The organism is Agromyces salentinus, from assembly GCF_009749395.1.
Taxonomy (GTDB): Bacteria; Actinomycetota; Actinomycetes; order Actinomycetales; family Microbacteriaceae; genus Agromyces; species Agromyces salentinus.
The window spans coordinates 114029-167692 of record NZ_WBIR01000009.1; the positions used below are offsets into that span (position 1 = coordinate 114029).

General features: G+C 70.7%; 52 protein-coding genes and 1 tRNA gene (1 of these 53 running past the window's edge). 29 read left to right on the top strand and 24 right to left on the bottom strand.

What is annotated here, in order from left to right:
- The 4 genes from GQQ95_RS10905 to GQQ95_RS10920 all read left to right on the top strand — a co-directional run.
- Positions 1-7, top strand: the end of a protein-coding gene (locus GQQ95_RS10905) for a phosphoglycerate kinase (RefSeq protein WP_157427694.1). 1208 nt of this gene lie to the left of the window's left edge; only the last 7 of its 1215 coding nucleotides appear in the window; the start codon falls outside the window, past its left edge; it ends in the stop codon at positions 5-7.
- Positions 4-786, top strand: a complete 783-nt coding sequence (gene tpiA, locus GQQ95_RS10910) for a triose-phosphate isomerase (RefSeq protein ID WP_157427749.1) — start codon at positions 4-6, stop codon at positions 784-786. The genes GQQ95_RS10905 and tpiA overlap by 4 nt, the downstream gene beginning before the upstream one ends.
- Positions 787-892: 106 nt before the next feature.
- Entirely contained in the window at positions 893-1144 is a 252-nt protein-coding gene (gene secG, locus GQQ95_RS10915; RefSeq protein WP_156997822.1) for a preprotein translocase subunit SecG, read from the top strand.
- Between the two features lie 10 nt (positions 1145-1154).
- Positions 1155-1520, top strand: a complete 366-nt coding sequence (locus GQQ95_RS10920) for an RNA polymerase-binding protein RbpA (protein WP_157427695.1) — start codon at positions 1155-1157, stop codon at positions 1518-1520.
- Positions 1521-1608: 88 nt separating this feature from the next.
- Here the strand turns inward: GQQ95_RS10920 and pgl are convergent, their stop codons facing one another.
- The 6 genes from pgl to tkt are packed head-to-tail and all read right to left on the bottom strand — an operon-like array spanning position 1609 to position 9721.
- The gene (gene pgl, locus GQQ95_RS10925; RefSeq protein ID WP_157427696.1) at positions 1609-2376 is read right to left on the bottom strand and encodes a 6-phosphogluconolactonase; all 768 of its coding nucleotides are present in this window, start codon (positions 2374-2376) and stop codon (positions 1609-1611) included.
- Positions 2373-3332 carry a glucose-6-phosphate dehydrogenase assembly protein OpcA gene (locus tag GQQ95_RS10930; RefSeq protein ID WP_157427697.1) on the bottom strand — a complete coding sequence of 320 codons (960 nt, stop codon included), beginning with the start codon at positions 3330-3332 and terminating at the stop codon, positions 2373-2375. The genes pgl and GQQ95_RS10930 overlap by 4 nt, the downstream gene beginning before the upstream one ends.
- Positions 3329-4870, bottom strand: a complete 1542-nt coding sequence (zwf, locus tag GQQ95_RS10935; RefSeq protein ID WP_157427698.1) for a glucose-6-phosphate dehydrogenase — start codon at positions 4868-4870, stop codon at positions 3329-3331. The genes GQQ95_RS10930 and zwf overlap by 4 nt, the downstream gene beginning before the upstream one ends.
- A gap of 16 nt (positions 4871-4886) precedes the next feature.
- On the bottom strand, positions 4887-6491 hold the full coding sequence (locus GQQ95_RS10940) for a glucose-6-phosphate isomerase (protein WP_157427699.1): 1605 nt from the start codon (positions 6489-6491) through the stop codon (positions 4887-4889).
- Positions 6488-7600: a transaldolase gene (gene tal / locus GQQ95_RS10945; RefSeq protein WP_157427700.1), complete on the bottom strand. Its 1113-nt coding sequence runs from the start codon at positions 7598-7600 to the stop codon at positions 6488-6490. Before tal ends, GQQ95_RS10940 begins: the two co-directional genes overlap by 4 nt.
- 27 nt (positions 7601-7627) lie before the next feature.
- On the bottom strand, positions 7628-9721 hold the full coding sequence (gene tkt, locus GQQ95_RS10950; RefSeq protein ID WP_157427701.1) for a transketolase: 2094 nt from the start codon (positions 9719-9721) through the stop codon (positions 7628-7630).
- Positions 9722-10048: 327 nt separating this feature from the next.
- Between tkt and GQQ95_RS10955 the strand changes: the two genes are divergently transcribed.
- Positions 10049-10969 carry a heme o synthase gene (locus tag GQQ95_RS10955; protein WP_157427702.1) on the top strand — a complete coding sequence of 307 codons (921 nt, stop codon included), beginning with the start codon at positions 10049-10051 and terminating at the stop codon, positions 10967-10969.
- 81 nt (positions 10970-11050) lie between these two features.
- Here GQQ95_RS10955 and GQQ95_RS10960 read toward each other — a convergent pair whose 3' ends face one another.
- The gene (locus tag GQQ95_RS10960) at positions 11051-11650 is read right to left on the bottom strand and encodes a gamma carbonic anhydrase family protein (protein WP_157427703.1); all 600 of its coding nucleotides are present in this window, start codon (positions 11648-11650) and stop codon (positions 11051-11053) included.
- Entirely contained in the window at positions 11650-12639 is a 990-nt protein-coding gene (locus GQQ95_RS10965) for a COX15/CtaA family protein (RefSeq protein ID WP_157427704.1), read from the bottom strand. Before GQQ95_RS10965 ends, GQQ95_RS10960 begins: the two co-directional genes overlap by 1 nt.
- 252 nt (positions 12640-12891) lie before the next feature.
- Between GQQ95_RS10965 and sufB the strand changes: the two genes are divergently transcribed.
- The 5 genes from sufB to GQQ95_RS10990 are packed head-to-tail and all read left to right on the top strand — an operon-like array spanning position 12892 to position 16989.
- Positions 12892-14310, top strand: coding sequence for a Fe-S cluster assembly protein SufB (gene sufB / locus GQQ95_RS10970; RefSeq protein WP_157427705.1), 1419 nt, complete (start codon positions 12892-12894; stop codon positions 14308-14310).
- Between the two features lie 14 nt (positions 14311-14324).
- Positions 14325-15494, top strand: coding sequence for a Fe-S cluster assembly protein SufD (sufD, locus tag GQQ95_RS10975; RefSeq protein WP_246205406.1), 1170 nt, complete (start codon positions 14325-14327; stop codon positions 15492-15494).
- A gap of 1 nt (position 15495) precedes the next feature.
- Complete coding sequence (locus GQQ95_RS10980) at positions 15496-15822, top strand: non-heme iron oxygenase ferredoxin subunit (protein WP_157427706.1); 327 nt, start codon at positions 15496-15498, stop codon at positions 15820-15822.
- Positions 15823-15872: 50 nt separating this feature from the next.
- Positions 15873-16640 (top strand): Fe-S cluster assembly ATPase SufC, encoded by a 768-nt coding sequence (sufC, locus tag GQQ95_RS10985; RefSeq protein ID WP_157427707.1) that lies wholly within the window; start codon positions 15873-15875, stop codon positions 16638-16640.
- Between the two features lie 19 nt (positions 16641-16659).
- On the top strand, positions 16660-16989 hold the full coding sequence (locus GQQ95_RS10990) for a metal-sulfur cluster assembly factor (RefSeq protein WP_055857683.1): 330 nt from the start codon (positions 16660-16662) through the stop codon (positions 16987-16989).
- A 58-nt stretch (positions 16990-17047) separates the two neighbouring features.
- Here GQQ95_RS10990 and GQQ95_RS10995 read toward each other — a convergent pair whose 3' ends face one another.
- Positions 17048-19105, bottom strand: coding sequence for a M3 family metallopeptidase (locus GQQ95_RS10995; RefSeq protein ID WP_157427708.1), 2058 nt, complete (start codon positions 19103-19105; stop codon positions 17048-17050).
- 30 nt (positions 19106-19135) lie between these two features.
- Here GQQ95_RS10995 and GQQ95_RS11000 point away from each other — a divergent pair, with 30 nt between their 5' ends.
- On the top strand, positions 19136-19966 hold the full coding sequence (locus tag GQQ95_RS11000; RefSeq protein WP_157427709.1) for a methyltransferase domain-containing protein: 831 nt from the start codon (positions 19136-19138) through the stop codon (positions 19964-19966).
- A gap of 62 nt (positions 19967-20028) precedes the next feature.
- Here the strand turns inward: GQQ95_RS11000 and GQQ95_RS11005 are convergent, their stop codons facing one another.
- From GQQ95_RS11005 to GQQ95_RS11035, 7 genes are all read right to left on the bottom strand, one after another.
- On the bottom strand, positions 20029-20256 hold the full coding sequence (locus GQQ95_RS11005) for a hypothetical protein (protein ID WP_157427710.1): 228 nt from the start codon (positions 20254-20256) through the stop codon (positions 20029-20031).
- Positions 20256-20702 carry a GNAT family N-acetyltransferase gene (locus GQQ95_RS11010; RefSeq protein WP_157427711.1) on the bottom strand — a complete coding sequence of 149 codons (447 nt, stop codon included), beginning with the start codon at positions 20700-20702 and terminating at the stop codon, positions 20256-20258. Before GQQ95_RS11010 ends, GQQ95_RS11005 begins: the two co-directional genes overlap by 1 nt.
- Before the next feature lie 8 nt (positions 20703-20710).
- Complete coding sequence (valS, locus tag GQQ95_RS11015; protein WP_157427712.1) at positions 20711-23293, bottom strand: valine--tRNA ligase; 2583 nt, start codon at positions 23291-23293, stop codon at positions 20711-20713.
- A 66-nt stretch (positions 23294-23359) separates the two neighbouring features.
- Positions 23360-25117: an ATP-binding cassette domain-containing protein gene (locus tag GQQ95_RS11020; protein WP_157427713.1), complete on the bottom strand. Its 1758-nt coding sequence runs from the start codon at positions 25115-25117 to the stop codon at positions 23360-23362.
- The gene (locus tag GQQ95_RS11025; RefSeq protein ID WP_157427714.1) at positions 25114-25968 is read right to left on the bottom strand and encodes an ABC transporter permease; all 855 of its coding nucleotides are present in this window, start codon (positions 25966-25968) and stop codon (positions 25114-25116) included. Before GQQ95_RS11025 ends, GQQ95_RS11020 begins: the two co-directional genes overlap by 4 nt.
- Positions 25965-26918 (bottom strand): ABC transporter permease, encoded by a 954-nt coding sequence (locus tag GQQ95_RS11030; RefSeq protein ID WP_157427715.1) that lies wholly within the window; start codon positions 26916-26918, stop codon positions 25965-25967. Before GQQ95_RS11030 ends, GQQ95_RS11025 begins: the two co-directional genes overlap by 4 nt.
- Before the next feature lie 4 nt (positions 26919-26922).
- Positions 26923-28575 (bottom strand): ABC transporter substrate-binding protein, encoded by a 1653-nt coding sequence (locus GQQ95_RS11035; protein ID WP_157427716.1) that lies wholly within the window; start codon positions 28573-28575, stop codon positions 26923-26925.
- 70 nt (positions 28576-28645) lie between these two features.
- Between GQQ95_RS11035 and GQQ95_RS11040 the strand changes: the two genes are divergently transcribed.
- From GQQ95_RS11040 to ndk, 5 genes are all read left to right on the top strand, one after another.
- On the top strand, positions 28646-29308 hold the full coding sequence (locus GQQ95_RS11040) for a TetR/AcrR family transcriptional regulator (protein ID WP_157427717.1): 663 nt from the start codon (positions 28646-28648) through the stop codon (positions 29306-29308).
- Between the two features lie 320 nt (positions 29309-29628).
- A complete protein-coding gene (gene ileS / locus GQQ95_RS11045; RefSeq protein WP_281352029.1) occupies positions 29629-32934 on the top strand; it encodes an isoleucine--tRNA ligase in 3306 nt (1101 codons plus the stop codon).
- Positions 32931-34328: a bifunctional folylpolyglutamate synthase/dihydrofolate synthase gene (locus GQQ95_RS11050; protein ID WP_157427719.1), complete on the top strand. Its 1398-nt coding sequence runs from the start codon at positions 32931-32933 to the stop codon at positions 34326-34328. Before ileS ends, GQQ95_RS11050 begins: the two co-directional genes overlap by 4 nt.
- Positions 34325-34762, top strand: coding sequence for a DUF4233 domain-containing protein (locus GQQ95_RS11055; RefSeq protein ID WP_246205407.1), 438 nt, complete (start codon positions 34325-34327; stop codon positions 34760-34762). The genes GQQ95_RS11050 and GQQ95_RS11055 overlap by 4 nt, the downstream gene beginning before the upstream one ends.
- Complete coding sequence (gene ndk / locus GQQ95_RS11060) at positions 34759-35181, top strand: nucleoside-diphosphate kinase (RefSeq protein ID WP_157427720.1); 423 nt, start codon at positions 34759-34761, stop codon at positions 35179-35181. The genes GQQ95_RS11055 and ndk overlap by 4 nt, the downstream gene beginning before the upstream one ends.
- A gap of 105 nt (positions 35182-35286) precedes the next feature.
- Here the strand turns inward: ndk and GQQ95_RS11065 are convergent, their stop codons facing one another.
- Positions 35287-35913: a vitamin K epoxide reductase family protein gene (locus GQQ95_RS11065; RefSeq protein ID WP_157427721.1), complete on the bottom strand. Its 627-nt coding sequence runs from the start codon at positions 35911-35913 to the stop codon at positions 35287-35289.
- 273 nt (positions 35914-36186) lie between these two features.
- On the opposite strand from GQQ95_RS11065, the gene GQQ95_RS11070 reads away from it, so the two are divergent.
- Positions 36187-38991, top strand: a complete 2805-nt coding sequence (locus GQQ95_RS11070) for an Rne/Rng family ribonuclease (RefSeq protein WP_157427722.1) — start codon at positions 36187-36189, stop codon at positions 38989-38991.
- 34 nt (positions 38992-39025) lie between these two features.
- On the opposite strand, the gene GQQ95_RS11075 is transcribed toward GQQ95_RS11070, so the two are convergent.
- A complete protein-coding gene (locus tag GQQ95_RS11075; RefSeq protein WP_157427723.1) occupies positions 39026-39325 on the bottom strand; it encodes a DUF4031 domain-containing protein in 300 nt (99 codons plus the stop codon).
- Positions 39326-39577: 252 nt separating this feature from the next.
- Here GQQ95_RS11075 and rplU point away from each other — a divergent pair, with 252 nt between their 5' ends.
- The 12 genes from rplU to GQQ95_RS11135 all read left to right on the top strand — a co-directional run bounded on the left by rplU (position 39578) and on the right by GQQ95_RS11135 (position 48030).
- On the top strand, positions 39578-39886 hold the full coding sequence (rplU, locus tag GQQ95_RS11080; RefSeq protein WP_157427724.1) for a 50S ribosomal protein L21: 309 nt from the start codon (positions 39578-39580) through the stop codon (positions 39884-39886).
- Positions 39887-39914: 28 nt separating this feature from the next.
- Positions 39915-40172 carry a 50S ribosomal protein L27 gene (gene rpmA, locus GQQ95_RS11085; RefSeq protein WP_055857715.1) on the top strand — a complete coding sequence of 86 codons (258 nt, stop codon included), beginning with the start codon at positions 39915-39917 and terminating at the stop codon, positions 40170-40172.
- A 73-nt stretch (positions 40173-40245) separates the two neighbouring features.
- Positions 40246-41805, top strand: coding sequence for a GTPase ObgE (gene obgE / locus GQQ95_RS11090; protein WP_157427725.1), 1560 nt, complete (start codon positions 40246-40248; stop codon positions 41803-41805).
- On the top strand, positions 41802-42620 hold the full coding sequence (proB, locus tag GQQ95_RS11095; RefSeq protein WP_157427726.1) for a glutamate 5-kinase: 819 nt from the start codon (positions 41802-41804) through the stop codon (positions 42618-42620). The genes obgE and proB overlap by 4 nt, the downstream gene beginning before the upstream one ends.
- 9 nt (positions 42621-42629) lie before the next feature.
- Positions 42630-43898: a glutamate-5-semialdehyde dehydrogenase gene (locus GQQ95_RS11100; protein ID WP_157427727.1), complete on the top strand. Its 1269-nt coding sequence runs from the start codon at positions 42630-42632 to the stop codon at positions 43896-43898.
- Between the two features lie 51 nt (positions 43899-43949).
- Positions 43950-44177, top strand: coding sequence for a hypothetical protein (locus tag GQQ95_RS11105; RefSeq protein ID WP_212275397.1), 228 nt, complete (start codon positions 43950-43952; stop codon positions 44175-44177).
- Positions 44178-44191: 14 nt separating this feature from the next.
- Positions 44192-44794, top strand: coding sequence for a nicotinate-nucleotide adenylyltransferase (nadD, locus tag GQQ95_RS11110; RefSeq protein WP_157427728.1), 603 nt, complete (start codon positions 44192-44194; stop codon positions 44792-44794).
- Positions 44791-45960 carry a hypothetical protein gene (locus tag GQQ95_RS11115; protein ID WP_157427729.1) on the top strand — a complete coding sequence of 390 codons (1170 nt, stop codon included), beginning with the start codon at positions 44791-44793 and terminating at the stop codon, positions 45958-45960. The genes nadD and GQQ95_RS11115 overlap by 4 nt, the downstream gene beginning before the upstream one ends.
- 44 nt (positions 45961-46004) lie before the next feature.
- Positions 46005-46373 (top strand): ribosome silencing factor, encoded by a 369-nt coding sequence (gene rsfS / locus GQQ95_RS11120; protein WP_157427730.1) that lies wholly within the window; start codon positions 46005-46007, stop codon positions 46371-46373.
- Positions 46374-46463: 90 nt separating this feature from the next.
- Positions 46464-46539 (top strand) — tRNA-Ala (locus tag GQQ95_RS11125).
- 239 nt (positions 46540-46778) lie between these two features.
- A complete protein-coding gene (locus tag GQQ95_RS11130; protein ID WP_157427731.1) occupies positions 46779-47396 on the top strand; it encodes a TMEM175 family protein in 618 nt (205 codons plus the stop codon).
- A 94-nt stretch (positions 47397-47490) separates the two neighbouring features.
- On the top strand, positions 47491-48030 hold the full coding sequence (locus tag GQQ95_RS11135; RefSeq protein ID WP_157427732.1) for a hypothetical protein: 540 nt from the start codon (positions 47491-47493) through the stop codon (positions 48028-48030).
- A 64-nt stretch (positions 48031-48094) separates the two neighbouring features.
- On the opposite strand, the gene GQQ95_RS11140 is transcribed toward GQQ95_RS11135, so the two are convergent.
- From GQQ95_RS11140 to GQQ95_RS11165, 6 genes are all read right to left on the bottom strand, one after another.
- Positions 48095-49603, bottom strand: a complete 1509-nt coding sequence (locus GQQ95_RS11140) for a dihydrolipoamide acetyltransferase family protein (RefSeq protein ID WP_157427733.1) — start codon at positions 49601-49603, stop codon at positions 48095-48097.
- On the bottom strand, positions 49600-50628 hold the full coding sequence (locus tag GQQ95_RS11145; protein ID WP_157427734.1) for an alpha-ketoacid dehydrogenase subunit beta: 1029 nt from the start codon (positions 50626-50628) through the stop codon (positions 49600-49602). The genes GQQ95_RS11140 and GQQ95_RS11145 overlap by 4 nt, the downstream gene beginning before the upstream one ends.
- Entirely contained in the window at positions 50625-51773 is a 1149-nt protein-coding gene (pdhA, locus tag GQQ95_RS11150) for a pyruvate dehydrogenase (acetyl-transferring) E1 component subunit alpha (protein ID WP_157427735.1), read from the bottom strand. Before pdhA ends, GQQ95_RS11145 begins: the two co-directional genes overlap by 4 nt.
- A gap of 108 nt (positions 51774-51881) precedes the next feature.
- Positions 51882-52376, bottom strand: a complete 495-nt coding sequence (locus GQQ95_RS11155) for an Lrp/AsnC family transcriptional regulator (protein ID WP_212275399.1) — start codon at positions 52374-52376, stop codon at positions 51882-51884.
- Positions 52376-53242 (bottom strand): oxygenase MpaB family protein, encoded by an 867-nt coding sequence (locus tag GQQ95_RS11160; RefSeq protein ID WP_157427737.1) that lies wholly within the window; start codon positions 53240-53242, stop codon positions 52376-52378. The genes GQQ95_RS11155 and GQQ95_RS11160 overlap by 1 nt, the downstream gene beginning before the upstream one ends.
- Before the next feature lie 6 nt (positions 53243-53248).
- The coding region (locus tag GQQ95_RS11165; protein ID WP_157427738.1) for an aggregation-promoting factor C-terminal-like domain-containing protein at positions 53249-53664 on the bottom strand (416 nt) is incomplete at its 5' end.

A 53664-nucleotide genomic window follows, 5' to 3' on the forward strand; every position in this document is an offset into this window, starting at 1 on the left:
GCAGTGAAGCGTACCCCGTTCATCGCGGGTAACTGGAAGATGAACCTCGACCACCTGCAGGCGATCGCATTCGTGCAGAAGCTCGCATGGTCGCTGGCCGATGCCAAGCACGATCCGGCAGACGCCGAGGTCGCCGTGTTCCCGCCCTTCACCGACATCCGCTCGGTGCAGACGCTCGTATCGGCCGATTCGCTCCCCGTCGCCTATGGTGCGCAGGACGTCTCGGCTCACGATTCCGGCGCGTACACCGGTGAGATCTCCGGTGCCTTCCTGGCCAAGCTCGACTGCGCGTACGTCATCGTCGGCCACTCCGAGCGGCGGACGCTGCATGGCGAGACCGACGCGGACATCAACGCGAAGGTCCTCGCCGCGCACCGTCACGGCATCGTGCCGGTGCTCTGCGTCGGCGAGACGGCGGAGGACCTCGAGGCCCACGGGCCGAGTGCGGTCCCCGTCGCGCAGCTGAAGGCGGCGCTCGAGGGCGTCGACGGGTCGAAGGGCCTCGTCGTCGCCTACGAGCCCGTCTGGGCTATCGGGTCCGGCCAGGCGGCCACGCCGCAGCAGGCCGAGCAGGTCTGCGAGGCGCTTCGCGTCGTGCTCCGCGAGCAGTTCGGCGACGAGGTCGCCGAGGCGACGCGCGTGCTCTACGGCGGTTCGGTGAAGGCCGCGAACATCGCGTCCTTCCTGCGCGAGCCGAACGTCGACGGAGCCCTGGTCGGTGGCGCGAGCCTGGACATCGACGAGTTCTCCAGCATCGTCCGGTTCAAGAAGCACGTCGGGGCCTGAACGACTCGGCGGAGCCGGAAGCGTGTGCTTCCGGCTTCGCCGCGTTCGTCCCGCTATACTCGATTGTCGGCACCGACCCCCTCTGTCGTGCCCGGAAAGGTTCACCGTGGAGATTCTCCAGGTCGTCCTGCAGGTGCTGCTCGGTATCACGAGCCTCCTGCTGACGCTGCTCATCCTGCTGCACAAGGGTCGCGGCGGCGGTCTCTCCGACATGTTCGGCGGCGGCGTCACGTCCAGCCTCGGCGCGTCAGGGGTGGCCGAGCGCAACCTCAACCGCATCACCGTGATCCTCGGACTCGTGTGGGTGACCTGCATCGTGGTGCTCGGTCTCATCACCAAGTTCGACAGCGGACTCTGACGGAGGCGTCATGGCATCAGGAAACAGCGCCATCCGTGGTTCGCGCGTCGGCGCGGGCCCCATGGGCGAACAGGACCGAGGCTTCCACGCCGACCGCGTCGCGGTGAGCTACTGGGACGCCCAGGGCAACGAGACCGTGCGGTACTTCGCCGCGAATCTCCCCGAGGAGGAGATTCCCGACACGATCGACAGCCCCTCCACCGGCCTGCCCGCAGGCCGCGACAAGGAGAATCCGCCGTCGGTCAACAAGCTCGAACCGTACAAGACGCATCTCGCATACGTGAAGGAGCGCCGCTCCGACGAGGAAGCCGCGGCACTCCTCGATGAGGCCCTCACCCAGTTGCGCGCACGTCGCGGGCAGGCGCCGAAGAACTGACCTCTCGCGTCCTCCGGCTCCGGAGGACGCAGGACGACGAAGGGGGCGAGCCGTTCGGCTCGCCCCCTTCGTCGTACTCGCCGGCGATTCAGTAGTCGCGGGCGATGAGCTCCTCGGGAACCTCTGCCGCGGCATCCGAGTCGACGAAGAACACCGTGCGACGACGACCCTTGATGCCGGCCACCGGAACCTCGTCGCGACTGGCCCCGGCCAGCGCCAGCCCCAGGGCGGACGCCTTGTCGGCGCCGGCCAGGACGAGCCAGATGCGCTGGGACGCATTGATGACCGGGCGGGTCAGGCTCAGGCGCTCGGGCGGCGGCTTGGGAGAGTTGCGGACGGCGATCACCGATCGATCGGTGACCTGGATACCGGAGCGATGCGGGAACAGCGAGGCGATGTGCCCGTCGGGTCCGACCCCCAGGAACGTGATGTCGAACGCGGGAGCCTCCGCACCATCGCCGTGGGCCGCGAGTTCCTCCGCATAGGCGACCGCCGCCTCGTCCAGGGACAGGCCGGCGTCGGAGGTCGCGAACCGGTGCACGTTGGCGGCCGGCAGGTCGAGGTCGTCGAGCAGCGCGTCATCGGCCACGCGGTCGTTGCGCTCGGCGTCGCCGGCCGGCAGCCATCGCTCGTCGCCCCACCAGAAGTGCACCCGCGCCCAGTCGATGCTGGTGCGCGCAGGCGAGGCCGCGACCGAGGCCAGGACGGCGCCGGCCATCGAACCGCCGGTGAGCACGACGTGCGCCACCGGCTGGTCGTCGAGGATGTCGAGCATCTTGGTGATGAACCTCGCGGCCACCGAACTCGCGAGTGCCCCCTTGTCGGGATGCACGAGCACGCGTCGTTCGTTGGTCATGTGTGGACTCCTTCAGCCTCGCTCGCGCCGAGCAGCGCCAGGCCGCTCCCGATCACCTCACCGTACAGCTCATCGGGGTCGAGTCGTCGCAACTCGTCTGCGAGGCAGTCGCGGAGGTTCCGGCGGGGAAGGGCCACGTCGTGCTGCGGCTGACCGGGCTGGCGGAGCGTCGCGATGCCCGGGACGTCGCGAATCAGTTCGACGTCGCCGCTCGCACGCTCGAGCCGGACGCCGTGGATGCCGTGCGAGCCCTCCTCGACGCTCGTGAGCTCGTACTCGGTCGGCGTGTCGAGCTGCAGGCGCAGCCACGCGGCGAGCAGGGTCGTCGAGGGGGAGTCCACCGCGCCGGTGACGCTGACCCTCGTGATCGGCTCGTACGGCGGCTGGTCGAGCACTGCGGCGAGCTGCGCGCGCCACAGGGTCAGCCGGGTCCACGCGAAGTCCGCATCGCCGGGCGTGTAGCTCGTGGCGAGCGCCTTGAGCGCGCCCTGGGGATCGGGCTGCGCCGAGGCATCCGTGATGCGGCGCTGCGCGATGCGGCCGAGGGCCGACGTGCCGGGAACATCGGGGGCCGAACCCGGCCACCAGGTGACCACCGGGGCATCGGGCAGGAGGAGCGCCATGACCAGGCTCTCCTCGTCGCGTGCGACCGGGCCGTGCGCGCGCAACACGATGACCTCGCTGGCCCCGGCATCTCCGCCGACGCGGATCTCCGCGTCGAGTCGCGGCGCCGTGTCATCCGGCTCGTCGGGATCGGTCGCCACGACGATGACGCGCATCGGGTGCTCCCGCGACGCGTCGTTCGCGGCCTCGATCGCCTCCTCCTCGATGCCGGGGGTCGTCGCGATGACGAGCGTCAGGACGCGACCGAGCGCGACGACGCCGTTCTCCTCGCGGATCTTCACGAGTGACTTCGACACCTTGCTGGTGGTCGTGTCGGGCAGGTCGACGATCACGGGCGCCTCCAGGTTCGTCCGTCGCGGGCGAGCAGGGCGTCGGCGGATGCCGGGCCCCACGTTCCGGGTCGGTACTGCTCGGGCTGGCCCTGCGTGGACCAGAACTCCTCGATCGGGTCGAGGATCTTCCAGGAGAGTTCGACCTCCTCCTGGCGGGGGAACAGCGGCGGCTCGCCGAGCAGCACGTCGAGGATCAGGCGCTCGTAGGCCTCGGGGCTGGCCTCGGTGAACGCGTGGCCGTAGCCGAAGTCCATCGTGACGTCGCGCACCTGCATGCCGGCACCTGGAACCTTGGATCCGAACCGGATCGTGACGCCCTCGTCGGGCTGGACCCGGATGACGAGCGCGTTCTCGCCCAGCTGGGAGGTCTGGCTGTCGGCGAAGAGCTGCTGCGGCGCACGCTTGAACACCACGGCGATCTCGGTGACGCGCCGGCCGAGGCGTTTGCCAGCTCGCAGGTAGAACGGGACTCCCGCCCACCGGCGGGTGCCGATCGTCAGCTTCATGGCCGCGTACGTCTCGGTGAGCGACTCGGGGTTCATGCCGTCCTCGTCGAGGAACCCGACGACCTCCTCACCGCCCTGCCAGCCCCCGGCGTACTGCCCGCGGGCGGTGCCCTCGGCGAGGTTCCCGGGCAGGCGCACGGCCGCGAGGATCTTCTCCTTCTCGGCACGCAGGTCGGCGGCGTCGAACGAGATCGGCTCCTCCATCGCGGTGAGCGCGAGCAACTGGAGGAGGTGGTTCTGGATCACGTCCCGCGCCGCGCCGATGCCGTCGTAGTACCCGGCCCGACCGCCGACGCCGATGTCCTCGGCCATGGTGATCTGCACGTGGTCGACGAAGTTCGCGTTCCAGATGGGTTCGTAGAGCTGGTTCGCGAACCGCAGCGCCAGGATGTTCTGAACCGTCTCCTTGCCGAGGTAGTGGTCGATGCGGAAGACCGCGTCGGGCGGGAACACCGAGGCCACGACGTCGTTCAGCTCGCGGGCGGTCTTCAGGTCGGAGCCGAACGGCTTCTCGATGACGACCCGTCGCCACTGGGTATCGTGCTGCTCGGTCAGGCCGGAGCGCTTCAGCTGCTCGGTGACGAGCGGGAACGACTTCGGCGGGATCGAGAGGTAGAACGCGTGGTTGCCCATCGTCCCGCGCTCGGTGTCGAGGGACTCGACGACCTTGCGCAGGCGGTCGAACGCGTCGTCGTCGTCGAAGTCGCCCTGCACGAAGCGGATGCCGCGCGCGAGCTGCTTCCAGACGTCCTCCCGGAACTCGGTGCGGGCGTACTGCCGCACCGAGTCGTGGACGACGCGCTCGAAGTCCTCGTCCTCCCAGTCGCGTCGCGCGAAGCCGACCAGCGCGAATCCGGGCGGAAGCAGTCCGCGGTTGGCGAGGTCGTACACCGCAGGCATCAGCTTCTTGCGGGACAGGTCGCCAGTCACCCCGAAGATGATGAGGCTGGAGGGACCTGCGATGCGATTGAGCCGGTAGTCCTTGGGGGACCGCAGCGGGTTCTCCGTTGCGGAGATGTGTGCCGGAGGCATGTGGACCCTTCCTGGATCAGCCGATGGCGTCGAACAGCGCCGCGAGGTCGGTCGCGGGGTCCGTCAGCGTGAGCGTGAGCACGGGCCGGCCGTGCTCGGCCAGCACGCTCGAGTCGCCGGAGGCCTGGGCCGCGATGAGCTCGCCGAACGTGAACGGGCGATCGGGGATCGAGAGGTCCTCCGCGACGGCCTGCGTGATCTGCAGGAAGACGCCGACCGCGGGACCGCCCTTGTGGAACTGTCCGGTCGAGTGCAGGAACCGGGGTCCCCAGCCGAACGTGACGGGCCGGCCGGACTTCGCCGCGAGGCGGGCCCGGAGCTGTTCGAGCTCGGGGTGGGCCACGCGGTCGACATACGCCTGCACCGAGAGGTAGCCGTCGGCCGGAAGCTCCTCGAGGAGCACCTCGATGGCGGAGGCCAGGTCGCTCGACGCGCCGATGACCTCCGGCGTTCCGCGGACCTCGATGCCGGCTTCGACGAAGGCGGCCGGCGTGGGCTCGGGGCGTGCGTCGAGGAGGCCTCGAGCCGCGATCTTCGCCGATTCCACGTCGGGCTGGTCGAACGGGTTGATGCCGAGGATCCGACCGGCGACGGCCGTCGCGTACTCCCAGACGAGGAGCTGCGCGCCGAGCGTGCCCGAGACCCGGATCTCGTCGGTCCCATCGGCGGCGAAGAGCTCCGTTCCGGCGTCGTCGACGACGCGCACCACCTGCACGTCGGCGAGGCCGGCGTTCAGCTCGGGTGCGCTCGTCTCGAGGACGACGGGGAGGATGCCGGTGCCCTCCTTGCCCGTGGACTCGGCGATGAGCTGCTCGGCCCAGTCGGCGAAGCCGACGATGTGCGTGCCGTCGGCGACGATGGCGAGCTTGTCGCGTCGAGGCGACGTCGCGGCGATGGCGGCTCCGAGCACGAGGCCCGGGTTCTCCTCGGTGTCCACGGCGAGCGGGAGCTCGATGCTCTCGGCCTCGTCGAGGATCTCGGCGATGTCCACGCCCGCGAGACCGGACGGCACGAGGCCGAACGCGGTGAGCGCGGAGTACCGGCCCCCCACATCGGGATCCGCGTTGAAGACGCGGTATCCGGCCGCGCGCGCCGACTCGTCGAGTGGGGAGCCGGGGTCCGTCACGATGACGATGCGCGAGACGGGGTCGATGCCGGCGTCGCGGAAGGCCTGCTCGTATACCCGGCGCTGGCTGTCGGTCTCGACTGTCGATCCGGACTTCGAGGAGACGACGAGCGCGGTCTCCGCCAGGCGGTCGGCGAGGGCGGCACGCACCTGGCCCGGCTCCGTCGAGTCGAGCACGGTGAGCTCGACGCCCGCCGTGCGCGTGATGACCTCGGGGGCCAGCGAGGAGCCGCCCATGCCGGCGAGGGCGATGTGCGTCACGCCGGCGGCCTCGAGTTCCGCACGGAGCTGCTCGATCTCGGGCACGAGCGTGCGGGAGACGGCGACGGCCTCGGTCCAGCCGAGTCGCTTCGTCGCCTCCTCTTCGGCGGCAGGGCCCCACAGGGCCCCGTCCTGCGCGGTGATGCCGCTCGCGACGAGGTCGGCCACGAGCGCGGGAACCGTGGAGCGGACGGCGTCGGCCGCGGCACCGCTGACGGCGATGCGGAAGCTCATCGCGCGGACTCCAGTGCGGCGCGGACGGTGTCGAGCAGTTCGTTCCAGGACACGATGAACTTCTCGACGCCCTCGCGTTCGAGGAGCGCCGTGACGTCGTCGTAGTCGACGCCGACGGCCGCGAGCGCCTCGAGGACGGCCGCCGCGTCGGCGTAGGCGCCGGTGACGGTGTCGCCGTCGATTACGCCGTGGTCGAAGGTCGCCTCGAGCGTCTTCTCGGGCATCGTGTTGACGACGCCCTTCGCGACGAGCTCGGTCACGTAGAGCGTGTCGGGCAGGGCCGGGTCCTTCACGCCGGTCGAGGCCCACAGCGGCCGCTGGCGGTTGGCGCCGGCCTCGAGGAGCGCGGTGGCGCGGGCGCCGCCGAACTCCTGCTCGAAGAGCTCGTAGGCGAGCTGGGCGTTGGCGATGCCGGCCTTGCTCTTCAGGCCGAGCGCCTCGTCGGTGCCGATCGCCGTCAGGCGCTTGTCGATCTCGGTGTCGACGCGGGAGACGAAGAACGACGCGACCGAGTGGATGGTGCCGAGGTCGATGCCGGCGGCCTTCGCCTGCTCGAGTCCGGTGAGGTACGCGTCGATGACCGCCCGGTAGCGCTCGAGGCTGAAGATCAGGGTGACGTTGACGCTGATGCCGGCCCCGATGGCGGCCGTGATCGCGGCGAGGCCCTCGACGGTCGCGGGGATCTTGATCATCGCGTTCGGGCGGTCGACCTTGGCCCACAGCGCCTTGGCCTGCTCGATCGTGCCGTCGGTGTCGTGCGCGAGGTCGGGTGCGACCTCGATCGACACGCGTCCGTCGTACCCGTTGCTCGCGTCGTAGACCGGACGGAACACGTCGGACGCGTCGCGCACGTCGTCGGTCGTGATCTCGAAGACGGCCGTGTCGACGTCGGCGCCGGCCGCGGCGAGGGTCGAGACCTGCTCGGCGTAGGCCGCGCCGTTGGCGAGGGCGCCGGCGAAGATGGTCGGGTTGGTGGTGACGCCGACGACGTCGCGGTCGGCGATCAGCTTCTCGAGGCCGCCCGAGGCGATGCGCTCGCGCGACAGGTCGTCGAGCCAGATGCTGACACCGACGGCGGAGAGGTCGGCGGTGGGGGTGGTCGTGCTCATGGTTCTCAGATCTCCTTCGTGTTCGCGTCAGGCCGACGCGAGCGATTCCTTGGCTGCGGCGACGACGGCTTCGGTCGTGATGCCGAACTCGCGGAAGAGCGTCTTGTAGTCGGCGGACGCGCCGAAGTGCTCGATGGACACGCTGCGGCCGCGGTCGCCGACGTAGCGACCCCAGCTGAGCGACACGCCGGCCTCGACCGACACGCGGGCGGTGACGGCGGCGGGGAGGACGGACTCGCGGTAGGCGGCATCCTGCTCCTCGAACCACTCGAGGCTCGGGGCGGACACGACGCGCGCCTGGACGCCGTCGGCGGCGAGCTGCTCGCGCGCGGCGACGGCGAGCTGCACCTCGGAACCCGTGGCGATGAGGATCACGTCTGGCGTGCCGGACGGGGCATCCGCGAGCACGTACGCGCCCTTGGCGACGCCCGCCGTCGACGCGAACTCGTCGCCGGATGCCGCGCCCTCGCCTCGAGCGAAGACCGGGATGTTCTGCCGGGTGAGCGCGATGCCGACGGGCGCGTCGCGGCGCTTCAGGATCTCCAGCCACGCCGCGGCGGTCTCGTTGGCGTCGGCGGGGCGCACGACCGAGAAGCCCGGGATCGCCCGCAGGGTCGCGAGCTGCTCGATGGGCTGGTGCGTCGGGCCGTCCTCGCCGAGCGCGACCGAGTCATGGGTCCACACGAAGATCGAGGGGACCTGCATGAGCGCGGCCAGGCGCACGGCGGGGCGCATGTAGTCGCTGAAGATGAGGAACGTGCCGCCGAAGGGGCGCGTCTTGCCGTGCAGGACGATGCCGTTGACGATGGCGCCCATGGCGTGCTCGCGGATGCCGAAGTGCAGGACGCGCCCGTAGGGATTCCCGGAGAACTCGTGCGTCGACCACTCCGACGGGATGAACGAGGCGGCGCCGTTGATGGTGGTCAGGTTCGACTCGGCGAGGTCGGCCGATCCGCCCCAGAACTCGGGCAGCTGGGCCGCGAGCGCGTTGATGACCTTGCCGCTCGCGGCTCGGGTCGACACCTCGGTGCCGTCCTCGAACGCCGGCAGGACCGATTCCAGCCCGTCGGGCAGCTCGCCCGCCTCGAGCCGGTCGAGCAGCTGCTTGCGCTCGGGGTTCGCCTCGGCCCAGGCGTCGAAGGAGGTCTGCCATTCCGCCTTCGCCGCCGCACCGCGCTCGAGCGCGCCGCGGGTGTGCGAGATGACGTCCTCGGCGACGACGAAGGTCTGCTCGGGGTCGAAGCCGAGCACCTCCTTCGTCGCGGCGAGCTCGGACGCGCCGAGCGCCGACCCGTGGATCTTGCCCGAGTTCTGCTTGCCGGGGGAGGGCCAGCCGATGATGGTCTTCAGGATGATGATCGAGGGCTTGGAGCTCTCGCCCTTCGCGGCCTCGATGGCCGCGTGGAGTTCGGCGACGTCCTCGACGTATTCGCCGGTCTTCTTCCAGTCGACCGTCTGCACGTGCCAGCCGTAGGCGTCGTAGCGCTTGGCGACGTCCTCGGTGAAGGCGATGTTCGTGTCGTCCTCGATGGAGATCTGGTTCGAGTCGTAGATCACGACGAGGTTGCCGAGCTGCTGGTGGCCGGCGAGCGAGGAGGCCTCGCTCGTGATGCCCTCCTGCAGGTCGCCGTCGCCGGCGACCACGTACACGAAGTGGTCGAACGGGCTCGTGCCTGCCGCGGCATCCGGGTCGAACAGGCCGCGCTCGAAGCGGGACGCGTACGCGAAGCCGACGGCCGAGGCGAGTCCCTGGCCGAGCGGGCCGGTGGTGATCTCGACGCCGTCGGTGTGGCCGTACTCGGGATGGCCGGGGGTCTTCGAGCCCCACGTGCGGAGCGACTTCAGATCGTCGAGCTCGAGGCCGTCGCCGGCGAGGAAGAGCTGCACGTACTGCGTCAGCGAGCTGTGGCCCGCAGAAAGGATGAAGCGGTCGCGGCCGAGCCACCGGTGGTCGGCCGGGTCACGGCGCATGACCTTCTGGAAGAGCAGGTACGCCGCGGGGGCCAGGCTCATCGCGGTGCCGGGGTGGCCGTTGCCGACCTTCTCGACGGCGTCGGCCGCGAGGATCCGAGCGGTGTCGACGGCGCGGTCGTCGATGGGCTCCCAGTTCAGGTGAGTCACGAGTGGGGTGTTCCTTCCGGGTGAGGGCGGCCGTGACATTGTCTTCGGCCCTGGAAATCACTGCGGCGACGTTGCCTTCGGCGTGCGCGAACGGATCACCTTCAAGTGTGGATCGCGAACAACGCGGGGAGGCCCGCATGCTCAAAGTATATGGAAAGGCTCAGTTTCACGGGCGTGACGGCGAGTTCACGCGGCATCCGATCCGATGTGAGGTGCCGGATCGGCGGGCTCGTGCGGCGGGCGCCGTGCCCATGGCGATGACGTTGCATGACGTAGAATCTGTTGCGGGCCGCGTTCTCTTCGTCGCGCCCACGCGGAAGAGGAGCGATGCAGGCAGCAGTTGAGACGCGGCAAGCCGGCCAGGAGTCGACCCTGAAGCGCAAGCTCGCGGCGTACCTGGCCCTCACGAAGCCGCGGGTGATCGAACTCCTGCTGGTCGTGACGGCGCCCACGATGATCCTGGCGCAGAACGGCCTGCCCAGCCTGTGGCTGCTCATCGCCACCCTGATCGGCGGCGCCATGAGCGCGGGCTCGGCCGGGGCGTTCAACTGCTACATCGATCGCGACATCGATCGCCTCATGAAGCGCACGCAGGGGCGGCCGCTCGTGACGGGAGAGCTGTCCGACCGCGAGGCGCTCGTCTTCGCCTACGGACTCGGTGCGGCGTCGATCGTCTGGCTCGGCGTCTTCACGAACTGGCTGGCCGCGGCGCTCTCGCTCGGCGCGATCCTGCTGTACGTCGTGTTCTACAGCCTCATCCTGAAGCGCCGCACCGCCCAGAACATCGTCTGGGGCGGCGTCGCCGGATGCATGCCCGTGCTCATCGGCTGGGCTGCCGTCACGGGCGACCTGAGCTGGCCGCCGATCATCCTCTTCCTGATCATCTTCCTCTGGACGCCGCCGCACTACTGGCCGCTCTCGATGAAGTACAAGGACGACTACGCCGCCGCGGGCGTGCCGATGCTGGCCGTCGTGCGCGGGCGCGCACAGGTCGGGCTGCAGGTGATCCTCTACGCGTGGGCGACCGTGGCGTGCTCGCTCCTGCTCATCCCGATCGCCGGCATGGGCCTGCTCTACTCGAGCGTCGCGCTCGTGACGGGCGTCTGGTTCATCTACGAGACGCACCGCCTCTACAACCTCGCCATCCGCCACGTGAACGTGTCGCCCATGCGCGTGTTCCACGGCTCGATCGCGTACCTGTCGCTGCTGTTCATCGCGATCGGCGTGGACCCGCTGTTGCCGTTCTGAGGCCCGTCGCGCCGACAGGGCGCAGGATCTCGATGGCCGGATGCCACGCCGGACCGCCGCGCCGGCCGATCAGCCGGGCCGTCAATCGCGACGGAGGATCTCGTCCTGGTCGTGCGCCGCGTAGAACGCCGACTGCCGTCGCATGATCTCGGCCATCCCGGCGTCGCGGTCGACGCCGTAGACGGTGCCCGGGAAGTCCAGCGTCCGCTGGACGGCCCAGATCTCCTCGTGCCGGTCGGGGCTGAACAGTTGTGCGGGCGCACCGACGGCGACCCACCCGATCGGGACGACGCCCCCCGGCTCGATCACGGTGTTCACCTGCACGACGGCGTTCACGCGCACCTCCGCGCCGGCGCCGATGACGGCACCCGGGAAGACGGCGGCCCCCGTCGCGATGAAGGACCCGTCGTGGACGATGGCGCCGTTCACGTGCGCATGCGGCCCGATCATGACCCGCGCCCCGATGACCGCCGGATGCCCCGCGCGACCGCGCACCAGGGCGTGCTCGAGGATCACCGTCTCCGCGCCGACGCGGATCTGGCCGTCCTCCGCGCTGAGCACGACGCCGTGCAGGATGCGGGCGCCGCCCTCGACCGCGACGTCGCCCGAGATCACCGCACCCGGTGCGACCGTCGCATCGGGGGAGATGCGGGGCTCGTGGCCCCGGTGACGCACGAGCATCAGCGGGCGGATGCCTCGACGGGCGACGGCTCGGGGGCGACGTCCTGCGCGACGACGCGGCGCTCGAGGTGCAGGAGGACGGCGGTCATGGCGGCGACGAGCGCGACCGCGAGCACCATGTGGATGTTGACCAGGACGATCGGCAGGCCGGTCCGTGCCTGCCAGAGCCCGACGGCGATCTGCACGAACTCCACGGCGAGGAGGATGCCGACCCAACGGCGCAGGTCCAGCGACGGCGACGTGCGGAAGGCGCCCGCCATCAGCAGCACGGACAGCGCGAAGGTGAGGTATCCGGGCCAGGCGTGGATGTGCTGCCACAGGATCGGATCGAGCCCGTTGCGAGCCGCCGCCTCGTCTCCGGCATGCGGCCCCGAACCGGTGAGGAGGACCCCGATGGCGACCGTCACGGCCACGGAGGCGGCGGTCGCCCAGGCGAGGCCGGCGTAGCCGCGGGAGACCCCCGACTCCCGCGGTCCCTGACCGGCGTAGACGCGATGGGCGAACACGGTGGCGAGGACCACGAGCGCGGCGGAGAGCAGGAAGTGGAACCCGACGATGCTCGGGTGGAGGTGGAGCCAGACTGTCACGCCGCCGACCACGGCCTGCACGATGATGCCGACGCCGATCGCGAAGGAGAGCCGGACGAGATCGGGCCGGCGCGGCTGGAGGCGGAGGACCGAGAGGAACGCGAGTGCCGCGACGACGACGAGGACGCCCGTCAGCGTGCGGTTGCCGAACTCGATGAGTCCGTGGATCCCGAGTTCCGGGGTCGGGATGAGCGAGTCGGCGGTGCAGTACGGCCAGGTCTCGCATCCCATCCCCGAACCGGTCAGGCGCACGAGGCCGCCCGTTCCCACGATGCCGATGTTGACGACGACCGAGAGCCAGGCCACGGTGCGAACCCATCGGGTGATGGACGTGGGCAGCAGGGTCGCATACGCGCGGCTCCGACGGATGCGTTCGATGAACCTGGCGGCAGAGCGGTGCACGAGGGACGTTTCCTCACTCGGGCCGGGCTGTGACGGCGCCGTGAGTCCGGCGCCGCTGGTCGCGCGACCCTGTAGTCTTGATGGGTTGGGAATACCGCGAGGCGCGCGAGAACGCGCGATGCGGGTACCCACACATCTTAGGTTCGCATTGACGCCACCCGCACATCATCACCATCTCGAAGAGCGCCTCGACTCGCGAAGGGCGATGGGCCGGACTGATAGCCGGTTGCACGGGAGGAGAAGAGGGAGAGCATGACGGACGTACTGATCGATCGCCCGGAACTGGAAGGACTCGGCACCTACGAGTTCGGCTGGGCCGACTCCGACAGCGCCGGGGCATCCGCCCGACGCGGTATCTCGCCGGAGGTCGTCGCCGACATCTCCGCGCTGAAGGCAGAGCCCGAATGGATGCTCCAGCGACGCCAGCGCGCGCTGCAGCTCTTCGAGCGCAAGCCCATGCCCACCTGGGGCGCCGACCTGTCGGAGATCGACTTCGACAACATCAAGTACTTCGTCCGGTCGACCGAGAAGCAGGCCCAGACCTGGGAGGACCTGCCCGAGGACATCAAGAACACCTACGAGAAGCTCGGCATCCCCGAGGCCGAGCGCCAGCGGCTGGTGGCCGGCGTCGCCGCTCAGTACGAGTCCGAGGTGGTCTACCACCAGATCAACGAAGAGCTCGAACGCCAGGGCGTCATCTTCATGGACACCGACACCGCGCTCAAGGAGCACCCCGAGTTCTTCGAGGAGTACTTCGGCACGGTGATCCCCGCAGGCGACAACAAGTTCGCCGCGTTGAACACGGCGGTCTGGTCCGGCGGCTCGTTCGTCTACGTGCCGCCCGGCGTGCACGTCGAAATCCCGTTGCAGGCCTACTTCCGCATCAACACCGAGAACATGGGCCAGTTCGAGCGCACGCTGATCATCGCCGACGAGGGCAGCTACGTGCACTACATCGAGGGCTGCACGGCGCCGATCTACAAGAGCGACTCGCTGCACTCGGCCGTCGTCGAGATCATCGTGAAGAAGAACGCCCGCGTTCGGTACACGACGATCCAGAACTGGTCGAACAACGTCTACAACCTCGTCACGAAGCGGGCCACGGCCGCCGAGGGCGCCACCATGGAGTGGGTCGACGGCAACATCGGCTCGAAGGTGACGATGAAGTACCCGTCGATCTTCCTCATGGGCGAGCACGCCAAGGGCGAGACGCTCTCGGTCGCCTTCGCGGGCCCCGGACAGCACCAGGACGCCGGCGCGAAGATGATCCACATGGCGCCGTACACGCAGTCCTCGATCGTCTCGAAGTCGATCGCCCGCGGCGGCGGTCGCGCCGGTTACCGCGGCGAGGTGCGCATCGACGCGAACGCGCATCACTCGGCGAACAGCGTCGTGTGCGACGCCCTGCTCGTCGACACGATCTCGCGGTCCGACACCTACCCGGCCATCGACATCCGCGTCGACGACGTGAAGCTCGGCCACGAGGCGACGGTCTCGAAGGTCAGCGAGGAGCAGCTCTTCTACCTGATGAGCCGCGGCATCGACGAGACCGAGGCCATGTCGATGATCGTGCGCGGCTTCATCGAGCCGATCGCCCGCGAGCTCCCGATGGAGTACGCCATGGAACTCAACAAGCTCATCGAGATGGGCATGGAAGGATCGGTGGGCTAGCAGTGACCGCCCAGATGACCAGCACAGCCATGCCCACGGCCGGGCAGCACGGCCTCGTCGCCCACTCCGACGGTGCCTTCGTGCCCGTGCAGACCCGCTCGGAGCGGTTCCGCTCGGTGAACGTCGAGGACTTCGCTCCCGTCAACGGTCGCGAGCACGAGTGGAAGCTCTCCCCGGTCGCCGCCTTCGCGGACCTCACCGCCGGTGAGCTCGACGGTTCCACCCTCCCCATCGAGACGACGGAGGTCGCGGGCATCGCGGTCTCCCGCATCTCGCGCGACGACGCCCGCATCGGCGCCGCCGGCACGCCCGAGGACCGTGCGAGTGCGAACGCCTGGTCGACCTTCGGCGAGGCCCTCCTCATCTCCGTCACCGGCGAAGACGAGAAGATCGCCGTGGTCACCCGCACCGGCCTCGGCGACGCGCCGCGCGCCGCGCACACCGTCATCGAGGCGGCGCCGAACAGTCGCGGCCTCGTGGTGCTCGCCGGTTCCGGCAGCGCACGGCTCAGCGAGAACGTCGAGATCCTCGTCGGCGAGGGTGCACAGCTCACCGTCGTCTCGCTGCAGGAGTGGGACGACGAGGCCGTGCACCTCTCGAGCCAGTTCGCCCGATTGGGCCGCGACTCGTTCCTCAAGCACATCGTCGTCTCGCTCGGCGGCAAGGTCGTCCGGGTCAATCCCTCGACGCATCTCGCCGAGCAGGGCGCGGACATCGAGTCCCTCGGCCTGTACTTCGCCGATGCGGGGCAGCACCTGGAGCAGCAGGTGTTCGTGCACCACGACGCCCCGCACACCCGGAGCCGCGTGACCTACAAGGGTGCGCTGCAGGGAGCGGGCGCGCGCAGCGTCTGGATCGGCGACGTGCTGATCGCGCAGACCGCGCCGGGCACCGACAGCTACGAGCAGAACCGCAACCTCGTGCTCACCGACGGCACCCGTGCCGACTCGGTCCCGAACCTCGAGATCGAGACGGGTGACATCGAAGGGGCCGGCCACGCCAGCGCGACCGGTCGCTTCGACGACGAGCAGCTGTTCTACCTCATGGCCCGCGGCATCACCGAGGGCGAGGCCCGCCGACTCGTCGTGCGAGGCTTCCTGACCGAGATCGTCCAGAAGATCGGTTCGCCCGACCTCGAGGCGCGGCTCACGGCCGCCGTCGAAGCAGAGCTGGAAGGTCGCTGACGTGGCATCCGTACGAGTCTGCTCGGTCGATGAGCTCGCAGAGAACGAGGCCTCGCGCTTCGTGCTCGAGGGCGTGCCCATCGCGGTCGTCAAGGACTCCGCCGGGGCGGTCTTCGCCATCGGCGACACCTGCACCCACGGGGACATCTCGCTCGCCGAGGGATTCGTCGAGGACGACACGCTCGAGTGCTGGGCGCATGGGTCGAAGTTCTCGCTGAAGACCGGCAAGCCGCTGACGCTCCCCGCCTACGAACCCGTGCCCGTCTACCAGGTGGAGATCACCGACGGCGACGTGCACATCGACCCCGCGGTCACCCTGGCCGTCTGAATCAGTTTCCGGCCCGCGCGGCCGACAATCGAAAGAGAACCCCCATCACCATGTCCGTGCTCGAGATCAAGAACCTGCACGTCAACGTCGAGACCGACCAGGGAACCCGCGAGATCCTCCGCGGCGTCGACCTGGTCATCAACGAGGGCGAGATCCACGCCATCATGGGCCCCAACGGCTCCGGCAAGTCGACCCTCGCCTACACCATCGCCGGCCATCCGAAGTACACCGTGGTCGGCGGCGAGATCCTGCTCGACGGCGAGAACGTGCTCGAGATGAGCGTCGACGAGCGCGCGCGCGTCGGCCTGTTCCTCGCCATGCAGTACCCGGTGGAGATCCCCGGCGTCACCGTCACGAACTTCCTCCGCACCGCCAAGACCGCGATCGACGGCGAGGCGCCGTCGGTCCGCACCTGGGTCAAGGACGTGCGCGAGTCGATGAAGAACCTCAAGATGGACTCGGCCTTCGCCGAGCGCAACGTCAACGAGGGCTTCTCGGGCGGCGAGAAGAAGCGCAACGAGATCCTCCAGCTCGAGCTGCTCAAGCCGAAGTTCGCGGTGCTCGACGAGACCGACTCCGGCCTCGACGTCGACGCGCTGAAGATCGTGTCCGAGGGCGTGAACCGCGCGAAGGCCAACACCGGGCTCGGCATCCTCCTCATCACGCACTACACGCGCATCCTCCGGTACATCAAGCCCGACTTCGTGCACGTGTTCGTGGCGGGCCGCATCGCCGAGCAGGGTGGGCCCGAGCTCGCCGACCGGCTCGAAGAGGAGGGCTACGACCGCTACCAGGTCGCCGAGTCGGCAGCCGAGTAGCGCGAGTAGAATCCCGATCATGGCCACCTCACTCGCACCCGAGCGCTACGACGAGGTCGAAGAGGCGCTGAAGGACGTCGTCGACCCCGAGCTGGGCGTCAACGTCGTCGACCTCGGACTCATCTACGACCTCGGTTGGGACGACGAGAACAACGCGCTCATCATCCACATGACGCTCACGAGCGCCGGCTGTCCGCTGACCGACGTGCTCGAGGAGCAGACGGCCGAGGCACTCGACGGCGTCGTCGAGGCCTTCCGCATCAACTGGGTGTGGATGCCGCCGTGGGGCCCCGAGCGCATCACCGACGACGGCCGCGACATGATGCGCGCGCTCGGCTTCGCCATCTGACGCGCACCGAGTCCTCCGGATGCCCCGTGCAGAACATCTGCGCGGGGCATCCGTGCGTCTACGACAGGCCGCGACGGGCGAGCAGGGCGTCGATCCTGGGTTCCCGGCCGAGGAATGCGCGAATCGACTCGCCCGGGTCCCGCGAACCGCCGGGCTCGAGGATCTCGCGCCGGAACCGCTCGCCGTTCGCCCGCGTCGCACCGCCGTGCTCTTCGAACCAGGCCATGATGTCGGCGCCCGGCACCTCGCTCCAGATGTACGAGTAGTAGCCGGCGTCGTAGCCGCCCGCGAACACGTGGGCGAAGTAGGTGCTCGCGTACCTGGGTGGGACGAGGGGATGGGCGAGGCCCGCGGCCGCCAACGCACCGGCCTCGAACGCGGCGACCTCGGTGGGCTCGGAGGGCCCTCCCTCGCCCGAGGCCGCCGAGACCCGGTGCCAGGCCAGGTCGAGCGCCGCCGCGGCCAGGTACTCGACCGTGGCGAAGCCCGACTCGGTGCCGCTCGACGCGAGCAGTCGTTCCGCCACCTGCGGCGGCATCCGCTCGCCGGTCTCGTGGTGGACGGCGAAGTTGGACAGGACCTCGGGCCGGAGCAGCCACAGCTCGTTCACCTGGCTCGGCAGCTCGACGAAATCACGGAAGACCCGGGTTCCCGCCTGCGAGGGGAACCGGGTCCGAGCGAGCAGTCCGTGCAACGCGTGGCCGAACTCGTGGAACAGCGTCTCGGCCTCGTCGAAGGTCAACAGCGTCGGGTCGCCCGCCGCCGGCCTCGGGATGTTGAGGTTGTTGACCACGATCGGGCGGTCGCCCGTCACCTCGGACTGCTCCATCAGCGAGGTCATCCACGCTCCGCCCCGCTTGGAGTCGCGCGTGTACGGATCGAGCAGGTAGAGGCCGACCGGAGCGCCGTCGGCCTCGAAGACCTCGTACACGCGCGTCTCGGGGTGATAGCCGACGAGGTCTGGCCGAGCCGTGATGCGGAGCCCGTAGAGCAGGTGGGCCGCGTGGAAGACGCCGTCGACGAGGACACGTTCGAGTTCGAGGTAGGGTCGCACCTCGGCGGCGTCGAATGCGTCGCCCTCGGCGCGTCGCCGCGCCTCCAGGCGCGGCCAGTCGGCCGGTGTCGGGATCCGGTCGCCGTTCACCTCTGCGAGGGTTCTGAGCGCGGCGTGCTCGGCGCGTACGTTGCGCATCGCCGGCCCGGTGAGCTCGCGGAGCAGTGCGGCGACGGCCTCGGGAGTTCCGGCCGTCTGTCCCGCGGTGACCGCCGCCGCGTGGTTCGGGAACCCGAGGAGCGCCGCGCGTTCGGCGCGCAGGCGCACGATCTCGAGCAGGGTGGACCGGGTGTCGTGGGTTCCGCCGCGGCATCCGCGTGAACGGGACGCTGCGAGGAGGGCGTCGCGGGTTCCGGGGTCCGCGAGGTCGGTCAGGGCCGGCTGCATCGTCGGGAGCACGAGCGTCAGGAGCCAGCCGTCGAGGTCTCGAGCCGCGGCCGCCGCCCGAGCGGCCGAGCGCGCGCCGGCGTCGAGGCCGGCGACGGCGCCCTCGTCGGTGAGGTGCACGGCGAGGTCGTTCGTGTCCGCGAGCAACGACTGCTGGAACGAGGTCGTGAGCGTCGAGAGCCGCTCGTTCACCATCGAGAGGCGGGTACGGGCCGCCTCGTCCAGCGCGGCCCCGGCGAGCTGCGCCCGGTGGTGGGCGCGCTCGATGAGGTACACGGCGTCGGGCTCGAGCCCGAGGTCGTGCCTGCGCACGAAGAGGTCGTGCACGCGGGCGAACAGGCGCTGGTCGAGCACGATGGCGTCCGCGTGAGCCGTCAGCCGGGGCGCGAAGGTCCGATCGATCTCCTCGAGGTCCGCGCTCGCGTCGGCCGAGCTCGCGTTCTCGAACACGGCGAGCACTCGCCCGAGCAGGGCGCCCGAGCGTTCGAGCGGCAGCATGGTGTTCTCGAAGGTGGCATCCTCGGCAGCGCCGGCGATGCCCTCGACGGCGTCGCGCTGCTGCCGCATGCCCGCTTCGAGCGCCTCCGGGTAGTGCTCGGGCCGGATGAGCGCGAACAACGGCAAGCCGTAGGGGAGGGGGCTCGCTTCGAGCAGCGGATTCGTCACGTCGGCCATCCGCCGACCCTATCGGCCTAGGCTCGGATCATGACCGAGAATGCACCGGATCCCGCAGCCGATCGCGATGTCTACACGCACGGGCACCATCCCAGCGTCCTGAGCTCGCACACCTGGCGCACGGTCGCCAACTCGGCGGCCTACCTCGAGCCGCACCTCACGGCGGGCCTCGACGTCCTCGACGTGGGCAGCGGACCGGGCACGATCACGATCGACCTCGCGCGACGTGTGCGCCCCGGCCACGTCATCGGCGTCGACGCCTCCGCCGAGATCGTCGACGAGGCGACCGGCCTCGCAACCAGCTCGGGCGTCGACAACGTCGAGTTCCGGGTCGGCGACGCGTACGCCCTCGAGTTCGCCGACGACTCGTTCGACGTCGTCCACGCGCACCAGGTGCTGCAGCATCTCCGTCACCCGGTCGACGCGTTGCGGGAGTTCCGGCGCGTCCTCCGCCCCGGCGGCGTACTCGCCGTGCGCGAGGTCGACTACGGCGGCGTCCTCACGACGCCGGCGACGGCGGAGCTCACGCGCTGGCTCGAGCTGTACCACGACGTGCACCGCTGGAACGGCGGCGAACCGGATGCCGGGCGGCACCTCAAGCACTGGGTTCGGAGCGCCGGGTTCCACGACGTCACCGCGCTCGGGTCGGTCTGGGTGTTCGCATCGGACGCGGAGCGCGAGTGGTGGGGCACGTCGTGGGCGCAGCGCGCCCTGGAGTCCGCGTTCGCGGTGCACGCCATCGAGTCCGGTCACGCGGACCCGGCCGAGCTCCAGCGCATCTCCCAGGGCTGGCTCGACTGGACGGCGGACGCCGACGGGTGGATGCTCATGCCCCACGGCGAGATCATCGCCAGGGCCTGAGGTTCGGCGGCGGACGGGTTGACGGCGACGGGTCGTCGCTCAGGTGACCCGGCCCGCCGTCGTCACCAGTCGTCGTCGCTGCGCGCCTCGCCCGGCGCCGTTGTGCCCTCGAGCGTCACGCGGGTGCCGTCGTCGAGCTCGGCGATCGGCCGCCCCTCGAGCCAGGTGAGGGTCCAGTGGCCCTCCTCGCCGGGGCGCGCTCCCTCGGCCTCGGCGACGCGCGCCGCGAGGTCCGCCGGCACCGAGGCCGGGGGCCGGTCGCCGAACGCCCACCGCGTGCCGAGCTGCATCAGGCGCCCATCTCGTACGTCACCCAGCTCGTCCGGGCGGCCAGCGCGTCGTAGAGACGCTGGGCCGACTCGTTGTCGGCCGCGGTGATCCAGGAGACCCCGCCGGTGCCGACCTCCGCGGCGCGCTCGTGCACGTACCGGATGAGCGCCGTGCCCACGCCGGCGCCGCGCACCGCCTCGTCGACGTACAGGTCGTCGAGGTGCATCCCGCGCGTTGCCGACAGGCTGTCGGGCACCACGCGGTAGTGGGCGAGCCCGACCGGCCTGTCCTCCTCATCGACCGCCAGCGCGGCCTGCAGCGGGTCCTGCTCGTCGCTGATCCAGTTCCAGACGATGAGCGCCTTGGCATCATCGAGCTCGGTCTCGTAGAAGCGGCAGTACGCCTCGAACAGCGGCAGCCAGCCGAAGAAGTCGTCTTCGCTCGCGCGTCGGATCTCGTATGTCATCGGCTCCCCTAAGCCTCGGGTGTTTCCAGTTCGATGTCGCGGACCTCGAAGTCCTCGGCCTCGGCGAACTCCAGTCGTGCGATGCGCCCCACCGCACGCAGGTCGGATGCCACGGCCTCGAGCAGCGCGATCGTCGCTGCGGGCGCGGCGATGACCGCTCGGGTCACCGGCGTCTTCTGCGAGGCCTTCGCACCCGTCTTGGCCCGGCGGATGCCGGTCAGCGCCAAGCTCGCGAGCTCGAGGAGCTCGGGTCCGGCCTCGCCGCGCGCGGCGAGCTCGTCGAGCGAGGGCCATGCCGCGTGGTGCACGGAACCCTCGTTCGACCAACTCCAGACCTCTTCGGTCGCGAACGGGATCACCGGCGCGAAGAGGCGGAGCAGCACGCTGAGCGCGGTCTTGAGGGCGGCGACGGCGGACGCCTGCTCCGAGCTGGGCTCGCCGTAGGCGCGTTCCTTGACCAGTTCGAGGTAGTCGTCGCAGAAGGTCCAGAAGAAGGTCTCCGCGAGTTCGAGCGCCCTGGCGTGGTCGTAGGACTCGAGCGCCCTGGTGGACTTCGTGACGACCTCGGCGAGTTCGGCCAGCATGCTCCGGTCGACGGCGACCGTGACCGCGGCATCCGCACCGCCCTCGAAGCCGAGGATGAACTTCGCGGCATTCAGGACCTTGATGGCCAGGCGCCGGCCGATCTTGACCTGCGTCGGGTTCTGCGGGTCGAACGCGGCGTCGGTGCCGAGACGCGAGGATGCCGCCCAGTAGCGCACGGCGTCGGAGCCGTGCTGCTCGAGCAGGCCGGCGGGCGTCACGACGTTGCCCTTCGACTTGGACATCTTCTTGCGGTCGGGGTCGACGATGAAGCCGGAGATGGATGCGTCGCTCCACGGGGCGGTGCCGTGCTCGAGCTCCGCCCGGAGCGTCGAGGAGAAGAGCCACGTCCGGATGATGTCCTGGCCCTGCGGGCGCAGCGAATACGGGAAGACGAGGTCGAAGAGCTCGGGGTCCCGCTCCCAGCCGCCCGCGAGCTGCGGGGTGAGCGAGGAGGTGGCCCAGGTGTCCATGACGTCGTGCTCGCCGATGAAGCCGCCAGGCATGCCGCGCTGCGCCTCGTCGAAGCCGGGTGCCGGCGCGGAGGACGGGTCAACGGGGAGGAGCTCGCGCGTCGCCACGATGGGCTCGTCGAACCGGGGGTCGCCGGCCTCGTCGAGCGGGTACCACACGGGGATCGGGACGCCGAAGAAGCGCTGGCGGGAGACGAGCCAGTCGCCGGACAGGCCGCCGACCCAGTTCTCGTAGCGCACGCGCATGAAGTCGGGGTGCCAGTCGATCGAGCGGCCGTGCTCGAGCAGGCGCTCCTTCAGGCCGGCGTCACGGGCACCGTTGCTGATGTACCACTGACGCGTGGAGACGATCTCGAGTGGGCGGTCGCCCTTCTCGAAGAACTTCACGGGGTGGGTGATGGCCTTGGGCTCGCCGAGCAGGTCGCCCGAGGCGCGAAGCAGGTCGACGACGGCCTGCTTCGCCGAGAAGGCCGTCTTGCCGGCGATCTCGGCGAACGCCGCACGGCCGGCCTCGGAGGTGATCGCCTCGGGCGTCTCCGCGATGATGCGGCCGTCGAAGCCCATGATCGCGCGGTTGGGCAGGTCGAGCTCGCGCCACCAGACCACGTCGGTCACGTCGCCGAAGGTGCAGATCATCGCGATGCCGGTGCCCTTGTCCTTCTGGGCGAGGTGATGGGCGAGCACGGGCACCTCGACACCGAACACCGGGCTCGTCACCGTGGTGCCGAAGAGCGGCTGGTAGCGCTCGTCGTCGGGGTGGGCGACGAGGGCGACGCACGCCGCGATGAGCTCGGGCCGGCTCGTCTCGATCTCGACCGTGCCGCCGTCGGGGCGGTGGAACGAGACGCGGTGGTAGTGACCGGGCTGCTCGCGGTCCTCGAGTTCGGCCTGGGCGACGGCGGTTCGGAACGTCACGTCCCACAGGGTCGGAGCGAGCGCCTGGTAGGCCTCGCCGCGCTCGACGTTGCGCACGAACGCGAGCTGCGAGGTGAAGATCGCCTCGTCGGCGATGGTGCGGTAGCTCTGCTTCCAGTCGACCGAGAGGCCGAGGGTGCGCCAGAGCGCCTCGAACTGCTGCTCGTCCTCGACGGTGAGGCGCTCGCACAGCTCGATGAAGTTGCGCCGGCTGATCGGCTTCTGGTCGGCGGCCTTGGTCGACTTGCCGTCGCCGCCCTCGAAGGGCGGCACGAACCCGGCCTCGTAGGGCAGCGTCGGGTCGCAGCGGACCCCGTAGTAGTTCTGCACGCGCCGCTCGGTGGGCAGGCCGTTGTCGTCCCAGCCCATCGGGTAGAAGACGTGACGGCCGCGCATGCGCTGGAACCTGGCCATGACGTCGGTGTGCGTGTACGAGAAGACGTGCCCGATGTGCAGCGAACCCGACGCCGTCGGCGGGGGAGTGTCGATCGAGAAGATCGTCTCGCGGGTCGCCTGCTCCCGGGGGAAGGCGTACACCCCGTCTCGCTCCCAGGCTTCGGACCAGACCGTCTCGAGCCCTTCGAGGGCGGGCTTGTCGGGAATGCGCGACGTGTCGGTCATGATGCTCCGGTTCGATATCGGCGGCACCGAGTCAGTGGTGAGGTGCCTGAATGTTGACGCTCAAGCCTAGCGGTTCGATCCTGGACCACGGATGACGAGCCGCGGCGAATCCCTGATGAGCGCCGCCGTGGCCTCGTGCTCCGGGGCGGTGAAGACCCGCTCGGCGTCGCCCTGCTCGATGATGCGGCCGCTGCGCATGACCGCGATCGTGTCGCTCATGTGCCGGATCACGCCGAGGTCGTGCGAGATGAAGAGCATCGCGAGCCCGCGCTCGCGCTGGATCTCGTCGAGCAGGTCGAGCACGCGCGCCTGCACCGTCGCATCGAGCGCCGAGACGGGTTCGTCGCAGACGAGCACGTCGGGCGAGCCGGCCAGGGCTCGTGCGATCGCCACCCGCTGGCGCTGGCCGCCCGAGAGCGCGAGCGGATGCTGCGCCGAGACGCCGGGAGCGAGGCGGACCTGGTCGAGGAGCACGGCGACGGCGGCGTCCGACGTCTCCGCGCCCGCCGCCGCGAGCGCGTCGCGGAGGATGCGCCGGACGCTCCACCGCGGGTCGAACGAACCGAACGCATCCTGGTAGACGGCGCCGAGCCGCCGTCGCAGCGGTCGTCGCCCGCGCTCCGGGAGGGTCGTCCACGGACCGCCGTCGAGCCGGACCTCGCCCGCGTCGGGTGCCGTGAGGCCGAGGACGAGCCGGGCGAGCGTGCTCTTGCCCGAGCCCGACTCACCCACGAGCCCCAGGGTCCGGCCCGGCTCGATCCGGAACGACGCGTCCTGCACGGCGAGCACGCGGGTGGGGCCGCTGCCGAACGACTTCGTGAGCCCGAGGCCCTCGAGGATCGGCGGCCGGGTGGCCGTCACGGGCGCGCCCGGCGGGCCCGACGAGGGCAGGCCCGGTGCGGACGTCGCTGCGGGAGCCGGGCCGGGCGGACGATCGGCGGTCGCGGCATCCGCTCCGTGAGGGGCGAGCGAGAGCGGCGCGCCCCTCGGCACCTCGGTCGGCACGGCGGCGATGAGGGCCCTGGTGATCGGATGCCGCGGGTCGCCGAGGAGCTCGGCGGTCGGCCCCTGCTCGACCACGCGCCCGTCGTGCAGCACCACCACGCGGTCCGCCATACGGGAGACCACGGCCAGGTCGTGGCTGATCAGCAGCACCGCGGTGCCTCGGTCCCGCGCGGCCTCGAGCAGCCCGAGCACGCGCGCCTGCACGCCCACGTCGAGCGCGGTCGTGGGCTCGTCGGCGATCAGCAGGGGCGGGTCCAGGGCGAGGGCTGCGGCGATGAGCGCACGCTGGCGCATCCCTCCGGACAGCTCTCCGGAGCGGCGGTCGACGGTCAGCGCGGGATGCGGCATGCCGACGAGCTCGAGCAGTTCGAGCGCGCGCGAACGGGCGGCGGCCGGCGGCATCCGCAGGTGGAGACGGAGCGGGTCGCCGATCTCGCGCCCGATGGTGCGCAACGGGTCGAGGGAGACGAGGGCGTCCTGCAGCACCAACCCGGCGCGCGCGCCGCGCATCCGCCGCCAGTCGCGTTCGTCGGCGCGACGGAGGTCTGCGCCGGCCACGTCGAGGCGATCGGCGCGGACCCGCGCGCCCGCTCCGGCGAGGCCGAGCACGGCCCTGGCCGTGACGCTCTTGCCCGAGCCGGACTCGCCGACGACGGCCACGCACGTGCCGGCCGCGACGGAGAGGTCCAGGCCGTGCACGACCTCGCGCCACCCGCGGCCGTCGCGGAAGGCGACCGAGAGGCCCGCGACGTCGAGCACGGGGGCGTCGGGTGCGGTGACCGGGCCCGGGTCCGGACGCACCGGCTCGCCGCCGCTCATCGCCGTGATCCGTCGCGCGCGGCCAGCGTGCGGCCGAGCATGGTGGTCGTGATGGTCGTGACCACGATCATCAGGCCGGGGAACACGGTCAACCACCAGGCGGTCGTGATGTAGATGCGACCCGCGGAGAGCATCGCGCCCCACTCGGCGGCGGGCGGTTGCGCGCCGAGGCCGAGGTAGCTGAGGGCCGATGCCCAGACGACGGCCTGCCCGATGCCGAGGGTCGCCAGCACGACGAGGGGCGCCAGGGCATTGGGCAGGATGTGCCGCACGAGCACCCGGGCCCGGCCGTGCCCGAGCACCCGCGCCGCCTCCACGTACGAGGAGGTGCGCACCCGCACGAGCTCGCCGCGGATGATCCGCGCGTATCCGGGCGCCGTCGACAGGCCGACGGCGATCGTGGCGGTGACCGGACCAGGACCCCACAGCACGATGATGAGCAGCGCCAGCAGGATCCCGGGGAAGGCGAAGAGCACCTCGTTGACACGGCCGACGGCGAAATCGAGCACGCGACCGCCGAGCCCGGCGAGCCCGCCGAGCAGCAGCCCGAGTGCGAGCCCGATCGCGGTGGCGCTGACCCCGATCAGGAGCGACGCGGCCGTGCCCTCGACGACCCGGCTGTAGACGTCGCGTCCGGACTCGTCGGTGCCGAACCAGTGCGCCCACGAGGGCGGCTCGAACGCGTCGCGAGGAGCGATCGCATCCGGATCGGTGGTCTGCAGGAGGCCGGGCGCGAAGGTCGCGACGGCGAGGAACGCGACGAAGGCGAGCGCGAGCACGGTGCCGATGCGCGGCGGCCTCGGCAACGACCGGCCGGCGACCGCGCGGTTCGAGAGTTCGAGGTCGCTCATGCGGGGGCCTCCTCGCGGGCGATGCGCGGGTCGGCGAACCGCGAGACCACGTCGGTGGCGAGCGTCATGAGCACGTAGACGAGCGCGACGACGAGCACCACGCCGACGACGACCGGCACGTCGCGGAGTTCGGTCGCCCGCAGGAGCGTGCGCCCGAGACCGGGCCGGGCGAAGATCGTCTCCACGACCACGGCGCCCGAGATGAGGTAGCCGACCGCCCAGCCGGAGAGGTTGATCGCCGGAAGCGCGGCGTGGCGCAGCGCGTGCCGGAGCCGGAGACCCGCCGCGGTCTCGCCGCGTGCGGCCGCCGAGACCGCGAACGGCTGTTCGAGCGCCTCCAGCATCCGCTCGCGCATGAGCTGCGCGAGGAATCCGGCGAGCGGGACGGCGAGGGTGATGACGGGCAGCACGAGACCGGATGCCGCGTCGTTCGAGACGGGCGGCAGCCAGCCGAGCGAAGTCGAGAACACCGCGATGAGCACCGTCGCCAGCCAGAAGTGGGGCAGCGCCGCGGCCGTCAACTCGAGTCCGCCCGCGATCGCGCGACCGATGCGCCCCGCCGACGTCGACCAGAGCGCGAGCCCCACGGCGAGCACCCACGCCACGACGAGCGCGAGCGCCGCGAGCGCGAGGGTGCCGAGGATCTGGCCGCCGATGAGCTCGGCCACCGGGGTCTTCAGCGCGTACGAGTCGCCGAGATCGCCGGTGACGAGCCGCCCGAGCATCGCGCCGTACTGCACGACGAGCGGCTGGTCGAGTCCGTAGTCGGCGCGCACCTCGTCGAGTGCCTCCTGCGAGGCCTGCGAGCCGGGCCCGCCCAGGATCGCCTGCGCCGGATCGCCGGGCACCAGGTGGATCGCGAAGAAGGTCAGCGTCGCGACGGCCCACAGCACGAACGCCGCTCCGGCGAGTCGCAGTGCGACCCGCCGGAGGACGCGGCTTCGTGGCATCCGCTCAGTCTGCCAGCCAGGCGTCGGCGAAGGTCGGCGTCGACACCGTCGGCATGGCGCGCACGCCCTCGAGCCCGGGGGAGTGGAGGAAGTGGTTCTGCTGGTCGTAGAGGGGCAGGGCGTAGAACCCGCCGAGGATGATCTGCTGCGCCTGCTCGTACAGGTCGGCCCGCTCGTCGGGGTCGGACTCCGACGCCGCGGCTGTCAGCAGCGCGTCGAGGTCGGCGTCGTCGAGCTGCGCGAGGTTCGCGAAGTAGCCGCTGGGCGCGGGCGTGATGCTGTCGGAGTGGTACAGGATGCGCAGCACGTCGGGCCCGACCTTCGTGTACGGGGCGCTCACGAGCTCGTACTCGTGCGCGGCGAGTGCGCCGTACCAGCTCGACAGGTCGACGGGGGAGAGCTGCACGTCGAACCCGGCCTCCTTCGCGGTGGCCTGCACCTGCTCGAAGAGCGACTGCTCGGCCGGGATGGACTGGTTCGTCGACACCGGGAAGCGGAGCGTCAGCGGGACGCCGTCCTTCGAGCGGATGCCGCGGCTGTCGCGTTCGGTCCAGCCCGCCTCGTCGAGCAGGGCGTTCGCCTCGTCGAGGTCGGTGTCGAAGAGGGAGTCGTCGGAGTAGGCGAGCTGCTCCACGCTGGAGAGCACCGAGTACGAGCGGTCGGCGGTGCCGAAGAAGAGCGAGTCGATGCCGTCGTTCACGTCGGCCGCGCGGATGAACGCCTCGCGCACGCGGATGTCGTCGAAGGGCGGCTGGCCGGAGTTCAGCTCGAGCCGGTTCGCCGCTCCGGGCCGCGGGGCGTCGATCTCGACGAGCGTCCCGGACTTCGAGGCCTGGTCCAGGGTGTCGGGCTGGGCGTTGTCGATGATGTCCACCTCGCCCGCCTGAAGTGCGGCGTAGCGCGAGGCGGAATCGGGGATGAAGCGCCACGTGATGCCGTCGAGGTACGCGGCTCCGTCGTGCGCACGGTCGGCCGGACCGGTCGTGTAGTCGTCGTTGCGCACGAGCGACACGTGGTCTTGGGGGATCCACTCGTCGACGATGAAGGGGCCCGTGCCGACCGGTGCGACGCAGTTCTCGTCCATGCCGCGGGCGATGCCGGTGGGCGACTCGATGGCGGTCCACGGTTGCGAGAGCGATTCGAGCAGTGCGCTGTCGGGCACGCTGAGGTGGAAGCGCGCGACCGTGTCGCTCACGACCTCGACCGTGTCGACCTTGCCGAGCGCGAGATACCCCGTGGAGGACTGCGTGGCGGGGTCCTTGAGGTGCTCGACGTTGGCCTTGACCGCTTCGGCGTCGAAGGGCGTGCCGTCGGTGAAGCTCACGTCCTCGCGGAGGGTGAAGTCCCAGGTCAGCCCGTCCTCGCTCGTCGTCCACTCGGTTGCGAGCCACGGGATGACCTCACCGGACTCGTCGAGGGAGACGAGCGATTCCAGGAATTGGCCGGCGATCAGCGCCTGCGGGTAGTTGCCGCCGACGTGCGGGTCGAGGCAGCTCGGCTCGGCGTCGCCCGAGGCGTAGACCAGGGTCCCGCCCGTGACGGGGTCGCCCGTCGCCGCGGCGTCGCCGTCCGCGGGCGTGCACCCGGCCAGCACGATCGCGCCGGCGGCGACGAGCGCGACGGCTGGGAGTGAGCGGAAGATGCGACGCGACGTCATGCGGGCGTGACTCCTGTGGGTTCGAGTTGGGGGAGCTGGCGAGTTTGTGTACTCAGTCCATAATCATTGTATGACCGATTTCGGAGACGCCGGCACGGATGGCGCGGACGGCGGTCCCAGCCGTCCCGGCCGCGGCGGCGGCCGCCCCCGCGCCTCCTCGCGACGAACCCTCGAAGACGCCGCGAGCGAGCTCTTCCTCGAGCAGGGCTACGCCCAGACGACGATCGAGCACATCACCCAGCGCGCAGGGGTGGGTCGCAACACGTTCTTCAACTACTTCTCGGCGAAGTCCGACCTGCTCTGGCTCGACGTCGACGAGACGCTCTCGGCGTTGCCGTCGATCCTCGACGACGCGCCGGTCGGCCTTCCACCGTCCGAGGCGCTCGCCCAGGTGCTCGGCGACCTCGCGGCGCGGCATCCGCATCGGTCGGTGCCCATCGCGCTGAGCCAGCGCGAGCCGATGGCCACCCACGACGAGTTCCTCTCGGCCGGGCTCGGACGCTTCCTCCGGGTCGCGCATGAACTCGCCGGCTTCCTCGCCGCGCGCGCGCCCGGGGTCGACGACGGCCTCGTCCGGGCCGCGGCGAACGCCGCCACCGCGGCCGCGGCCACCGGCGCCGGAACCTGGGCACTGGCCGGCGTCGAGCGCGGCGACCTGAGCGCCGAGGTGCTCCGGGCCGTCGCACCGGTGTGCCGGGGTTTCGCACCGGTGCTCGACCCGGCGGGCCCGTGACCGCGCCCGATCGACGCCCGCCGGCCCTCGTCCGCGCGGCCGGTGCACCGCGCCGCCCCGGCCGGAATGGGCTGGAGTCGCCGCCGTCGACGCGTACAATCGAGAGCACAGGCGTCGATCCGGCCATCACCGGGGAGCCTTCGGAAGAACACGGGCGGATGCCGCAGGCTCCCGCCCGCCAGTAGAACCGAACGGGCCGGCCCGTCACAGCCGTGCAAGAGGGGTTGCGCTCCGGCGCGGCAAGCGAGGTGGTACCGCGGCGGCGGCTCGAAGGGCAACCGCCGTCCTCGCGGAAGCATTCGTTGATCGAAGGAGCCCGCGTGTACCCGCGCACCCCCGACGAGCACGGCGTCGCGCCGTCACCCGACTTCCCCGCAGGCGAGCGGGAGGTGCTCGCCTACTGGAACGCCGACGGCACCTTCCAGGCCTCCATCGACCAGCGCGAGGGCGCACCCGAATGGGTGTTCTACGACGGACCGCCGTTCGCGAACGGTCTGCCGCACTACGGGCACCTGCTCACGGGGTATGCGAAGGACGTCTTCCCGCGCTTCCAGACCATGCGCGGCAAGCAGGTGCACCGCCGGTTCGGCTGGGACACCCACGGGCTGCCCGCCGAGCTCGAGGCCGAGCGGCAGCTCGGCATCACCGACAAGGTGCAGATCGAGGAGATGGGGATCGCGGCCTTCAACGAGGCCGCGCGCTCGTCCGTGCTCCGCTACACGAAGGAGTGGCAGGAGTACGTCACGCGGATGGCGCGCTGGGTCGACTTCGAGAACGACTACAAGACGCTCGACACCACGTACATGGAGTCGGTCATCTGGGCCTTCAAGCAGCTGCACGAGAAGGGCCTGGCCTACGAGGGCCACCGCGTGCTGCCCTACTGCTGGCGCGACCAGACGCCCCTGTCCAACCACGAGCTGCGCATGGACGACGACGTCTACAAGATGCGGCAGGACCAGACCGTCACGGTCACGTTCCCGCTCACGGGCGCCAAGGCCGAGTCGCTCGGCCTCACGGCGGTGCGCGCCCTCGCATGGACGACGACGCCCTGGACCCTCCCGACGAACTTCGCGCTCGCGGTCGGCCCCGACATCCGGTACGCCGTCGTGCCCGCCGGGCCCAACGGCACGCCCGACGCGACCGTGCTGCGCGAGGAGGCCGGCGACCGCGCATCCGACACCAAGGTGCTCGGCGCGGAGTACCTGATCGCGCTCGACCTCCTGGGCAACTACGCGAAGGACCTCGGCTACGAGTCGGCCGACGACGCCCGTGCGGCGGTCTCCCGCACGGTCCTCGGCGCCGAACTCGACGGGGTCACCTACGACCGCCTCTTCGACTACTACGCCGACGTCGAGGCCCACGGCCTCGAGCACGCGTGGCAGGTCCTCGTCGCCGACTACGTCACCACCGAGGACGGCACGGGCATCGTGCACCAGGCTCCCGCCTACGGCGAGGAGGACCAGCGCATCGGCGAAGCGGCGGGTATCCCCGTCATCATCTCGCTCGACGAGGGCGGCCGCTTCAAGCCCGAGGTCACGGATGTCGCGGGCCAGCTGTGGAGCGACGCGAACAAGCCGCTCACGCAACTGCTGAAGGCTGAGGGCCGCCTCCTCCGTCAGGCGAGCTACGAGCACTCGTACCCGCACTGCTGGCGCTGCCGGAATCCGCTCATCTACAAGGCGGTCTCGAGCTGGTTCATCCGCGTCCCCGAGTTCCGCGACCGCATGGGCGAGCTCAACCAGGACATCTCGTGGGTGCCCGAGAACGTGAAGGACGGCCAGTTCGGCAAGTGGGTCGCCGGCGCCCGGGACTGGTCGGTCAGCCGCAACCGGTACTTCGGCTCGCCGATCCCGGTGTGGAAGAGCGACGACCCCGACCACCCGCGCGTCGACGTCTACGGCTCGCTCGAGGAGATCGAGCGCGACTTCGGGCGCCTGCCGCGCAACGGCGCCGGCGAGCCCGACCTGCACCGGCCCTACATCGACGACCTCACGCGCCCGAACCCCGACGACCCCACCGGTGCCAGCACGATGCGTCGGATCCCCGACGTGCTCGACGTCTGGTTCGACTCGGGCTCCATGCCGTTCGCCCAGGTGCACTACCCGTTCGAGAACCGCGAGTGGTTCGACACGCATCACCCCGCCGACTTCATCGTCGAGTACATCGGGCAGACCCGCGGATGGTTCTACGTGATGCACGTGCTCTCGACCGCGCTGTTCGACCGACCCGCATACAAGAACGTGATCAGCCACGGCATCGTGCTCGGCAACGACGGGCAGAAGATGTCCAAGTCGCTGCGCAACTATCCCGACGTCTCCGAGGTCTTCGACCGCGACGGCGCCGACGCCATGCGCTGGTTCCTGATGGCGAGCCCGGTGCTCCGCGGCGGCAACCTCATCGTCACCGAGGAGGGCATCCGCGAGGGCGTCAGGCAGGTCATGCTGCCGCTCTGGAGCACGTGGTACTTCTTCTCGCTCTACGCCAACACGGCGCGCGAGGGCGGGTACGAGGCATCCGCGAGCACCGGCTCGACCGACGTGCTCGACCGCTACCTGTTCGCGAAGCTCCGCGATCTCGTCACGGCCGTGACCCAGGACCTTGAGAACCTCGACTCGACGATGGCCGCAGCAAAGCTGCGCGACTTCGCCGACGTGCTCACGAACTGGTACGTGCGCCGCTCGCGCGACCGGTTCTGGGCCGGCGTGGCCGACGACGGCGCGGGCAGCGAGGCGTTCGACACGCTCTACACCGTGCTCGAGACGTTCACGCGCCTCGCGGCCCCGCTCCTGCCCCTCACCACCGAGCAGGTCTGGCGCGGCCTGACGGGCGGCCGCAGCGTGCACCTCGTCGACTGGCCCGAGGCGGCCGAGTTCCCCGCGGACGAGCCGCTCGTCGCGGCCATGGACGCGGTGCGCGAGATCAGCGGGTCCGTCCTCGCGCTCCGCAAGCAGGCCGGTCGTCGCGTGCGGCTTCCGCTCGCCTCGCTCACGGTCGTGACGAGGGATGCCGCGGCGCTCGCGCCGTTCGAGGGGATCCTCCGCGACGAGCTCAACGTGAAGGCGGTCGACCTCGTCGAACTCGACGCCGCGAGCGCCGAGACCTACGGCGTGACGAAGCGACTGAGCGTCAACGCCCGCGCCGCGGGACCGCGCCTCGGAAAGACCGTGCAGCAGGCGATCCAGGCCGCCCGCTCCGGCGACTGGGGTCTGGATGGCGACACGGTCGTCGCCGGCGGCATCGCCCTTCAGGACGGCGAGTACGACCTCGTGCTCGAGGCCGGGGGAGCCGGCGGCTCCCGCGCCCTCGCGCTCCTCGCCGACGGCGGCTTCGCGATCCTCGAGACCGAGACCACACCGGAGCTCGAGGCCGAGGGCGTGGCGCGAGACCTCGTTCGCGCCGTGCAGGAGGCGCGCAAGGCGGCCGGGTTGGAGGTGGGCGACCGCATCTCGCTCACCCTCTCGGTCGACGCGGCATCCCTGCCCGCCGTCGAGGCGCACCGCGCCCTCATCACGGGGGAGACGCTCGCGGTGTCCCTCGCAGCCCATGAGCTCGACGAGGCGACCGCGGCGGTCACGCAGCCGCTCGCCGGCGGCACCCGCGTGCACATCGGATTGGAGCAGGCATGAGCGACGCGCCCGACGCAACGCCCGAAGACTTCGGCGAAGCCGAGGCCGAGGCACGGGAGGCCGCCGACGCGGTGTACGCGAGCCTCATCGCGCGCGTCGGCGAGGGATCGCCGCGTCCTCGCCTCGCCCCGACACGGCGCGCCGTGGAACTGCTCGGCGACCCGCATCATTCGGCGCCGGTCATCCACCTCACCGGCACGAACGGCAAGACATCGACGAGCCGCATGATCGAGAGCCTGCTCCGGGCGTCCGGACTCCGCACGGGCCTGCTCACGAGCCCGCACCTCGAGCGCTTCACCGAGCGCATCCGCATCGACGGTGCCTCGATCGACGACGAGGCGCTGGCCCGCAACTGGTTCGAGATCGAGCCGTTCATCGCGATCGTCGACGCCGAGCTCGAAGGCGCCGGAGAGGCGCCGCTGACCTTCTTCGAGGTCTTCACGGCCCTCGCCTTCGCGTGCTTCGCCGACGCGCCCGTCGACGTCATGGTGCTCGAGGTGGGCATGGGCGGCGAGTGGGACTCCACGAACGTCGCCGACGGGCAGGTCGCGGTCATCACGCCGATCGACCTCGACCACCAGACCCGCCTCGGCAACGACATCGTCGAGATCGCGCGCACGAAGTCGGGCATCATCAAGCCCGCGGCATCCGTGGTGACGGCCAGGCAGGCCGACGAGGTCATGCAGGTCCTCGAGAACGCGGCCGACCTCACCGAGTCGACCCTCGCGGTCGAGGACGACGCGTTCGCGGTGCTCAGCACGAAGGTCGCCGTCGGCGGGCAGCTCGTCTCGATCCGCGGACTCGCGGGGGAGTACCACGACGTGGCGCTGCCGCTCTTCGGCAGCCACCAGGCGCAGAACGCGGCCGTCGCCGTCGCCGCCGTCGAGGCCTTCATCGGGGCGGGCAGCGTGCGCCTCGCCGACGAGGTCGTCGAGATCGGGCTGGGATCGGTGACCTCCCCGGGTCGGCTACAGATCATCGGTGCCGACCCGACGGTGATCGTCGACGCCGCCCACAACCCGCACGGCGCCAGGTCGCTGGTCGCCGCGCTCGGCGAGGCGTTCGACTTCGACGAGGTCGCGATCGTCTTCGGCGTGCTCGGCGACAAGGATGCCGCGGGCATCCTCGATGCGCTCCTCGACCTCGATGCGCGGTACCTCGTGACGGTGCCCGACTCCGACCGGGCGACCGATGCGGCAGAGCTCGCCGAGCTCGTCGCCGGCAAGGTCGGGGGCGACCGGGTCGCGGTCCAGCCGCGCCTCGACGACGCGCTCGAGGAGGCCCGCCGCTGGGCGGCCGAAGGCACGAAGCGGGCCGTCATCGTCACCGGGTCGGTCCTGCTCGCCGGCGAGGCCATGCGCATCGCCGCCGACCGAGGCTGGAGCGCACGATGACCGGCACGAACGAACCGCAGCCCGACACGGGCGTGGCGCCGCGGGCGACGGCACCGCGGTCGGTGCGCGCGAGCCTCGCGTCGATCGTGCTCGGCTTCGAGCTCATCGTCGTGTTCCTCGCCGCGCTCATGATCTGGGGCCTGACCCCCGAGGACGGTGGCATGTTCGGCCTGCCCCGGTGGGCCGCGCTCGTCGCCGGCGGCGTCGTGATCCTCGTCATGATCGCCACGATCGGCCTCCTCCGGTTCCGCTGGGCGTACGCGCTGGGCTGGGCCGTGCAGGTGCTGATCCTCGCCGCGGGCTTCATCCACCCCGCGATGTTCTTCATCGGCGCGCTCTTCGGCGGCATCTGGACGTACTGCATGATCGCCGGTGAACGCATCGACCGAGAGAAGGCGGCGACGTTCGCCGCCCACCGAAAGGAACAGGAATGACCACCCCCATCGAAGAGACCCTCGTCCTCGTCAAGCCCGACGGCGTGGCCCGCAACCTGACCGGCGAGATCCTGCGCCGCATCGAGGCGAAGGGGTACTCGCTCGTCGACATCCGCCTCGTGCAGGCCGACCGTGAACTCCTCGCGAAGCACTACGCCGAGCACGAGGGCAAGCCGTTCTACGAGCCGCTCGTCGAGTTCATGGAGTCCGGACCGGTCGTCGCGATCCGCGTCGCCGGGAACCGCGTCATCGAGGGCTTCCGCTCGCTCGCCGGCACCACCGACCCGACGACGGCGGCTCCCGGCACCATCCGCGGCGACTTCGGTCGCGACTGGGGCCTCAAGGTGCAGCAGAACCTCGTGCACGGCTCCGACTCGGTCGAGTCGGCCGATCGCGAGCTCGCGCTCTGGTTCGCCTGAGCATCATCAGGACGGCGGATGCCCCGTCGACGCCGAGCGCGTCGACGGGGCATCCGTCACTTCCAGGGCCAGTCATGCCACGGCCCTCGCTCCGCGGCGGTCCGCTCAGCGCCAGAGATTCTGGAGGTCGATCATGACGCGCGGGATCGCGTTCATCTGCGCCTGGGCGAGCAGGACGATGACGGCATAGCAGACCACCGTGATCACGGGGATCCAGCCGTACCAGGCGGCTGCCAGCCGTCGCACACGTTCCGACGTGGGAATATGTCCCGAGCGGAGGTTGTGCAGCGTCACGATCCAGAACACGGGGATGGTGACCGCCCACGTGAGCATGCACCAGGGGCACAGCACGTCGAGCACGTAGATACTCTGGTAGATCAGCCAGCCGACGAACCCGAGCGCGCCCGCGACGCCGACGTTGAGCCCGAGCCAGAACCAGCGCGAGAAGGCGGCTCCCGCGAGGATCGCGACGCCGATCGTGATCACCACCGGCCACGCCATCATGCCGATGAACGGGTTCGGGAACCCGAACGCCGAGCCCTGCCAGGATGCGAGGTTGGTGCTGCACCCGACCAGGACGCCCACGTTGCAGTTCGGGACGTGCTCGGGATCCATCAGCGTGAGGACCTTCTCCAGGGAGAGCTCGTACGCGGCGAGCAGGCCCAGCGCGCCGAGCACGATGAGGGAGATGGCGAGGCCGACGGGTCTCGGGCGAGCTGGGGCATCCGACATGTCTCGATTGTGGCATGCGCAATCGGACGGTTCCCCGCCGGTCGTGCGATAATCGAGGAAGTCGACCGGGCCGCGCCCGGACCGGCGCCAATGAAGGCTTCACGGATGCACCGCATCCGCATGGGCGGTGAGCACACCGCAAGACGTGGCGACAAGGCAACCGGCCGGTCGCAGTAGGTGAGAATTGGCGGTCCTGCGTACCACGCAGTACCGCTCGAGAGAGTACGGAGAGGGTGGCGCGGCCACCCCGACCGGCGTAGGAGTGCACCAGAGATGGTGGAAGGCAACGAGCACCAGAGCAACCAATCCGATTCCAAAGGCGCGCCCAAGCGGCGCGGCGGCCTCTTCGGCGGCCGGCGCGGTCGCGGGCGTGGTCAGCAGGACGCGCCGCCGCAGGCCCAGCAGGTCGACGTCGCGCCTGAGGAGGTCGTGACCGATCCCGCGCCCACGGAGGGCGTCGCGACCGCACAGGCCGAGCCCGCCGCCGTGGCCGACGCGCCGACGGGCGACTCCCAGCAGGAGCCCGCACGCCCCGACCCCGAGGATGCGCCCCACGGCCGACACGTGGCCGAGGGGGGTGACGAGCCGGCCGCCGAGGCGCCGGCCGCCGTGTCGCCGATCCCGGCGAACCTCACGACGACGTCGCTGATCTTCCACGCACCTCCCGTGCTCGTGGTCCCCGACGAGCCGACGCGGCCCGACCGGGGCGAACGCGCCGAGCGCAGCGATCGCGACGGGTCCGATCGCGGCGGCCGCGACACGTCCGATCGCGGCGGCCGTGACGACGACGAGGCCTCGAGCGTGCGTCGCCGCACCCGTCGCCGGAGCGGCGAGGAGCCGCGCGGCAACGGCGACCAGCCTGCGAACACGGTCGTCAAGGTGCGCACGCCCCGCGAGCCCGAGCTCATCACGGAGCCGCAGCGCGTCAAGGGATCCACCCGACTCGAGGCCAAGAAACAGCGCAGGCGCGACGGCCGCGATGCCGGACGCCGCCGCACCATCATCACGGAGTCGGAGTTCCTCGCCCGCCGCGAGTCCGTCGACCGGTCGATGATCGTGCGCGAGAAGGGCGGCCGCATCCAGATCGGCGTGCTCGAGGACGGCGTGCTCGTCGAGCACTACGTCGCGCGCAACCAGGAGGCCTCGCTCATCGGCAACGTCTACCTCGGCCGAGTGCAGAACGTGCTGCCGAGCATGGAGGCGGCCTTCGTCGACATCGGTCGCGGACGCAATGCCGTCCTCTACTCGGGCGAGGTCGACTGGGACGCCGCCGCCGAGAACGGCGAGAAGAACCAGCCGCGGCGCATCGAGCTCGCGCTCAAGCCCGGCGACCGCGTCCTCGTGCAGGTCACGAAGGACCCCGTCGGCCACAAGGGCGCCCGCCTGACGAGCCAGGTCTCACTTCCCGGACGCTACCTCGTGTACGTGCCCAACGGCTCGATGAACGGCATCAGCCGGAAGCTGCCCGACACCGAGCGTGCGCGCCTGAAGAAGATCCTCAAGGAGGTGCTGCCCGAGAACCAGGGCGTGATCGTGCGCACCGCCGCCGAGGGCGCCACCGAGGAGCAACTGACGCTCGACGTCAACCGCCTCATCGCGCAGTGGGCCGACATCTCAGCCCAGCTCGAGAAGGTGCAGGCTCCGGCGCTGCTCCACTCGGAGCCCGACCTGCTCATCAAGATCGTTCGCGACGTCTTCAACGAGGACTTCCAGAAGATGATCATCGAGGGCGACGAGGCGCGCGGCACGATCGAGCGCTACCTCCGTGCGGTGGCACCCGACCTGCTCGAGCGCATCGAGGCCTACGCCGGCGACCGCGACTCGTTCGACGAGTTCCGCATCAGCGAGCAGATCGAGAAGGCGCTCGACCGCAAGGTCTTCCTGCCGTCGGGAGGATCGCTCGTCATCGATCGGACCGAGGCGATGACGGTCGTCGACGTGAACACGGGAAAGTTCGTCGGCTCAGGCGGAAACCTCGAGGAGACGGTCACCAAGAACAACCTCGAGGCGGCGGAGGAGATCGTCCGCCAGCTCCGGCTCCGCGACATCGGCGGCATCATCGTCGTCGACTTCATCGACATGGTGCTCGAGTCCAATCGCGACCTCGTGCTGCGCCGGCTGATCGAGTGTCTCTCGCGCGACCGCACCAAGCACCAGGTCGCCGAGGTCACCTCGCTCGGGCTCGTGCAGATGACCCGCAAGAAGCTCGGCCTCGGCCTGCTCGAGACGTTCAGCGAGCCGTGCGAGGTCTGCGCGGGCCGCGGCATCGTCGTCCACCACGAGCCGGTGCTGAAGCATCGCGCACCGCAGCAGCCCGAACGCCGACGCAACAACGGCCGCGGCGGCAACTCCTCGGGTGCACCTGCCCAGCCGCAGCACGTCGTCGCCGAGCCGAAGGCGCACACCGGCACGCACGCGATCACCGAGGACGTCAAGCACGCCCTCGCCCAGATCGCCGCGTCGACCATCCCGCACTCCGAGCACCGCGACGAGCAGGCCTCGGCGGGTTCCGATGCGCCGGCCGCCACGGAGGCCGGGGAGAAGCCGGCCGACGAGCAGGGCACGCGCTCGGGCCGTCGCCGTGGGCGGGGCCGTCGCGCCTCGCGCGAGCAGACGACTGCGAACACCCCGGCTGAGGAGGATGTCCCGACGTCGACCTCGCCCGAGGAGCCCGCGGATGCCGCGGATGCCGCGGATGCCGCGACGATCGACGCCGCTCCGGCGCCGTCCGTCGGCGAGGACGAGGCACCTGCCGGCGAATTCGACATCGCGGATGCCGCTGCCGGGTCGCAGGAGTCCGCGGAGGCTCGGGCCGAGGCACTGCCCGACGTGGCGGCCATCCTCGACCTGCCCGTCGTCACGACGCCGCGCGCACGGCCCGAGACCGCGGCCACCGCCGAACTCCTCGACTCCGTGCTGGACGCGCTGCCTGCCCCGAAGAAGGCCGGCGAGGGTCGCTCCCGGAGCCGTCGCGTGTCGACCGCGGCGCTGTCACCGGCGGGCGGTGCCCCGGTGATCACCCGCGCGGGCGCTGCGAACGCCGACGACGCCGTGCACGGGGCATCCGAGTCCGACTGAGTCGGTGCGCATCGCGATCGGGCCCCGAGCGACGTCAGTCGGACGGGGCCCCATCGCGTTCGCGTCGCTCCCGCCGTTCGCGGGGCGAGACGCGGAGTCCGCTGGCGGCGAGGCGCCGCACGAGCTCGCGCGGCGCCACGGGCTCGGCCCCGGCTGCGACGAGCTCGTCGTAGCGTTCGACGGGAACGTCGTAGTGGTCGAGGTCGAACGCACGGGCCGGGAGGCCGGCGCGATCGGCGAACGCACGGAGCTCGGCGATCGACTCGTCGCTCACGAGGTGGGACCACGTGGTGCCGTGCTTCGGCCACAGCGGCGTGTCGATGAGCACGGTCATGGCACGATCCTAGGCCGCCCGACTCGCGACGCGCCGATGGCCCGCGTTTGACCCACCCAGATCCATCCGGTAAACTCGACCGTTGGTGCCGCCGCTTATCCCGGTATGCCCCACTGCAGGCTCCTCCCATGGAGAACCGCCTGCACCATCGTTTTCTGGCAGTGACGACCCTCCTTCCCGCTGGGGTCCCGCGCAGTGACACCCCATCAGACAGTCGGAATCCCCGTGGTTCCCCAGAGATAGGTACGAGTAGTGGTTTACGCAGTAGTGCGCGCCGGCGGTCGGCAGGAGAAGGTCGAAGTCGGCACCATCGTGACGACCGACCGCATCAAGGGCGACAAGGACGGCAACGTCCAGCTCGTCCCGGTCCTCCTCGTCGACGGCGACAACATCACCTCCGACGCCAAGTCGCTCGCGAAGGTCACGGTCACGGCAGAGGTCCTCAACGACCTCCGCGGTCCGAAGATCGTGATCCAGAAGTTCAAGAACAAGACCGGCTACAAGAAGCGCCAGGGCCACCGTCAGGAGCTCACGCGCCTCAAGGTCACCGGCATCAAGTAGCAGCAGCGGCTCGCAAGGAGAATCAGACATGGCACACAAAAAGGGAGCGAGCTCCACTCGCAACGGTCGTGACTCGAACGCCCAGCGCCTCGGCGTGAAGCGCTTCGGCGGCCAGGTCGTCAGCGCGGGCGAGATCCTCGTCCGCCAGCGCGGCACCCACTTCCACCCGGGTGCGGGCGTCGGTCGCGGTGGCGACGACACGCTCTTCGCGCTCGAGGCCGGCTCGGTGCAGTTCGGCACCAAGGGCGGCCGCAAGGTGGTCAACATCGTGGCGGCCGGCGAATAGCCGACCGACAGGTTTTCGTGAGGGCGGGCTTCGGCTCGCCCTCACGTGTTTCCAGAGTAGAAAGGCAGGGCGCATGGTCAGCTTCGTCGACGAGGTGACGCTGTTCGTGCGCGCCGGGCACGGGGGCAACGGGTGCGTCTCGGTGCGCCGGGAGAAGTTCAAGCCCCTCGCGGGCCCCGACGGCGGCAACGGCGGCAGCGGCGGCGACATCGTGCTCGTCGCCGACCCCCAGGTCACGACGCTCCTCGCGTACCACGGGCGTCCGCACCGCAGTTCCGGCAACGGCCAGCCCGGCATGGGCGACAACCGGTCGGGCGCGGCCGGTGAGCCGCTCGAACTGCCCGTCCCCGTGGGCACGGTCGTCAAGGACGCCGACGGCGACGAGCTCATCGACATGACCGAGCCCGGCATGCGCTACGTCGTGGCCCCTGGTGGTCAGGGCGGCCTCGGCAATGCCGCGCTCGCGTCGACCAAGCGCAAGGCCCCGGGCTTCGCACTGCTCGGCACGCTCGGTTACGAGGGCGAGGTCAAGCTCGTCCTGAAGTCCATCGCCGACGTCGCGCTCGTCGGCTACCCCTCGGCCGGCAAGTCGAGCCTCATCGCGGCCATGTCCGCGGCGCGGCCGAAGATCGCCGACTACCCCTTCACCACGCTGCACCCGAACCTCGGCGTCGTCGAGGCCGGCGACCACCGGTTCACCGTGGCCGACGTGCCCGGGCTCATCGAGGGCGCGAGCGAGGGCAAGGGCCTCGGCCTCGAGTTCCTCCGGCACGTCGAGCGATGCTCCGCCCTGCTCCACGTCCTCGACTGCGCGACGTTGGAACCCGGTCGCGACCCGATCAGCGATCTCGACGTGATCCTCGGCGAACTCGCCGCATATCCCGTGCCCGAGGGGCAGACGCCGCTCCTCGAGCGCCCCCAGCTCATCGCCCTGAACAAGATCGACGTGCCCGAGGCACGCGAGCTCGCCGAGATGGTCAAGCCCGAGTTCGAGGCCCGCGGCTTCACGGTCTTCGAGATCTCCACCGTCAGCCACGAGGGCCTGCGCCAGCTCGGCTTCGCCCTCGGCGCGCTCGTCGACGAGGAGCGCAAGGCCGCGGCCGCGGCCATCGAGGCCGGCGGGCCGCGCATCGTGATCCGCCCGAAGGCCGTCAACGAGGTCGACTACGTCGTCAAGGCCGAGGGCGGTTCGTACGGCACCATCTACCGCATCCTCGGCGGCAAGCCCGAACGCTGGGTGCAGCAGACCGACTTCGCGAACGACGAGGCCGTCGGCTTCCTTGCCGATCGCCTCGCGCGTCTCGGGGTCGAGGACGCGCTCGTCCGCGCGGGCGCCGTCGCGGGATCGACCGTCGTGATCGGCCCGGGCACCGGAGTCATCTTCGACTGGGAGCCGACGCTCACCTCGACGGCCGAGCTCATCACCGCGCCTCGCGGCACGGATGTGCGCCTCGACGAGAACCGGCGTGCCACGCGTGCCGAGCGTCGGAGCGACTACCACGAGCGCATGGACGCCAAGGCCGAAGCACGCGCGGAGCTCGATCGCGAGCGCGAGGCCGGGATGTGGGCCGATGAACCCGGCGCGGAGGCCGCACCGGCCGCTGCGACGGCGGAGGCCGAGGACGAGCGATGACGATGCGCAGCCGCGCCGACGTCGTCGACGCGAAGCGCATCGTCGTGAAGGTCGGCTCGTCCTCGATCAGCGGGGAGAACGCCGCGCAGATCGAGCCGCTCGTCGACGCACTCGCGGCGGTCCATGGCCGGGGGGCCGAGATCATCCTGGTCTCCTCCGGCGCCATCGCGACCGCGATCCCGTTCCTGTCGCTCGACGGGCGCCCCGATGACCTCGCGACCCAGCAGGCGGCTGCCGCGGTCGGGCAGAACGTGCTGATGTGGCGCTATCAGACGAGCCTCGACCGGTACGGCATCATCGCGGGCCAGGTCCTGCTGACCGCCGGCGACCTCGAGAACGCCACGCCGCGCTCGAATGCGCAACGTGCGATGGACCGACTGCTCGCGCTCCGGGTCCTTCCGATCGTCAACGAGAACGACACCGTCGCCACGCATGAGATCCGCTTCGGCGACAACGACCGCCTCGCGGCGCTCGTCGCCCAGCTCGTCGGCGCCGACCTGCTCGTCCTGCTCTCCGACGTCGATGCGCTCTACACGAAGCCCCCGCATCTCGACGGCGCGGAGCGCATCGCGCATGTGCCGTTCGGCGACGAGCTGGCCGGCATCGAGATCGGATCCGCGGGGCGCGCCGGCGTCGGCACCGGGGGAGCGGAGACGAAGGTGTCGGCCGCGCGCATCGCCGCAGCCGCCGGCACGGCGGTGCTGATCACCGCGACGACCCTCGTCGCGGAGGCCCTCGAGGGAGCCCCGATCGGCACCTGGTTCGATGCCGCAGCCGAGCGTCACACTGGCCAGGCAGAGGCGGCGCTCGCCTAGGCTGAAGCCATGCTGCAGCCCGACTTCGACTCGACGGTGATCGACGCGCGGCTCGCCGCCGCGAAAGAGGCCTCCTACCGCCTCGCGCGCGCGACGACCGCCGAGAAGGACGCCGCGCTGGAGCGCATCGCGTCCGACCTCCGCGCCCGCGCCGACGAGGTCATCGCGGCGAACCGCCTCGATCTCGAGGCCGGCCGCTCCTCAGGTCTCACGACCGGACTGCTCGACCGGCTCGCGCTCGACGAGGGGCGCATCGATGCCCTCGCGGCGGCCGTGCTCGAGGTCATCTCGCTGACAGATCCGGTCGGCGAGACCCTCACCGGACGCACCCTCCCGAGCGGGGTCCGGATCGACCAGATCAGAGTGCCGCTGGGTGTCGTGGGCGCGATCTACGAGGCGCGCCCCAACGTGACGATCGACATCGCGGTGCTCGCGCTGAAGAGCGGCAACGCCGTGGTCCTGCGCGGGGGCTCGGCCGCCGAGCAGACCAACCGGGTCCTCGTCGACGTCCTCCGCGGCGCGATCGACGCCGTCGGGCTGCCGGCCGGCGCCGTCCAGACCGTCGACGACTACGGCCGGGCCGGCGCCCGTCACCTCATGCAGGCGCGCGACTACGTCGACGTGCTGATCCCGCGGGGGAGCGCCGGGCTCATCCGCGCCGTCGTCGACGAGGCGCGGGTTCCGGTCATCGAGACGGGCGCGGGCGTGGTGCACATGTTCCTGGACGCGAGCGCACCGGAGCAGTGGGCGGTCGAACTCGTGCACAACGCCAAGGTGCAGCGTCCGAGCGTCTGCAACGCCCTCGAGACCTTGCTGGTGCATCGTGACGCGGTCGATCGGGTCCTCCCGGCCGTGCTCGATCGGCTGGAGGCATCCGGGGTCACCATCCACGCGGACGAGCGGGTCCGTGCCCTGCGGCCGGAGGCGCTCCCGGTGACCGACGAGGACTTCGCGACGGAGCACATGAGCCTCGACCTGTCGGTGGCGGTCGTGGACTCCATCGATGACGCGCTGGCGCACATCCGCACGTTCTCGACGAGGCACACCGAGTCGATCGTCACCAACGACCTCGCCAATGCCGAGCGCTTCCTCAACGAGGTCGACTCGGCTGCCGTCATGGTCAACGCCTCGACGCGATTCACGGACGGCGCCGAGTTCGGCTTCGGCGCCGAGGTCGGCATCTCGACCCAGAAGCTCCACGCCCGCGGTCCCATGGGACTGCCGGAACTCACCAGCACGAAGTGGATCGTGCGCGGCGCCGGTCACGTGCGCGCCTGACGTCGCTAGACTGTCTCGAGCACCACTGAAGTCTTCGAAAGGAAACGGCGCATGAGCCTCTCCAGCACGGTCCTGACCGGCATCCTCACGTCCGAGTCGGTGAACGCGCGCGAGCTGCCCATGGACTCCTGGGTCTTCGGGCTCATCGCGCTCGTGATCTTCGCCGCGCTGGCATTCGTCACCGCCTCCTACCGCGACGTGGCCAACCGTCACCGGGCCAAGGCCGAGGCGTTCGCCGCGCGCCACGGAGCCGACCACGGCGAGCACGGCGGTCACTGAGCCGGTTCGCCATCGTGACCACCGGTGAGACGCGTCGACCTCGGGTCGGCGTCATGGGCGGAACGTTCGACCCGATCCACCATGGTCACCTCGTCGCCGCGAGCGAGGTCGCGCAGTCGCTCGACCTCGACGAGGTCGTCTTCGTGCCGACGGGGCAGCCGAGCTACAAGACGAACGTCACGGAGGCCGAGCACCGGTACCTGATGACCGTGATCGCGACGGCGTCGAATCCGCGCTTCACCGTGAGCCGGGTCGACGTCGACCGCGCGAAGCCGACGTTCACCATCGACACGCTGCGCGACCTGCGCCGCGAGCGCGCCGACGCCGACCTGTTCTTCATCACGGGGGCCGACGCCATCGCGCAGATCCTCTCCTGGAAGGACGTCGCGGAGCTCTGGGAACTGGCGCACTTCGTGGCTGTGAGTCGACCGGGACATGTGCTCTCCATTCACGGATTGCCGGAGCAGGACGTAAGCTTGTTGGAGGTCCCGGCCTTGGCGATTTCATCGACCGATTGCCGAGACAGGGTGCGCCGGGGTTTCCCGGTGTGGTACTTGGTCCCCGATGGGGTCGTCCAGTACATCTCGAAGCACCACCTCTATCGGAGTGTCGAATGACGTCGTCGCAGGAACCACAGCTGACGCGCCGCGAGATGCGCGAGCGCGAACGCCTGCAGCAGCAGGCGACTTCGCCGACCCCGAATGACGCTCCGGCGGCCCTCCCGCCCGTGACTCCCGTCGTACAGCAGCCGATCGCACCACCGGCCCCCGTGCCCGCGTACGCCGCTCCCACGCCCGCGGGCCAGGGTTCCGCGAACGGCATCGCCGTACCGCGCCAGGCGCCCCCGGCCTCGCCCTACGGACAGCCTTCGCAGGTCCCGGCGCCGTACCCGAACACGGGCACGGCGGCGCCGGTGCCCGCCCCCCTCCCGCCTGCGGCCGCCGCGCCCGTGAGCTTCGCGCCGACGCCCGCGACGCCCGCTCCTGCGGCCCCGCCCGCGCCGTCCGCACGCACGCCCGAGCGCACCCTGACGCGTCGCGAGCTCCGGGCGATGCTCGGCGACGCGGCGACCGACCACGATGACCTCGACGACGTCGACGTCGACGAGGTCGCGGGTGCGACCGCGATGGACGCGCCACGCGCGCCGGCATCCGCAGCATACCCATCGGTCTCGCCGGTTCCGACGACGGCGTCCGGAGATCTGTATCCGCCCACCGGCATGCACCCGAACGCAGGCGTGCCGCGGCAGCCGATTCCGCATCAGGAGTCGGCCGCAGCCGCCGCTGAGCAGCCGCTCGCGACGCCGAAGCCCGTGGGCCACTGGACTTCGCAACTGGATGCCCCGGTCGAGCCGCAGCCCTACGACCAGGTGCTCTCCCGTGGCGGCGTCGGTCGCGGCGTGCCGACCACCACCAACGCGCTCATCCTTCCGTCGCTGCCCGATCACACGGGCATCCCCGCACCGCTCGCCGACAACGGCGAGATCATCGTGACGGGCTCGATCGACCTCCCGCGCAGTTACGGCGCCACCGGCGTGCATCCGAGCCAGATCGATTCGGCCGATGTCGACCGGCTGTTCGACCAGGTCGAGGACGGCGCCAGCGCGGGCGCCCCGGTCTCCGCCACGAGGGCCATCAGCACGCAGAGTGCGGCGAAGGCCGTCATGACGCCCCCGTCGAAAGAGGGCATGAACGTGCCCCTCGTCCTCGCCGTGACCGCGGGCGTCCTGGCGCTCGGCGTCGTCGCCACGCTCGTCATCGGCGCCCTCACCGGGCTCTTCTGAGTCCCGGCTCCTCCAGCCATCCATTCCAGACCGGAAACGAGCGTATGACCGCATCCGACCACGCCCTCGACTCACTCGCCATCGCGGCGCGCGCAGCAGACTCGAAGGGCGGCGACGACCTCGTCGCACTCGACGTGTCGCAGCCGCTTCCGTTCGCCGACATCTTCCTCCTCGTGACCGGAACGTCGGAGCGGAACGTCATCGCGATCGCCGACGAGATCGAGGACGTCCTCCGCGACGCCGGGACGAAGACCCTCCGCCGCGAGGGGCACAGCACCGGCCGTTGGATCCTGCTCGATTTCGGCGACCTCGTCGTGCACGTCTTCCACCCTGAGGACCGCATGTACTACGGCCTCGAGCGGCTGTGGCTCGACTGCCCGGCAGTGCCGCTGGAGCCGCTCCTGGCCGGCTGACGAAGCGGGCGATCAGCCGAGCATCCCTCGATTTCGTTCAGGGCGTGAGGCTGGTGTAAGCTCAATTCGTTGCCTCAAGCGAGGCAGAACGGGTCTGTGGCGCAGCTGGTAGCGCACCTGCATGGCATGCAGGGGGTCAGGGGTTCGAGTCCCCTCAGATCCACCAAATCACGGATGACCGGCACTTTCGAGTGCCGGTCATTTTCGTTTCAGCTCGGTTCCGACTGGGCACTGACTCTCGGTTCCGACTGGGCACCGAGTCGCCGGCGAACCGGATTCGTGGCGATCCATGATGACGTCGGGCGAACGGGTCCTGCACCCAGCCGATAGCGTGGGACATCCGAAGACCGAGGGCGACTGACGACCCCGGTCGGCGTGGCCGCACGGGATTCCGGGGGAGACAGGATGGCACGCACCGAACGCGGACTCGACCGCCTCGTGAACTTCTCCGACGCGACCGTCGCGATCGCCATCACGATCCTGATCCTGCCGCTCGTCGATCTCGCCGGTGACATCGGCGACCAGCACTTCGGCGAGTTCTTCGCCGCGAACGTGGGCTCGTTCGTCGCATTCGTCGTCACCTTCGCGGTCATCGGGAGGTTCTGGGTCATCCACCATCGAGTGTTCGAGCTGGTGCGCGACTACTCGCCCGGACTCGTCTGGGCGAACATGCTCTGGCTGGCCAGCATCGTGTTCCTCCCGTTCGCGGCGAACGCCGTCTCGACGCGCGAGAGCGTGGACGGCAGCTTCGACGCCGCCTACATCGGCACGATGATCGTGACGACGACCGCCATGCTCATCATCGACCTGACCCTCCGGCGGGAGCCCGCGCTGCTCGTCGACGGCGCAGTGGGCGCCATCGATCCGAGCCGCTCGATCAGCGTGCTCGTCGCGCTGCTCGTCGCTGGCCTGCTGGCCTTTCTCGTGCCCGCGATCGGCATGTTGTGGGTGCTGCTCCTGTTCGCTGCGCCGCTGGTCGCGAGGGCGCTCCGCGCCCTCGTTCCCAGCATCCACCGCGCCTAGGCGGGCGGTTGCCGCCGTACGGCGCGGTTCCTTGACCCCCTTCCGGGTGGAGAACACAATTGGGTGTCAGCAACGCATGGGAAGCAGGGAGAGCATGAGCGACGCGAGCACTCGTCCGGTCTACAGCCAGGGAGCCTCGAGCGAGCCGGCGGTGACGCGGGCCGAGCCGGGTCTGCCCGACGACGGATTCCCCGAGCTCCAGGACGGCACCACGTCGGCGGAGGTCGCTCCCGAGAAGGCGACGAGCGGCCGCGTCTGGAGCCGCGACCTGCGGTTCATGCTGGTCGTCCTGGTCGCCATCGCGGCGCTCTTCCTGGCGTTCGCACTGCTCATCGCGTTCAGCCCCACGGGCGCCGCGATCAGCGCCCTCGCGATCATCGCGGCGCCGATCGCGACCATGGTGGCGGCGTATTACGGCATCTCGCTGGCGCTGCGCCAGGTGAGCGAGGCCAGGCATGCGGCCGAGGCGGCGGAGGCTCGCGCGCGTGCCGCCGAGACGAGCGCCCGGGAGTCCGACGCCTGGGCCGCCCAGATGGAGTCCGGCCTCCGGGTCGCCGTCGCGAAGCTCAAGGGCGCCTCCGTCGACACGCGCGACGTCGAGCGGGCGGCCGGCACCCCCGACGAGTTCTTCTGATCCGTCCGAATGGAACGGCCCGGTCCTCGAGAGGGGACCGGGCCGTTCCGTCGTCGTGGCGAGATCAGAGGTCGGCCAGGACCGAGACGGGTCGTTCGATCGAGCGCGCGACCTCGGTCAGGAAGGCGGCGGCCTCCGCCCCGTCGCAGACGCGATGGTCGAACGACACGGTCAACTCCGTGACGCGGCGAACGGCCAGTGCTCCGTCGACGACCCACGGGCGCTCGACGATGCGACCGATGCCGAGCATCGCCGCCTGCGGATGGTTGATGATGGCGGCCGACCCGTCGACCCCCAGCGTGCCGTAGTTGTTCAGCGTGAAGGTCCCGCCGGACAGGGCCGAGGGCGGGAACCGTCCCGACGACGCCTGTTCGGTGCGTTCCGCGATCGCGTCGCGCAACACGCGGAGCGACATGCGGCCGGCGCCGTGCACGACCGGCACGACGAGCCCGCGCGGCGTCTGGGCGGCCATGCCGAGGTGCACGTCGTCGTGGAACACGATCTCGTCCCGCTCGGCATCGAAGGCCGCGTTCAACGACGGATGCCGCACCAGGGCCGCGACCGTGAACCTGGCCACGAGCGCGGTGATGCCGAAGCTCTCGCCGGTCGCCGCGAGCAGATCCCGACGGGCCTCGAAGAGGCCTGTCGCGTCGACGTCCATCCAGACCGTGGCATCCGGGATCTCTCGGCGCGAGCGCGTGAACTGGGCGGCGGCGGCCTTCTGCAAGCGATCGAGCGGAACCCGCCGTTCGCCGCTCGTGCGCCCGGGCTCCGCAGCGTCGGCCTCGGCGTCGCGATGGCCCGATGGCGCGGCCGACGCATCGGCGGCGGGAGCCGGCGCTGCGGCAGGAGCCGGCACCGCGATGGGGCCGTCACCGCGACGGGCGATGAAGGACTCGACGTCGCGGCGGACCACGAGGTGCTGCGGTCCGCTGCCCTCGAGCCGGCTCGCATCGAACCCGTGTTCGCGGGCGAGACGGCGCACGAGCGGCGACACGACGGGGGACCGGCGCGCGGGATCCAGCTCGAGGATCGCCGTTGCCGTCGAGGCAGGCCCCTCGCCATCGGGGGATCCGGCCGGTTCCGCCGGGCCCGATCCGCGTCCACGACCGAAGCGGGACGGCGCCGACGAGGATCGAACGGTCGGGGCACTCGCCCTGGTCCCGTATCCGATCAGTACGGCGCCGGACTCCTCCGCCGGCGCCGACTCCGCCACGACGATGCCGGGCTCTGCCGGCTGGGCGGTCGCGGGCGACTCGGCACCCGAGTTCGTTCCGCCGCCGGTGCCGGCCTGCGCAGTCGGGGCCGCGTTCGGTTCGGCCGCATCCGCGGCTTCCGGCTGCGCAAGGCTCAGGAGCACCTGGCCGGCGTGCAGCACCTGGCCCACCTCGCCCCCGAGCGCGGCGACGACGCCGGCGAACGGGGTCGGCAGTTGCACGACCGACTTCGCCGACTCAAGTTCGACGACCGGTTGGTCGATGCGCACCTCGTCGCCGGGCTGGACGAGCCAGGCGACGACCTCGGCCTCGGTCAGTCCCTCGCCCAGGTCGGGGAGGATGAAGTCCCGGTTCATGCGAGGTCCCATTCCCACGTGGCGAGCGCGGCGAGCACGCGATCGGGCGTCGGGAGGTGGAACTCCTCGAGCTTCGGCGACGGGTAGGGGATGTCGAAGCCGGTGATGCGGAGCACGGGCGCCGCGAGGTGGTGGAAGTTGCGCTCGGTCACGCGTGCGGCGACCTCGGCACCGTATCCGCCGAACTGCGCGGCCTCGTGGATCACCGCGGCTCGCGAGGTCTTGCGCACGGAGGCGGACACGGTCTCATCATCGAAGGGCGAGAGGCTCCGCAGGTCGACGACCTCGATCGAGAGCCCCTCGGCAACTGCGGCATCCGCTGCCTCGAGCGCGGTGCGAACGGTGGGTCCGTAGGCCAGCAGCGTCACGTCGGCGCCCTCGCGCACGACGACGGCCCGGTCCATCGGCGCCGTGCGCACCGGAAGCTCGAGCGCATCCTTGGCCCAGTACCGGCTCTTCGGCTCCATGAAGACGACGGGGTCCTCGCTCTCGATGGCCTCGCGCAGCATCGAGTACGCGTCGGCGGGGTTCGAGGGCATGACCACGGTGAGGCCCGGCGTCGCCGTCCAGTAGGCCTCGGACGAATCCGAGTGGTGCTCGACCCCGCCGATCGCGCCGGCGCACGGGATGCGCACGACCATCGGCAGCGGCATCCGCCCCTTCGTCCGATTGCGCATCTTCGCCACGTGCGAGACCATCTGCTCGAACGCGGGATAGCTGAACGCGTCGAACTGCATCTCGACGACGGGTCGCATGCCGTACATCGCCATGCCGATGGCCGTTCCGACGATGCCGGACTCGGCCAGCGGTGAGTCCCAGATGCGGTCCTCGCCGAACGTGGACTGCAGGCCGTCGGTCACGCGGAAGACGCCGCCGAGGGGCCCGACGTCCTCGCCGTAGACGACGACGCGGTCGTCGGCGGCCATGGCGTCGCGGAGCGCCGCGTTCAGCGCGCCCGCCATCGTGAGCGTCGCGGGTGCGGATGCCGCGGGCTCGGGTCGTGCGTCGGTGCGGGTCGCGCTCATCGGGCGGCCCCGGCGTGTGCGGCGGGGGTGCTCCCGGATGCCGCGGCTTCGGCGAGCTCGGCCGCGAGGCGTCCGCGTTGCTCGAGGAGCGCGGCGCGGGGATTCGCGTAGACGTGGTCGAAGAGCTCGAGCGGGTCGATCGTCGCCTCCGCGGTCATGACCTGCCGCGTGTCGGCGGCGACCTGCTCCGCGGCATCCGCGATCTCGGTGCGCACGTCCTCGGGGAGGGCGCCCTCCGATACGAGATATCGCTCGAGTCGTTCGATGGGGTCCCGACGCTTCCAGTGCTCGACGTCGCGCGCCGCGCGGTATCGCGTGGGGTCGTCGGAGTTCGTGTGCGCCTCGATGCGGTACGTGAGGCCCTCGATGAGGGTCGGCCCTCCGCCCGACCGCGCGCGCTCGATCGCCGCGCGCGTGACGGCGAACATCGCGGCGACGTCGTTCCCATCGACATGGAACCCGGGCATGCCGTAGCCGACGGCCTTGTCGGCGAGCGTGGCCGCCCGCGTCTGCCTCGAGAGCGGGACGCTGATGGCGAACTGGTTGTTCTGGACGATGAAGACGGTGGGCGTCTGCCAGACCGCCGCGAAGTTGAATGCCTCGTGGGCGTCGCCCTCGCTCGTCGCGCCGTCGCCGAGCATCGTGAGCGCGACGATCGGATCGTTGCGGAGGCGTGCGGCATGGCTCAGCCCGACGGCGTGCAGCGCCTGGGTGGCCAACGGCGTCGCCTGCGAGGCGGTGCGGTGCGCGTGCTGGTCGTAGCCGTTGTGCCAGTCGCCGCGGAACGAGGCGAGGATGTCGCCCGGCTCGATGCCGCGGGTGAGCAGCGCGACGCTGTCGCGGTAGGTCGGGAAGAACCAGTCACACGCCTCGAGCGCCGAGATGGCACCGATCTCGCAGGCCTCCTGGCCCAGCGCCGACGGGTAGGTCGCGAGCCGACCCTGCCTGGTGAGCGCCGTCACCTGGACGTCGAAGCGGCGTGCGACGACCATGCGGCGATAGAGATCGAGGAGCGTCGCCGGGTCGGGCAGGTCGAACCCGCCGGTGGCGCTGCCATGCACGGCATGACCGGCGTTGTCGAGGAGCCGGATGGGCTTCTGGGACGGTAGGGACCGGGTATCGGGTCGCTCGACGCTGAGACTCATGGCTCCATCGTGGAACGAGGGGATGCCGCCGATCAGCGCTTTCCCGAAAGCGTGAACGATCGGCATCCACGCGGCGCAACGCAGGCCGTTCGTCCCGGCGGGAACGCCTCAGGGGCGCCAGATGTCCAGCGACTGCGCTGGCGGTCGACCGTCGATCTCGGCGAGGATGAGGTGCGACCTCGTCGAGACGACCCCGGGCAGGTCGTGGATGTCGCGGAGGATCGCCTGGCTCAACTGCTCGTGGTCGGGAGCACTGACCGTGAGCATGATGTCGATGTCGCCCGACACGGCCTGCACCTTCTCGACGAACGGGAGCGTCGCGAGCTTCGCGGCGATCGCCTCCCAGGACGCGTCGCCGCCGATGCGGACGACGACGAGGGCCGAGATGTTCAGGCCGATCGCCTTGCGATCGATCTGGGCCCCGAACCCGGTGATGACGCCGCGGGCCATGAGGTGCTGCACGCGGTTGTGGGCGGCGGTGCGGGAGATGTGCACGCGCTCCGCCAGGGTGCGCACCGAGAGACGTCCGTCGCGGCTCAGCTCCGCGACGATGCGACGATCGATGCTGTCGATCGGTTCGGCATGGCGGTTGTGCTCGGTCATCATCGTCCTTGTCGCTCACGCTCAGCGTACCGGCGACGGGCACGACGGAGCGAGTGCCGCATCGGCGCATCGCGGACGCGCCGGGGGAGTCGTGGCCAGAGCCAGGCGACACCGCCGAGCCAGGCCTCGGCGGCACGGGCCGCTCGCGGGGTCCACCGGAACCCGAACGCGTCGCGGATCGCGGGAGGCAGCAGGGCCGCGGTCATGAGTCGCACCGGTGGCAGCAGGAGGCCCACGCCCGGAGGAAGGGCCGAGGATGCCCCGAGCAGCGTGCGTGCGACCGATCGCGCCTGCTCGCCCACGCGAAGCGTCGCGAGCCGGGCCTCCCACCATGCGTCGAACTCCGCCCTCGTCGTCGGCCATCCCTGCCGAGCGCCCTGCAGGCTGAACCCGAGGGGGGCGTACCCGCGCACGATGGCGTCGGCACGGACGGCGTCCAACGGGCCCCAGACCCGCTCGTGGACCTCCAGGGCCACGGCGAGGAGCGTCGACGCGACCCAGCGCTGGGCGTCGGCGTCGAAGGCGCTGTACCGGACGGCGTCGTCGGCGGCCTCCTGCACCCGGTCCGAAGAGGCCGGAGTGGAGGCGGGCGCATCCAGCATGCCCCGTACGGGCACGTGCCGGGCGTTCACGCGACGGACCGCTTCGTCCGCGATATCCGCATCCCCGAACCCGATCGCGTAGACGTAGTCGAGGGTGCCGAACAGCCGGTCGAAGGGCCGCTCGGCGAAGTCGCTATGCCGGGCGACCCCGTGCGCGACGCGGGCGTCGGCGAGCTGGAGGAGGATCGCGGCGCCGCCCCCGAGCAGGAGGACGCCTTCGGCGGCATGGGCGCGGAACACCGCGCGTTCGTCGAGGTCGGCCATGACCCATCAGTACCAGTTCACGGCCTCCGAGTGCGCCCACGCGGCGCACGGGGACCCGTACCTGGAGGAGATGTAGGACAGGCCCCATTCGATCTGCGTGGCCGGGTTCGTACGCCAGTCGGCGCCCGCACTGGCCATCTTGCTCCCAGGCAGCGACTGCGGGATGCCGTACGCCCCGCTCGAGGTGTTGTACGCGTCGGCCCGCCAGCTCGACTCGCGCATCCAGAGCGAGTACAGGCACTGGAACTGGCCGTCGTCCCAGCCGTACCTCGCGACGGCGGATGCCGCGTAGGCCTGCGCGCTTCCCGGGTCGACCACGATGCCGGGCGGTGGCGCCTCGGTGTCGGCGCCCCCGCCGCCCCCGCCGCCCCCAGCGCCGCCGCCGGCCGCTGCAGCCGCTGCCGCCGCGGCTGCAGCGGCAG

Excerpts from the sequence above, each read along its gene's own strand:
- GQQ95_RS11005 (WP_157427710.1), bottom strand. The coding sequence starts at position 20,256 with ATGCAGCTCGGCACGCGGTGGGCGTTCGGCGACCGGCCCCCGGCCTCG.
- GQQ95_RS11075 (WP_157427723.1), bottom strand. The coding sequence starts at position 39,325 with ATGACCGTGCTCATCGACACGCCGCTGTGGCCGAAGCACGGCACCACG.
- sufB (WP_157427705.1), top strand. The coding sequence starts at position 12,892 with ATGACGGACGTACTGATCGATCGCCCGGAACTGGAAGGACTCGGCACC.
- valS (WP_157427712.1), bottom strand. The coding sequence starts at position 23,293 with ATGACCGACACGTCGCGCATTCCCGACAAGCCCGCCCTCGAAGGGCTC.
- GQQ95_RS11145 (WP_157427734.1), bottom strand. The coding sequence starts at position 50,628 with ATGAGCGCGACCCGCACCGACGCACGACCCGAGCCCGCGGCATCCGCA.
- GQQ95_RS11135 (WP_157427732.1), top strand. The coding sequence starts at position 47,491 with ATGAGCGACGCGAGCACTCGTCCGGTCTACAGCCAGGGAGCCTCGAGC.
- sufD (WP_246205406.1), top strand. The coding sequence starts at position 14,325 with ATGACCAGCACAGCCATGCCCACGGCCGGGCAGCACGGCCTCGTCGCC.
- pdhA (WP_157427735.1), bottom strand. The coding sequence starts at position 51,773 with ATGAGTCTCAGCGTCGAGCGACCCGATACCCGGTCCCTACCGTCCCAG.
- GQQ95_RS11000 (WP_157427709.1), top strand. The coding sequence starts at position 19,136 with ATGACCGAGAATGCACCGGATCCCGCAGCCGATCGCGATGTCTACACG.
- obgE (WP_157427725.1), top strand. The coding sequence starts at position 40,246 with ATGGTCAGCTTCGTCGACGAGGTGACGCTGTTCGTGCGCGCCGGGCAC.
- GQQ95_RS11160 (WP_157427737.1), bottom strand. The coding sequence starts at position 53,242 with ATGGCCGACCTCGACGAACGCGCGGTGTTCCGCGCCCATGCCGCCGAA.
- GQQ95_RS11040 (WP_157427717.1), top strand. The coding sequence starts at position 28,646 with ATGACCGATTTCGGAGACGCCGGCACGGATGGCGCGGACGGCGGTCCC.
- ndk (WP_157427720.1), top strand. The coding sequence starts at position 34,759 with ATGACCACCCCCATCGAAGAGACCCTCGTCCTCGTCAAGCCCGACGGC.
- GQQ95_RS11115 (WP_157427729.1), top strand. The coding sequence starts at position 44,791 with ATGACGTCGTCGCAGGAACCACAGCTGACGCGCCGCGAGATGCGCGAG.
- GQQ95_RS10920 (WP_157427695.1), top strand. The coding sequence starts at position 1,155 with ATGGCATCAGGAAACAGCGCCATCCGTGGTTCGCGCGTCGGCGCGGGC.
- GQQ95_RS11155 (WP_212275399.1), bottom strand. The coding sequence starts at position 52,376 with ATGACCGAGCACAACCGCCATGCCGAACCGATCGACAGCATCGATCGT.
- GQQ95_RS11055 (WP_246205407.1), top strand. The coding sequence starts at position 34,325 with ATGACCGGCACGAACGAACCGCAGCCCGACACGGGCGTGGCGCCGCGG.
- GQQ95_RS11020 (WP_157427713.1), bottom strand. The coding sequence starts at position 25,117 with ATGAGCGGCGGCGAGCCGGTGCGTCCGGACCCGGGCCCGGTCACCGCA.
- GQQ95_RS10990 (WP_055857683.1), top strand. The coding sequence starts at position 16,660 with ATGGCCACCTCACTCGCACCCGAGCGCTACGACGAGGTCGAAGAGGCG.
- sufC (WP_157427707.1), top strand. The coding sequence starts at position 15,873 with ATGTCCGTGCTCGAGATCAAGAACCTGCACGTCAACGTCGAGACCGAC.
- GQQ95_RS10955 (WP_157427702.1), top strand. The coding sequence starts at position 10,049 with ATGCAGGCAGCAGTTGAGACGCGGCAAGCCGGCCAGGAGTCGACCCTG.
- tal (WP_157427700.1), bottom strand. The coding sequence starts at position 7,600 with ATGAGCACGACCACCCCCACCGCCGACCTCTCCGCCGTCGGTGTCAGC.
- pgl (WP_157427696.1), bottom strand. The coding sequence starts at position 2,376 with ATGACCAACGAACGACGCGTGCTCGTGCATCCCGACAAGGGGGCACTC.
- rsfS (WP_157427730.1), top strand. The coding sequence starts at position 46,005 with ATGACCGCATCCGACCACGCCCTCGACTCACTCGCCATCGCGGCGCGC.
- GQQ95_RS10995 (WP_157427708.1), bottom strand. The coding sequence starts at position 19,105 with ATGGCCGACGTGACGAATCCGCTGCTCGAAGCGAGCCCCCTCCCCTAC.
- GQQ95_RS11070 (WP_157427722.1), top strand. The coding sequence starts at position 36,187 with ATGGTGGAAGGCAACGAGCACCAGAGCAACCAATCCGATTCCAAAGGC.
- GQQ95_RS11035 (WP_157427716.1), bottom strand. The coding sequence starts at position 28,575 with ATGACGTCGCGTCGCATCTTCCGCTCACTCCCAGCCGTCGCGCTCGTC.
- zwf (WP_157427698.1), bottom strand. The coding sequence starts at position 4,870 with ATGCCTCCGGCACACATCTCCGCAACGGAGAACCCGCTGCGGTCCCCC.
- GQQ95_RS11130 (WP_157427731.1), top strand. The coding sequence starts at position 46,779 with ATGGCACGCACCGAACGCGGACTCGACCGCCTCGTGAACTTCTCCGAC.
- GQQ95_RS11050 (WP_157427719.1), top strand. The coding sequence starts at position 32,931 with ATGAGCGACGCGCCCGACGCAACGCCCGAAGACTTCGGCGAAGCCGAG.
- GQQ95_RS11100 (WP_157427727.1), top strand. The coding sequence starts at position 42,630 with ATGCTGCAGCCCGACTTCGACTCGACGGTGATCGACGCGCGGCTCGCC.
- GQQ95_RS11010 (WP_157427711.1), bottom strand. The coding sequence starts at position 20,702 with ATGACATACGAGATCCGACGCGCGAGCGAAGACGACTTCTTCGGCTGG.
- proB (WP_157427726.1), top strand. The coding sequence starts at position 41,802 with ATGACGATGCGCAGCCGCGCCGACGTCGTCGACGCGAAGCGCATCGTC.
- GQQ95_RS11030 (WP_157427715.1), bottom strand. The coding sequence starts at position 26,918 with ATGCCACGAAGCCGCGTCCTCCGGCGGGTCGCACTGCGACTCGCCGGA.
- rpmA (WP_055857715.1), top strand. The coding sequence starts at position 39,915 with ATGGCACACAAAAAGGGAGCGAGCTCCACTCGCAACGGTCGTGACTCG.
- GQQ95_RS11140 (WP_157427733.1), bottom strand. The coding sequence starts at position 49,603 with ATGAACCGGGACTTCATCCTCCCCGACCTGGGCGAGGGACTGACCGAG.
- GQQ95_RS10940 (WP_157427699.1), bottom strand. The coding sequence starts at position 6,491 with ATGAGCTTCCGCATCGCCGTCAGCGGTGCCGCGGCCGACGCCGTCCGC.
- GQQ95_RS11105 (WP_212275397.1), top strand. The coding sequence starts at position 43,950 with ATGAGCCTCTCCAGCACGGTCCTGACCGGCATCCTCACGTCCGAGTCG.
- GQQ95_RS10960 (WP_157427703.1), bottom strand. The coding sequence starts at position 11,650 with ATGCTCGTGCGTCACCGGGGCCACGAGCCCCGCATCTCCCCCGATGCG.
- GQQ95_RS11025 (WP_157427714.1), bottom strand. The coding sequence starts at position 25,968 with ATGAGCGACCTCGAACTCTCGAACCGCGCGGTCGCCGGCCGGTCGTTG.
- GQQ95_RS11065 (WP_157427721.1), bottom strand. The coding sequence starts at position 35,913 with ATGTCGGATGCCCCAGCTCGCCCGAGACCCGTCGGCCTCGCCATCTCC.